Raw genomic sequence first — 57671 nt, forward strand, 5'->3', positions numbered from 1 at the left:
ATGCACTCGGCCGGATTGATTCAATTGAACGGTGGTCACCAAACGGCCGCCGAGATGCGGGTGTTGACGTTCCAACAGCAGAGCCAAGCTGTCGTCCGGCAGCGGTCGCCGCAAACGACCAATCAGCAACCGAGCCACAATCACCACCAGAATCACGCCGACTACGATCAACAGGATCAATCGCGCCAGCGGTGGCATTTCGGTACCGCCCATCAAAACCGGGCCGTAGTCCAACGCCAATCCGATCCAAAACGCGGCCAGTACCACGGTGGCGATCGCCAACAGTGAATCCACGACCACATACCGACGAATCCGCTGGCGGAGCGAATCGATCAGATGACGAAGTTTCGGATCAAGTGAAAGTTGTGTGCCCATCTAAGCCAATCGGTGCAATCGCCGGGTAACCCATTCCATCGTCAACATGGTCGCAATCAGCCACATCAACACGATGTTCCGGCGACGGTTAAAATCGATGTCCGGTGTCCCCGGCAGAACGGTGGTTTGAGGTTGCGGTTTTAAGAGCGAAGTCAGCGAACCGGCAAGCGATTGCAGATCCGTTTGTTCGCCCATCGGTGAATAAGTGCCGCCAGTCATATCGGCAAGTTGTTTCAGTTCATCATCGTTACGTCGGGGACGTTCAAGTTCGACGGTCGGCAAGCGGACTTGCACGCTTTGACGCAGTACTTGCTCTTCGAGTGCATCGCCCAGAGTCAGTCGTAATTCGTAACTACCAGCCTCACGCACGACGAAGCGGCCGCCGTAGGTCCCAGGCCGAGGCTCTCCTTTGAGCGGCAACAGCTTGATGTCGTCGATGCGACCGCTTGGGGCCAGCAATTTCGCACTCACCTCGGGCACGTTCAACGGCTCGAATTGGTCGTCGGTCAAAATCGCACGCACCGTGATCGTCTCGCCCACCATCACTCGCGACGAGTCGACCAGCAACACGCCTCGGGTGCTGTCACGCATCAATCGTCCCTCGCTGACCCAGCGGACCAGTTTGGTGTAGTAGCTGTCGAAATAGGCGTCGCTCTCACCGCGAAGCCGCCACATTTCACCACTGCCTTGGAAATAAACCCGTCCGGCACCGTAGAAGTGAGACGCCAAGTAAACCGGTTTGGTGCCGCCAATCTCGGTCGTCGGGTCTGAGAAATTAGCGTAAACCTTGGCTCCCGGTTTCGCACTTTTGACACCGACAAAATCGTAGACGCCACCAAATTGCTCCCAAATATCAAAACTTTCGGCGGGGTCTTCGGCAACCCACAAAAACTCGGCACGACGAGCTTCGGGAGTAAAGTCCAACGGCCACGGATTGTCGCCCCCTTGGCGTCCGCCGCTCAGCAAGGCACCGCGAGTGGACAGATTCACGGGAAAGAAACCCGAGATCCGGCTAACACGCGGGTCAGTCCGCAATCGAGTCCACTGTGGGTGGTAAACCGGGCCCGCCACGATGATCAAACCGCCTGCTTGTTGGCTGATCCAGCGATCCATCAAGTCGAGTGATTCCGCCGAGATCGCAGTCCAATCCGGATCGAACACCATGATTGTATCGTACTGGAAAAGATCTTCGGGTCGCGATGGAAACTCTTGCAACACTTGATCGGCATCTTGGCTCATCCCCGGCCGACCGGTTTGTAACCAAACATCAAGCTCGATCGATTTGTCGCGAAACAACAAGTTGCGAACAAAGCGGTACTCGCGAGTAGGACCGCCGGCAATCGCCAGCACGCGAAGCTTTTTGGCAACGACTTCGTAACGCGCGTCGCGAGCATCGTCGCGTTTGTTTTGATCTTCCTTCGGAGCGACCACGCGGACGGCTAAACGGCGACGACCGACCGATTCCGGTTCCATTTCGAAACGGATCGCCGACAACGTGCCGTCGCTGGCCACTTTGACTTTTTTGCTGTCGATGACCTCGCCCAAGTTTGCGGTTGGATCCGATTCGTTGGTCCCCGCTGCATCGTCGTCCAGCTTATCGAGCAACTGCACATCGACTTCGAGTTCTTTCGGGCCACTGGCTTGCAACATCGCTGTGATCGCAAACTTGTCACCGGGATAAACGCGGCGTGGTGCATCAAGATCCACCACACGGACATTCGTCGGGGCACTGCTGCTACCCAAACCGACCGGGAACACCGCGACTTCGCTTCGGGTTGCCGTGGCGATTGCGGCGGTCAAGCCGACTCCGCCGTTGTTTTGACCATCGGTCAATACGACCACGCCCGCTAGCGTCGATGGATCATGGTCGGCCAGCACGCTGCGAAGCGCGTCACCGATCCGGCTTTGGGCTCCGGTCGCTGCGAGCTCTTTGGCCCAATCCGATACACGAAGCGGTTTCGTGGTCTCATCCACCGGAGTTTCGTTTTCCAGGACCGGTTCGATCGCACTCGGTTCTACCCCCAGGATTTGGGCCAAACTTCGCTGCGTATTGATGGCGTACACGCTGCCCAGCCCGATGATGCCCAGAGCAAACGCAAACGCGGCCCCGCCCACACACCATCCAACAAGCTCCACGCGACCGGCCACCCCAAACAGCAGCGACAGCACCGACAACACGATCCCCACTCCGACCAACAACGCTCCGGCAGTCGCCCATTTGGAAACCGGCGGCCGCGTCTGTGCTAATTCCGAATCGTTAGGATTGGTAACCGCCGGACCGCCCCGCGACTCCAACAACTTGGGTTCACTGGTTTGGTCAAACGAGTAAATACTGACGCGATGTTCGGTTTCGAGTTTTGTGAGCAGATTGGATTCGCTCAGCAAACGGGCCGTCCGTTCAGCCCGACTCTCCGTGCTGGCCATCGATCCGACCGGCAGCGACATGCTCTGGCTCGTATCCACCAGAATCGTCACTTCGCTCGGCCGCGTCACCATCCGTTCGGTTCGTCGGTGCAGATCGAAGAAAAAGAAAATCAGTGCGGCGATGGTCATCAACCGCAATCCAATCAACGTTCGCCGCGTGACAACCGACAACTCGCTTGTGTCACGCCGATACAGTCGGATGCAAACAAACAAGATCGCGGCGATCGCAGCAATCAATAGTGCCCACGACCACCAACCTTCCAACGAAGTCGCTCGGGCGAATTCGTAAACAATGTGTTGCGTGTTGTGTTCGGCAGTTTCAGCGACTGCATCCGAAATCGTTTGGTTCACGTTACCGTTGGTTGTTTCGTTCATCGAGCACCTCGCAACGAAAAGGCTCCGAGATGACTCGCCGGACGTTTCCCGCCACCCAACGCAGTGGACGATGTGTGATAGCTAGCCCAATAGGCCAAGGCTTGCTCAGCCGCCAGCAATAGTCCAAGCAGCCCCAACAAAAACAGAGTCAACGTCGAGCTTCCGGCCGTCTGATTTTCGGCATTCCATGCTTCGCTACTCAAAAATCGCACGTCCACTGGCAACAGGTTTTGTTGAATCACGGCGGGGTCGGCACGCTTTAAATTGCCTTCGCCGCTGCGGATCACCGACGCGACAGGAATGATTTTGCGGCGTCCATCGGTTTGCGTAAACGCCCACTCCGAAATACCCGGCTGCAATAGATCGCTGACGTTCGCTTCGCCCGCAATCACCATCTCCATCGGATCCAGCACCACTTTCGCAAGCGTTTCGGTGTTGGCGTCGGTTTCGATCGGCTCGGCAACCATTTCGATGGGAACTCGCGGGGGTTGTTCGGTTGCGGGCAAATACATCACTTGCGGAGCGTATTGATCCAGTGCAATGGTTCGCTCGACCGCTTCGTCGATGAAGCGGCGAGTCGGCGGGGCCGCCCCGCTCCATAGATCCGCATTAGCTTGTAACAGAAAAACAACAAACGTAGGGTCACCAGGCCAATTGGTCCATTGACCGTCGATCCCACTGAGCACCGTGATCACGCGTCCTCGATCGACATCATGCTGCGTCACAAATGCGTTGCCGTCGCGACGCTTCAGGACCGTTTTGACGCGTGGCCGATTGGGGTCATCCGTTGCCTCGATCCCCGGCGTTTCAAGCGTCCAGGAACGTGATAAACCGATCAGCGACAGTGCCGCGTCGCCCGCCGTTTTCAGCGGAGCGAGCAACTCGGGCGAATCCCCAAACACCACATCCGCGGTCGTGCCCTCGTCGGACTGTGCCACCGGTTTTGATTCGTCCAGCGGCATTGGCAACAATCGTCGACCATCGGACAGCAGATTGCGATTGTAGGAATCGCGTTGAATGTCGTCACCGAGGAACCACAACACCCCGCCGCCACGGCGAACGTATCGGTCCAACGCATCGGCGACATTCTCATTGATCTCGGGAATATTAATCAAGTAAACCGCTCGGTAGGCGGCGAATGTCTCTAGCGTCGCGGATCGCAAAAACGATGGCGGCTGGACATCGGGAATCGCACCGATGCGAACTTGGCTGCCCGGATCCAACACCGATGCAACATGGTAGGCCCCGCGAGCCTCGGGGTCCGCATCGATCACCAGCACTTTTTCGGAATCCGAAAGTGGCAAAGTGCAGGTCCGTTTGTTGTCGATCGATAACGCATCCTCGGGTAACGATACCTCGATCGCATGCACCCCCTGTTCGGCAATAAACACCTGAAACGTCACAGTCACCTCTTCGCCAGCGGGCAACGATTCGATCACCAGCGCGGGCAGCGTTTCTACGCGACCGCTGGTCACCAAGGTCGGATCAGGCTGAGTCACCTCGCTAGGATAGTGATAAACGCGGCTGTCCAGCGAGACGTTATTGACGTCGCTAGGGCCGTTGTTACGTACTTTGGCATTGATCACCACTGGTACGCCTGCGACCCACACATCTTGGGCGGGCGAGACATCGACGACCGAAAGATTGGCGGCATTACCGGTTGCACAATCGATCATCCGAATCGAAACATCGTCTCCGGAAATCGCACGCATCGCTTCGGCCAACCGCTGAGGTGCGGCCCAATCGCGGTCGCGAAAATCGCTGGCGATGTACAGCACCTTTTGATCCGCCGGAGTCGATTGGATCAACTCGGTCGCCAAATCCAAGGCTGGCACCAAATCGGTTAACACCGATGACGCGGATGTCGACATGACTCGGCTGATTAGCCGTGAATCAGACGTCACCGTTTGTGCGGACAAGTCGGCTGCGGAGTCGCCCGACTCACTACCGCCACGCAACGTTAACGCCGCACGACTCGATCGCATCACCGTCAATTGATGGTTGCCATCGTCGGTGGCAAGCCGCCGCGTTAATTCTTGTAGTGCTTCGAGTGCCCGGGCGTAAGCTGTGGTTCCTCCCGACGCATCGCCCATCGAATAGCTGTCGTCCAAAACGACGACGTGGTGTGTTGTTGTTCCCCCCAACACGCCAAGCATCTGTCCGCCCCCGTTCCAACCGCACAGCATCGCGATCAAAACGGCCGCCACAGCCAAGCGAGCCAACAACAGCAGCAACTGTCGCAAGCGAATCCACTTTTTCTGCTTGCGGTAACTCGCGAGCAAAAAATCCATGGCAGCCCATTTTTGTCTCCGATGCCGAAGCATGTTGATCAGGTGGACCAACAACGGCACCGCGACAAACAAAAAGCCGATCGTTAATGCGGGGTAAAGAAACAAGGGAAATTCGAAGTCAGAAGAGTGAAGTGTAAAAATACAGGATACCGCAGCAGTGGAACGGGTTTGCTGAGGCGATCCATTTCGTTGGGATTAACGTTTCAGTTTAGGCAGCGATTGTCGGGCGGCTAGGAATTTGGCAAGCACCGCGTCGAGCGGTTCACTGGTGCGGACTTGCAAATAGTCAATCGACAAACGCCCACACGCTTTCTTGGTGCTCGTCAAAAATTCGTCCAGTGCGGCCAAGTAACCTTCGCGGAGTGCGCGCGGGTTGCAGTTTAAAAAGTCTTCGCTTTCGAGACCTTCAAAACGAGTCGCCCCATTAAATTCAAAGTCAATTTCGTGATCATGAAGCACATGGAACATCGCCACATCGTGTCCGCGTTGGCGAAGCAGACGTAAACCCTCTAGCAGCGAATCGACCCCGAGCAAATCGGAAATGATCACCACCAAACCGCGACGTGGAAGGCCTTGCGAGATTTCTTTGGCCACGGACACCAAATCGGTGCGTCCATCGGCACCGACCGAATCGAGCGTCGCCAAAATCCGATTCAATTGTTGTTGATTGCTTTTCGCGGGTACCGTCGCTCGCACTTTCGTGTCGAAGGTAACGAGCCCCGTGGCATCCTTTTGACGCAAGGCAAGATACGCCAACGACGCGGCGATCGATGCCGAATAATCAAATTTGTTTGATTCCCCATCACCGTACGCCATGCTGGCCGAACGATCGACAAGCAGCGTCAGCCGAAGATTCGTTTCCTCTTCGTACTGCTTGATATGCAGCCGATCTTGACGCGCGTACACCTTCCAATCGATGTGACGAATCTCGTCGCCTCGAGTGTATTGGCGGTGCTGCAGGAATTCGATCGATTGTCCAAAGTACGGACTCCGATGCATTCCCGATAAAAATCCTTCGACCACTCGGCGGGCCGTCAACTCGAGTCGACGAATCCGAGCGGTAACCTCAGGACGCAAATATTTTTTGGAATCGGGCATCGCGGGAAAGTTCGTCCTCGGTCGTTGGCGTCGCGGCAATAATTCGCTCGATCACGTCGTCGCTGGTCACTCCGTCACTTTCGGCGGCGAAGTTGACAACCATGCGGTGGCGAAGCACCGGTTTGGCCAAGTATTGGATGTCTTCGATCTGTACATGAAAACGTCCTTCTAAAAGTGCTCGCGCTTTGCCACCGAGGATCAAGAACTGAACCGCCCGCGGGCCAGCCCCCCAGCCGACCAATTCGTCAACAAAGTCGGGAACCCCTTCACCGCCGACGCGGGTTTGACGCACCAGTGAAAGCGCGTAGCGGACGACATGGTCGCTGACGGGGACTTGGCGAACCAATTCTTGCAGCCTCAGAATCTCTTCGGCCCCCAATACCGCTTCGACCTTTTCGGCCGCTTTTCCGGTCGTTCGACGCGCAACTTCAAATTCTTCGTCAAAGCTTGGGTATTCAACATAGACCTTGAACATAAACCGGTCTTGTTGAGCTTCGGGAAGCGGATACGTTCCCTCTTGCTCGATCGGGTTCTGAGTCGCCAAGACAAAGAACGGATCGGACAACACGTGCCGATTACGCCCGACGGTGACCTGACGCTCCTGCATCGCTTCGAGCAGTGCGGCTTGCGTTTTCGGCGGCGTCCGGTTGATTTCGTCCGCCAAGACCACGTTGGCAAACAATGGACCTTCCATGAAGCGAAAGTCGCGTTTGCCGGTCGAGCGGTCCTCTTCGATGATTTCCGTTCCCGTCACGTCGGCCGGCATCAAGTCGGGTGTGAACTGGATCCGGCTGAACGACAGGTCCAAGGTTTGAGCCAACGTGCTGATCATCAGTGTTTTGGCCAACCCCGGGACGCCCTCGAGCATGCAGTGCCCTCGGCTAAACAGGCAGATCATGATTTCGTCGATGACCGTTTCCTGGCCGACGATGATTTTGCCCAATTGTTCAATGATTCGCTTGCGAGCTTCATGCAATCGTTTCGAGTCAGCTTCGCTGATCCCGTTCTGATTTGCCGCGGCGTCTGCGGACATGCAACATCCTTACTTCTGGAAGGGGTAGTCAATCATGGAGTGATTTGGCGACGAGGGCCGTCCGCCTCAATTTATGTTAACAGAATACCAAGAATCTCAACTTCAAGCGCCCTGGGAAGCACAAAAGGGCCGCGACATTCAAAATTGACGCCACACAAATTAGCAAAAATGCCTCCATCTCCCTCTTTTGAGTCGCCTGCACGGACGAATCGGGGCGTCCGAGACGGGCAGCGTCGCGGTTGGCACGTTGCTCCCCGATGGGGTGGCAGGGTGCGAAAGCTCGCGAAGACTCGACGTTTGTGGACGTCGACGCAGCCCCGCGAAACATCCCATCGATGACCGACCGATGCGCATACGTTCCTGAACGGCGAGGTTGTCGATGATGCCCCCCGGGACCAATTCCACATCAGCAACCCACCACTTCACGGGCCACACGAATTCACGGGCCACACGAACGGAGAGCAACACGAACGGAGTCCGCTCGTACCGCACAGTCGCAGACACGGTACTCTAGCCGCAGCGGGATTTTGGACGTTGCCTTTGCACCCGATCGACGATTGTTAACCCCGGGCCGCGATCAAACATTGTTGAAAGATTTTAGCGGCAAAGTCTGTGTCTTGGCTTCAAACCAATCCAGCGCCCCTGAGCTGCGGAAGCCTCGATAAACCGTCGCGTGCTTCACTCATTCCATGCGGTGTTGCAAATTCACAAATGTATTCTAAAAAGACGTTAGGGAATTACAGGGCACGCATTGGAGGGAGCAATCATCATGCCGAGATTACTTGCCATCGGGGATATCCATGGCTGCTACAAGGCACTCGTTACCCTCGAGACGTTTGTCGAGATCACTCCGGAGGACACCATTGTCACACTGGGTGATTACGTCGACCGCGGCCCCGATTCACGTCGCGTGTTGGATTGGTTGATCAGCAAAGATAAGACGCACAAACTGATCCCGCTGCGAGGCAACCACGATTTGATGATGGCCCAAAGCCGCAACAATCAAGACCATTACGATCGCTGGCTCGGCCTCGGCGGGTACGCTGCATTGTGCTCGTACTCCCCTAACGGCAAAGCGGACGCGGGTACGCTGGAAAATGTTCCGCAATCGCACTGGAACTTCCTCAGCAATCGAGTGCTGCCCTATTACGAATCAGACCACTTTATCTTTGTGCATGCCAGCTACGATCCCGATGTGCCGATGAGCGAGCAGGAGGACTACTTTCTGTACTGGGAAAAATTCAGTTATCAACCTCGTCATGCTTCCGGAAAAGTTGTCGTATGCGGGCACACGTCTCAGAAATCAGGCTATCCCATTCGAACGGATAACGCCATCTGCATCGACACTCGGGCATACGGCAGCGGATGGCTCAGTTGTCTGGACGTCGAATCGAAACGGCTATGGCAAGCCAATCAGTTCGGCGAGACACGCAAGTTCTTTCTCGATGACGTTTGCTAAACGATTAAACCAATCCTTCCGGTTGTAACGGCCGATTTTTCCTCGACGCCCTCGCTTCGTTTTGGATTGTTTGCGAGCAGCTGCATAGAGACCTACGTTTTTTGTGAACACCAACGTCCGTTGTTGGTGAAGCAAAATGATTCTCAACGGTTCCATGCCATGGCCACTCGCCCTCCCAAAACGTTCTTTTTCGTTAGCCTTGTTGTCTTTAGCCTGGCGATGGCATCGGGATGTGACCTGTTCGGTCCCAAGCAGGACATGCGGGAAACGCTGGCGACCGCGAATGCCGAATGCCCCATTCTTGTCGACGAGTACACGATGCTGCAAAAAGTCGTGGTCGATCCCACCGTTGACTCCGTCGACTTCTGGTACGTGGTCAGCCGCAAAGGGATGAACCAATTTCGTCACGTCGATCGCGAACGAATGCGAGAGGCCGGCATGGCATTGGCAAAGAAGAACGCCGCCGCGAAATCGGCTTCCGAAAACGGCTGGACCGTACGACACATTTACGAAGACGCGTTCCAAACCCCGCTGTTCGCCTTTACCGTCAACAATGACACGCTCGAAAACCGAGTGCCGACCGGCCAGGAGCGAACGAATCCATTTATGGCCACTCCGGTTTCGAACCCCGGAAACTAATCCGCTCGACTAGTGCCCGCACCAATGGCGTTGGCGTCTTAACGCCCCTCGGTGTCAAGCTCAGACGTCCATTTCTGAATTGCCTCGAACAGCAGATCCGGCTGGATCGGTTTTGACACGTAATCGTCCATCCCCGCGTCCAGACAGCGTTGGCGGTCTCCTTTCATTGCGTTCGCGGTCATGGCGATGATTGGAATATGCGTGTTGCTGGCTTGCTCTTTTTGCCGAATCAACTCGGTCGCTTCGATGCCATCCATCTCAGGCATTTGCACGTCCATCAAGATCAGGTCGAACGAACCCTTTTCCCACGCCCTGACCGCTTTTCTGCCATCCTCTGCGATGACGACCTTGTGACCTTTTCGCTTCAAAAACCCCATCGCGACTCGCTGATTCACCATGCCATCTTCGGCAAGCAAGATATTCAGCACCGCGGCTTCGGGTACCGCTTCGGGAATCGCGGTTTCCCGGCTGCTTCCATTCTCAGATGGGCTTGGCTCTTGAAAAACACTGAGCATCGTATTGAGCAATTCGGATTGCACGACGGGCTTGGTCATGTAACGAACGATGCCCAAATCTTGACACTTCTTGGCGTGTCCCGATTGGGCGGCCGAAGACAACATGATAATTTTCGTGCCACGCAAACGCTCGTCCGTTCGCACTTGTTCGGCAAAACCAAAGCCATCCATTTCAGGCATCATGTAATCCAACAGGACCAAATCAAAAGGGTTTTCCGAAGACGCCGCTTGCTTTAGTTCCTTTAGCCCCTGGGTCGCTGCGTCGGTGGAAACCGTTTCCATGTTCCAGCTCTTGAGAACCTCCTCGAAAATTCGCCGGTTGGTGCGATTGTCATCCACGATCAGAACATGCATCGGATGCAGTGACAATTCCTCGACGCGATGCTGTTTTTCCAAATCATCTTGCACGGTCAATTCGATGGTGAAATGGAACGTGGTCCCTTTACCCAATTCGCTTTCCACCCAAATTTCACCCTTCATCATGGCGACGAGTTGCGAGGAAATGGTTAGCCCTAACCCAGTGCCACCAAATTCGCGTGTCGTCGATGCATCGGCTTGTCCAAACGCTTCGAAGATCTTTGCCTGCTTCTCCGCTGGAATGCCGACCCCGGTATCAATCACGCGGAAATGCAATTGAACTTTGTTTTCGCTGCGTGACTGACATGAGACATCGATCACCACTTCGCCTTGCTGGGTAAACTTGATCGCATTGCCGGCAAGGTTGACAATGATTTGCCGGATCCGGCCGGGGTCGCCTAGGAACGTATCGGGCAGATCCGGGGCGATCCGGCAAGCCATTTCCAAGTCTTTATCCGCAGCCCGAATCGCCAACGCTTGTCCGGTTTGTTCGATACAGTCACGTAGACTGAATCCGATTTCCTCGAGCTCCAGACGCCCCGCTTCAATTTTCGAAAAATCAAGAATGTCGTTTAGCAGCCGCAGCAACGAATCGGCTGACTGCTGGATCATGTTCAAATAATCCCGCTGTTCATGACTTAATTGCGAGGTCGCCAACAATTCGCCCATCCCGATGATGCCATTCATCGGCGTGCGGATTTCATGACTCATGTTGGCAAGAAACGAGCTCTTGGCCTTGTTTGCATCACGTGCTTCGTCGCGAGCGACGGTCAAATCGTGATGCGTTTGCTGCAGCTCGCGGCCCATCCGATTAAAATGCCGCGCCAACTCAGCCACTTCGTCGTTCCCCTTGGTTGCCACCGTGGTATCGAGTTCCCCACGGCCAATCGCAACCGTTGCATCGGTGAGTTGATCGAGTCGTTTGGACAATGAAATTGCGGTCGCTCCGCCAATCAAGATGGTGGCCAAGGTCGCCAATGACGAAATCCAAATAATTCGATGTCGCAAGCGATTCACGGGTGCAAACACCACCGATTCGCGGCGCTCGTCCATCGTGATCCAGCCCAGCCCTTCAAAGTCTCCGTAACCACGCGAGATCGCAAATGCGGACAAATACCGCTCGCCGCTGGCGTCGTCACTGCGGTAATAAACCGCGTGAGTGTGATCCGAATCAAGCTGCACGTCTTTGAAATAAATCGATCCATCCGATAGCGGTTTGGTTTCTTCGTTGCTGGCACGAATCACGCGTCCGTCGGCCGTAAACAAGACCAATCGTTCATCGGCCCGGTATCGACCGACGCGAGTATCGATCACGCTGAACACCTCTTGGATGTTCATCACCGCTTTCAACACCCCCAACGCTCGACCACTCTCGTCGTCGACACGCAAGCAGATATCGACCGAGTAAACACCGGCGCTTTCATCAAGCATCACGTCGCCGATAAAAACATCGTCTTCGAATGCCCGTTGCCACCACAACTCGTCGTCTTGACGATAATCCGAAGTGCGACTGGATTGAGCTGCATTGACGCCATACCGATTGGTGTAGAACACTTCACCAAAAATCGTGTAACCGCTGCCTTCGTTCAGCTTATTGAGCCGCTGGCGGAGGTCGCGTGAAAGCGGGTTTCGCAGCAACAATCTCATGAATTTGGTCGCTTCGTCCGCAGGCGTGTTTCGCCATTGCGTGTCCCGCTCCTCAATCGTCGCTGCCGGGTCCTCGAGTGCTTCGATCGCCTGGTTGGATGCAATCAAACTGAGCTGGACCAAATCGCTTCGCGAATACGCTTTCCAATCGGCGGTGCGAGCATGCACGATCCGGTCAATCTCATCGATCACCGCAGTAGCACGCGTCATCGAGGTGGCTTCGATCGCGTGCCTCAAACTACGCTCGCTGACGTGAGTGGCATACATGCCAACGACCCAAATCAGCAATGCGGGCAGGAGCGTCGCGAGTAGCAACTTATGAACGATTCGCATTTTGAATCACTCCTGCACCGAAGAAACAGAACTTCTCGCCGTGGTCCAACGCGAGAAGGGCGTTTGCTATTGTAGCGAATCCAAACGAACAAGGCGGGCAATTCGCACATTAAACGCCTTCAGTGTCGCGACTGGCGAACAATCCGGATCGATCAGCCCACACCGTCGCTGTCGATCACCATCCGGCGCGTGCGGTACGTCTCCGAGACGTCAAATCGCCAATCGGATCCCATCGCGAAATCACGATTCGATGACTATGCTACGGGGAAATCCACCTTTTTCGCAGTATCCTCCTCCCCAAGTTTGCGACCTAGCATGAACGATTCGAACGCCGATTTCCACAAACATATTGACGAGTTGTTCGATCATATGATCAACCAACTCGACTACCAAACCGATGAACCGCTGGAGTGGGTGTTTGGGATTGAGTCCTCCGATATTGCCTTGCTCGAAAAAGTGGGCGATCGTGCACCGGAGTCCTATGAGTGGGACGTTCAAGAAGAAGTCGAGCATGTCGATGAGGAAGGCAACACCACCATGGGCGGCCCAATGCTGGCTCTCCGTCGCTGTGAAGCGTTGACGCCCGCACAAGTCAAAGCCTGTGTCGACGAAATCGATGCCTTAGCAAAACAGTTCGGTTTGGAACTTGGTGACGTCACCTCTTACGATCCGATCGACGAAGATGACTTTTTCGATTGGATGTCGCTTGATGAAGCTCATTGGCGATTGCGACACTACACCGATTCGGGTCTCGAAGCCGATAGTGATCTGCCCTGGCTGTTCCTGCTATTTGCGCCGTCACTCGAAGAACTCAACGCGTTGACGGTCGCCCTGGATACGCAATCACTGGGAACAATCGAAAGCTACGATGAACCCGACGAGGAAGGCCAATATGCGATGTGCCTGTTTATCGAAGGCAAAAACAACGAAGCCGAACTTACCGCGATGCACGATCGCATCAACGCGATCGCCGAAGTGAACAACGCCGAAATCGTAGGCATCCAATTCCTCGACCAAGAAGACTTTAACGATGTCTTCGGCGACGAGGATGACGAACAAGAAGAGGCGTAAGCTAGACCGGGCTTGAGTGATGGCAGAAGAGCCAACGAAACAAGGCGGCCGTGTCCTGCGAAGAACACGTCCGCCTTGTTGATTTAAAAAATCCTTGCGAACCGCGGCGAGGCCGCGTTTAAACTTCACTCAGCTCGGGAATTTTGAAGTCCGGGTTGCTTGGGTTCTTCAACAACCGATTGGCCTCGGTGGCATAGTCGCCCGTGTGAGTTTCGCTCGCGGGATCGAACGTCAATGTGGGACCGACGCGGTACTTCGCATCTTTTTCCGACACTCCCACCCCATCGGCCATGATCGAGTGCAATTTGTTGAAGTGCAGTGTGGCATCTTGGTTGTCAGCAAATTGGCCTGCGCTGGCGCTGAACGGCACCTCGTGACCTAAACGGTACGAATTGTTCATCAAGTGCCCCAGCACGCATCCGTAGTGAGCGTCCAGCACATTGCCGTTGGCCATACTCGGATCATTCGCTCGCACCGCGCTGATGAACGAATTCCAATTGCCGCCGGGGGTCACTTTTCCCTTCGACAGTTTCAAACCTTCGGGTTTTGCGGCCCCCGGACGCAAAATCTGATAATGACTTTCTCCTGTGATCACGCTGCCGTCTTCGAGATAGTACTCGTTATAGACTTGGCGTTTGTAGTCCTTGTAGTTCACGTTGCGAACGTTAAAGAACACCATTTGGCCGTTGGGATATTCTGCCATCGAGAACATCGTGTTAGGCGTTTCCCCTTGGTCGTCCCACTGGAATCGACCGCCAATCGCCATCGCGCGGGTCGGATGCGTTTGATCGTCATCGATCGCCCAGCGAGCCACATCCAATTGGTGAGTACCTTGGTTGTTTAAATCACCGTTGCCAGTCTCCCAGAACCAATGCCAGTTGTAGGGGTGATAGTTCGCGTGATATTGGTCGATCACGGCGGGCCCCTTCCAAAGATCCCAGTCCAAATTCGATGGCGGAGTGCCGGGTGACTTGGATCCAATTCCGCCGCGCGGTTTACAGCAATAACCATACGCGATTTTCAATCGCGGAAGCTCTCCGGATTTGAGTGCCTCGTGAAGCCCCGCCACTCCCGCATCACTGCGGCGCTGCGTTCCATGTTGAATCACTACGCCATATTTCTTTTGAGCTTCAACCGCCACGCGGCCTTCGGCGACATCATGGCTCATCGGCTTTTCGACATAGACATGCTTACCCGCCTGAGCTGCACGAATCGTGATCAGCGAATGCCAATGATTCGGAGTGGCAACCGAGATCGCATCAAGCGACTTGTCGTCAAGCGCTTCGCGGAAATCGGCTACCCCTTTGGTCGTGAACTTGCCATTGGCCTTCTTCTCGATCGATCCCAATCGTTTCTGAAGCACGTTCTCTGCGGGATCGATGGCATACGCGATTTCGACATTGTCCGCCTTCATCCATCCGTCGATATGGCTCTGACCGCGACCATTCAATCCCGCAACCGCGATGCGCACACGGTCATTGGCGCCTTTAATTCCTGCGGTGGCTTTGGTTCCCATGATGATCAACGATCCGCCAATCGCGGACGTTGTGGACAAGAAATCACGGCGTGTCGGCTTTACCGGGGGTTTACGGTTCATCGAACCATCCTTCAATCAAGTGGTGGGATCGGGGGGTGAGAACAAACAGTATAGACGCATCCAACGCCCGCGTGGGAATTGACCACTTTTACGCGATGAAGAATTAAATTCTGCTCCTGAAATGATCCATTGCACGCGCCCCTCATGGCACCACCACGCGACAGATGGGACTGCGGGATCCCGCCAATTCGCGAGTCTTAACAAAGAATGCCTGTCGCTCAACCGCTCGCACCCGCTTGGTGCAAATGAATGCAGCGTATTTCGTCGAGTCGTAAAAAATGTCTACGGTTGACCGTAACGGAAATCCGATCCCACAAGAGTGACAGCCTTCGGAGGGGCGAAACACCACTTACCAAAACAGAAGCAGTGTTCGCCCAAGCGTAGCAGATGGTCACAATCGAGTTATTCGTATTGGTTTGCATAGGGGCAATTTATGCATACGGCAGTGAGGACGCTGGTCCTGTTAGGGCTCAGCATAGGCATCGCGACACAGGCACAGGGACAAACTTCGGCGTCAGTCGATTTTTGCGTCAACGTCCAAAACGCGCTCGCCATCTTGGCCCCCAACGGTCCCATCAGTTTGAACCATGATGGGACGGCGGGGATCAAGTCGTTTGCCCCCCAAACGTTTTCCGCGGTTTGCAACGATGGCGACGGAGCGACGGTCACCTTTGGAACGGTCGCCGGGTTTGTTCACAACACGCTGCCGCTTGTCACTCGAGACGTGAAGCTCGATCTCGCCATCGCATCGTCGGACACCGAAGCAGGATGGACAGTCGATGTGGTCTCGGATCAATCCGATATCACGAACCTTGTTCCCGACTTGAGCTCTCAAGTGCAAGCGAGTTCGTCGGGCCCGGGAAACGTCGAGCTACAGTTGACCGTTTCGATGGATAGCGGCTCGGTCACCACGCTGGTGCCCGGCACCTATTGCACGACCGTTTACGCCACAATCACCGCGAACTAATCACTTCGCTTGTCGACGATTGCCGCGATCCGCCTCTCCATCTCACTATTAAGCTGTCGGAAAAAATGACGTGCGTATCATGAACTTCGCACCATCGACTGCGTTCATCACGTTGGTCACAGCCATTGTGATCAGCGGATGCCAGACAAAGGAAAAGCGAAACGAGATCCAGCTGCACAGCCAATCCGTGCTTGCGGATCCATTCTTCCAGCTGCCTGCGGGGGCATTGCCGAAACCGAAAAGAGTGGCACATCATGCGATCCAACACGAATCGTTGATCGAGTCCTTGCCCGTGGGCTATTCGCTGCCACAAAACAAGTCTCGCATCACGTCGCTGGGACCGACAATCTCCAAGGGCTTTCGCCAACAATCCTCAACCTCGGCTGCCGAACAAGTGACCGCATCCGAAGATGCGTCGCAAGAGCCGCAGGTGGTGAGGGCCAGCTACGGTGATCTCGCGGACGAAGCCTTCGATGCCCAACCGATCGATGCCCACACCGCTGAGGCTCCGCTGCTTCAACCCGCTCCGCTACTACACGATGCCTTTGTCGAAACCGATGTACGCCAAGCGATTCAATCGCTGGCCGAGCAGGCCGGCATCTCGGTGATCATTGACGATCAAGTGCGAGGATCGGTGACCGCGGTGATCGAAGGTGAGAGTTTCGAACGGGCCCTTCGCAAAATCCTGCTGCCGCTGGGCTACCGGTGGCGTCAGGACGGTGACGAGTACTACGTTGGCCTACCCGAACCGGGGTCAGCGTTGTTTCCGTTTCTGGCAGAGCGATACATCTACGAAGCTCGACATCGCACCCCCGAATCATTGAAATCACAACTCCCCGAACGGCATTTACAATTTGTCCGTATCATGGGACAGGGCGGAAAACTAGCGATCGAAGCGCCTCCGATCACCGCACACCAAATTTTGCGAGAGCTGGAAGAGACCGACAAAGTCGTGCCTCAAGTCATCTTGGAAGCATTGGTTTGTGTGTACAGTCCCGAGACCAATTATCGTTTTGGTTTCGACGTCCACCAGGGCATGAAGCTTGACGGTGGCAACGCAGGCTCGTTCGCACTCGATGGACTTGGAATCGCCGGCCAGTACGGTCCGGCAGGTTTCAATTCACAGCTGAATGATTTTCGTTTCACCAGCGCCCTGCTTCGCGCCCTTGAGCAAAAAGGTCACGTCAAAATCCGTGCCGCTCCACGAGTGACGACCGAAGATGGCAAGAAGGCCGAAATCCATATCGGCCGCGAAAGTTTTTTCAGTGTCCAGCCGAGTGGCAACGGAGTCTTCTATCGACAAGACATCCAGAAAGTCGATTCGGGCATCATGCTCGAGTTGACGCCAGAAATTCGGGCCCCGCATGTCACGATCCACATCGACCGCGCCGAGGTCAGTGAGGACATTCGCAGCGACGAAACTCAGGCGAACGCCTACGACCAATTTCCCGTGATCAATCGCCGCCGCGTCTCGACTTCCGTCCACGTGATGGATGGACAAACGATCGTGATCGGAGGCCTGACCCAGCGTCAAAAGGTCGACCAAGTCAATAAGCTGCCATTTCTCGGTGACGTCCCCTACATGGGACGGTTGTTCCAACGCATCGAACGGCGAGAACAGGAAGCCGAAGTGGCCATTTTCATCTCACCTCGAATCGTTTATCAGGATGAACCCTATGAGGACGAAACGTTTTGTCCGACAAACTTTGATCCTAATGCTATTCGCTATGGTGACGACGGCGGTCAATGGTGAGTCGCCTTCGCAGCGAGTCGCCAGAATCAACGCCGAAGCGAGTTTTCGCCCCAGCTTTCGCATCGATCCTTTGGTCTTTCAATGCCAAGCTGTACCAGGCCAAACCGTCCGCTTCAAATTCCGCTTGAGCAGTAGTGATAGGCCGATTGATTTTTCGATCCAGCCAGTTTCGCTGATTCAACATCGCGATGGCAAAGTCACAGCCGCCGAAGAGTTGCAGGATCGCGACTCCGTCCGTTTATTGTCCTCGTCAGAGCTGCGACTTCGCGGCGGCGAGATACGTGAAATCGAAGGAACCTGGACACTGCCGCGTGACAGCGGTCAATTTGTCAGTGTCGGGCTGTTGGTGACCGATCGCAGCGAAGAACCGTTTTCCAAACAAACGACCCAGCGGCAACTCGGCGTGCGATTTGTCACTCGTTACTTATTGCGATTGGAAGCCGACATTCGCCGCGCCAATGCGGTGCAGGGCGAAATCCGTTTGACCACCGGTGGGCTGGTCGACCGTGACGGTTTTGCTCATATCAATGCGTTGCTGTGGAATCCGCATGACGCCGGACGTCGGCTTCGTGCGAAAGCTCGGATGATCGACCCGGCGGGCCGCGTAGTGATCGACGACGTGCCACTCGGATTGGCGTCGCGGATCAATCAACCCGAACCCAAGCGGTTCGAGCTGACGGTGTTGCCTCGCAGCGAGGTAACACTGGCGTCGGCATTGCCCGAACCGGTGTTCCCCGGTGACTATCAACTGCAAATCAACGTCTCGGACGACAGTGGCGATGTTGCGCTGCAAACCTTTCCCGTCCACGTCGGCCAGTACGACTTTCAAGCCCAGCGCGGCGTCGTGGGACGTGTGCTGAGGTCGATCCGCGTTCAGCCATCGGCGATCGAATTGTCGACGCTCCGTGGTGGAAATCGGCTGGTACCGCTATCGCTGAAAAACCAAGGCGACACCCCCGTATCGATCCGTTTGGTCACGCGAGATCGTGATGGAAACGAGGTATCTTGGTTGCGGGTGCGGCCCGAACGAATCCAGTTGGCTCCGCGAGCGGGCCGCAACGTAATGGTCACCATGAACGGCCACGCTGGCGACGCCAATGACAAGTATGCCGAAGTGAATTTGTATGCCGAATCGGATTCGTCGGCTAACACAGCGTCACTGAAAATTCCGGTGGCGATGTTAAACGATGATCGCTCCCACGATCCCCAGGTTTCGCTCGGGGCCATCGAAGTGAACGAGAACGATCCGCGAATCATGTCGCTACCAATAACCAACCATGGCACTCGGCATCTGGCACCGCATCTGATCATCACCCTGACTCGCGGTAACGAGGCACCGCTGATTTGCGAGGCCGGCTATCACGCCTGGTTGCTGCCGAGTGAATCACGCGAACTGCGTTTTCAACTGCCTGAATCCACCTCTGGCACCTTTAAAGCATCGATCCACGCGGTGCTGAATCGATCAGCCGAACCGACATTGAGCGAACAAACAATCGTGCTGCCGTAATCGACCGATTTTGCGATCATCATCTTCATCCCGTCTGCGCACACGCGGTGGACCGAAGTCTATTTGCACGAACCGCGAGGCCGCGGAACTCGCGTTACTCGCCCACGACATGCACATTCGTGATCGTGACGTCACGAATGTATTCTGCTCCCGCCTGGATCGTCACCGCTTCACCCGCGGGTCCGTGTCGGATCAGATTGCTGAGGATTGACTCGGAGAGTGATCCGCCGATTAGGATCGTGTGCTGTGACTGGCTGGTCACGTTACTCACCATGATGCGGCAAGTGTCACCCAGCGGTGCCACACCGCCGCCGTAATGATGGTCGCCGATTTTCACTGCAGCTTTGCACGTCAAGTCGCCGGGCGAAGTATCGATCAAGCCATCCACGATAATGTCGTGCATTTTGACTCCTGAAGTATTCAGCAACCTGACGATGTGGTGCCTACCCGCGCAGTATCCTCTGACATTTCTGATGATAATGTGCCGGATATCGTCCAGCCCGTCGCCACGGTCGTCGCCAGCACTGACCATCGTCGTCGCAAGACTGCCCGCCGCTCGGTCGCTGCGTGGAATGGCCGTCAGGGCGACGAGGTCGTCTCCGGTGTAGCCCGTGATGTTGTCGATCAAGATATCGTGGCATCCCATGCGTAGATCGACCCCGTCTTGATTGAGGATCGATTGCCGAGTGTCATCGATCATTTTGTATCCACGTGATGCGAAGTCCAGGTCTCGTAGCGTGCCGTGAGCACAACGTTCGAGCGAAATTGCCCAACAATGAGAATCTTTAATTGTGATGTTTTCGATAGAAAAATGCTCAACGAAGGCCAGCAGAACCCCGATATTCCGCCAGTCGCCGAGTTGGCTTTCGCCTTGCACACCTGCATCGGTGCCGTAGGTTTTGGTGCCGAGCGTCTTGCCGCTGTCGCCGGATGCACGGGGGCGATCCGCACCTTCGAGCACGGCGTGGCCGATTCCGCGGATGTGAATGTTCTGCAGCGGGTCGATGCCGGTGATCCCCAGCCCACAGTTCACACTCCGCATGAAGTTATCTCGGCAACGATCAGACAACTTGATGTGGCAGTTGTCCAACTCAAGCGTGGTATTACTGTGCAGTAAGATCGCCGAATCGAGCAACCAAATATCTCGTCGCTGTCCGTCACCGAGGTTGACTCGTGGGATGACCACTCGACAGCCAGCGTCTGCGGCGGCCTCGATCGCCTGGTTGATCCGCTCGACGTCCGTGCCCGCGAATTCGTTGGGGGTGATAAAGTCGCGAGATGTGGATTCGCTGCTACCACGATCCGGAGGCGAGGCCGACGCGAACGACCATCCCAAAGAACACAACAACAGCACCGGCAAGCCGGTCTTCCACCACCACCCTCTCGTAGTCTCGTTCATACTCTAACCTTATCGTGTTCCATATTCTGCGATTGGTGGCAAACCGGGTAGCCACGTTCGCCGTAACGTGGACTCCACCGTCTGGGGACGGTAGCTACCTTCCTAATTCAAACTCTCTTGTTGGAGCGATTCGAACATCTCGAGCAGCTTGGCGACAATCTTGGTGGTCGCTTCTTTTTCAACGTAATTGCTGCCCAGCCACGTTTCGTAGCCGCCCAAACGATGCTGCTCGGGAGTCGGCAAGTAACCGTACGATCCGTTGGCCAGTTCGATGGTGAAGGTGTCGGCGAAGGGACTCAGATCCTTGAGTTCCAGCCCCGTTTCGGTGAACACTTCAAACGGGATTGCGGCGATTGCTAAATCGCCGATGCGGAGCGTTTGTAGCTGAATCTCAATCTGCTTCGGAGCGGTTTGAATCTTCGCAATTCGATCTGCATAAATCTCTTCGCGACTGTGTCGTCGCCTCGGATCGTTATCATCGCCGGTGGTGATATTGGCGAAATACTCAATCATCTCCGGGGTGGGCTGCCTCGTTTTCAGCGTCAGGTTGTCTTGTTTCGCAGCTAAGGGTACCCAGTCATGAAAATCAATGTCCTGGTGAGCTTCATACACGCGGCTGGCGATCTTTTCGGCAACCTCCTGCATTTTTTCATAACTTCGGTATTTCTGCGTGGATTTTTCGGGGAAATTGATATTGTTCACATCGCCGCTGGTGCCGTTGGAAAGAATGCCGACGAACGGCGGTGATTGGTCGCTCGCCCCCAATTTTTTTCCGATGAACTTTGCGAAGTAGCCAAAGTAGTCTGCCGAGACGTCTCCGGATCGGACACCGCCGACGTAGTGCAGGGAATAGTTGGCGAGCAAGGCGATCGGATGACCATCGGTGCCTTGCAGCGAAACGAAGCTAATCTCCGGATCGGTCGGCCCGGCGGGACGGTCAAGCTTGGAACTGCCACGGGGAGGGTTCATCCGGACTTGGTCGATACCACCGAAAGGGTTGCTCAATAGACTTGCATCGTTGACAAACCAACGACGGTTGAAAAGTTCGGACGGCTCATCGATCGATCCCCAACCAATCCGTGCCGGTTCCAACTGAGCAAGTGCCCTGCGGACGCCATCGGAGATGCGATGGGCGATGAACTTTTGATAATCGCTCAGCTCCGTTTCCGGCAATGTTTTTAGAGGACCACGTGCGGTGGTCGCTGAATGCGTGTGGGTGGCCGCCGTCAATACATGCGAAGCCGGGATCCCGGTGGCTTCGTGTATCTGTCGCTTGGCAAGATCGTAAACCTCGACGGGAATGCCGACATTGTCGCAAATCACAATCGCCAACTGCGTCTTGCCGTCGTCCAAGACGACACACCGTGCATGCAGCTCGTCATGGATGTTAGTAGCGGGGATCGGTCGCCATCCTCCGACGATCAATTCACCCAGCGGCGGTGTGATGTTGCTCGTCGCTGCGCCGGCGCGAAAGACTGGCCTGGCATCCTCCGCTTGAACTCGGTATTGGCCGCCGAGCAGTAAAACAATACAGACCATCAATGATGAGACACTCATCCTTCTGGTCGGTGCAGAAATTCGCATGTGCAAAGCCTCTTCATTTTAGGTGTGGGTGATGTAGCGGAACTCGTGAAGAGTTTCGGCAGCAGCCAAGGAGTAACTGGCGTAGTGGACCTTGTTAAAGATTCTTTCGTGCAGGGATCTTTAACAAGATCCACCACCTTCTCATGCGTTGTGTTCGGTCGCTGTTCCGAATCCTTCACTCTCACCCTTAGCGTGCATTGGCCGTCAAGGTGTAGCGTAGTTTGTGTTTTTCGCCATGTTGAGGATGAGCATGATCGAGAGCGCGAAGCTCCAGTGCGAATTGATCAGCCCCGAATTGGGCTTTCACCCATCCATTGGGATGCGCGGGGTTGAACACATACGAGCAAGCCGGCAGGTTGACCAAGTTCACCTCGTCATGCTTTTCGATAACGTTCCAATGATGTGTGTGTCCAAAAATGTATGCCTGCACGTGCGAGCGCGCGTTCAGCAGATCGACGAGTTTCTGTGAATCCCTCAACCCACTGATTGTCGCCTGTGACTCCTTGGGCAGGAATTGGAGATTGTGGTGTCCAATCACGATCGCTGGCTTTTCAGCGTGCGCGTCCAGCGCCGAGGCGAGCCAGTCCAACTGCGGCTGACCAAGTTCGCCGGTCACTTTGTTCACCTCCCAAAGTGAATCCATCAAAAACAGGGTCGTCGTGGGTGTCGAAAGGATACTGACGTGCTTCCCGTCGACCAATGGATTGTCAGCCCGCTGGCTGGCAAACGCATCGTAGAACGGCCCGCGGTCATCGTGGTTGCCCATCGTCATGTGGACCGGCAAGTCGGCGTCGGCAAATCGCTGCAATGCCGTGCTCAAGGTCGCGTAGTCTTCGGCAAGCCCGCGTAAAAATGCGCAATCCCCATTGATGATGACACCCGCCGGAGGCGAAGGCTCCGCCAAAACCTCATCGATAATCCGGTTCAGACAATCCAGCATCGTGATCCCACGAGCGCTCTTCTTCGGATCCGCGTCAATATGGGGATCCGACAGCAACGCCCACCATTCATCGCTCGGTTTAAACTCTGCGGCTCCGGTGTAACGCGGGGCTAACCACGCGGCACCTCCGACAAGTGTCGTTTGCAAAAAACGCCGGCGTGTGGGAGGAATCATGTGCAGCGGCATCACAATCTCGCTAATCGGTTTGGGGGACACATCGCAATGCGACACGACGCTGCCGTGATTGTAAAAACCGATCCAAAAGTGGTACGTCACCGTAGCGGATGCCGGCGGTGGCAAGCTTTTCGGATTTGGTTTAATCAGTGCGGCATGGAAGTGAGGGTCGATGCGTTTGGTGGGAAGGCGGGAAGGGAGTATCCACTGCGTTTATCAACACGAGTGGAACCAAGGTCACCACTGTATCCGCGATAATGTCGTCAGTCAAATTTGAGGGGTAAAGCCTATACTGCTAGAACTTTGGTGTTGTCGTGATCTTTGGTCACGCTGGGTCTCTGCCACCTCTCCCCCAACTTCGGTGACTGCTGTTTTTGTAGCAAACGCACAGGCCGGAGGCCGACAGATAGACTGCCGTTGGCGTGAGCCAACGGTCTAGGGGCGACTTGTCGCCGTAAGGCCGGAGGCCGACACACTGGCAGCAGATGTGTCGCCCTCCGGGCTATGTTTTTCCGCCTCTCCTGACCGGTAGCTTACGCTACCGGCAGAGGGTGTATCGGCCTCCGGCCTGCAATCAATGCTACTAAATCAGCAGTCACCTTCGTCGGTAGAGAGGTAACTGCAGTATCGCCAGAAGAAAAACTTATACCCAATATCCGACGTCAATACCAAAGTTCCAGCGGCCCAGGGCAAGCCTAGCGCAGTCGGCTCACCAATACGGGCAAAACGAAAAAACTGGACTGCCGAACTACTGGTCCTTGGCCCATGCTGGAGTGCCGAACCAGTCGTCCATTTCCTTCAGGAACGGAGCGACAATTTCGGGCGACTCCTCGATATGTCCTCGGTCGCCTGATTCGACGATCCAAGTATCGAGCGCCGCACGCATGCGAGCTAGCGCCGCCTGATGTTCGGGCGCATCCGAGTCGGCGAGATTGGTGACCTCGTGTGGATCCGCCTTCGTATCGAACAGCATCTCATCGGGAAAGGGTTGCATCAATGCCAGTGGCACGCCGCTCAGTTTGCCATCGGCCTTGAGTTGTCGCATGAGCGGCATGACTAGAAAACACTTTTCCTTGTAGCGGTTGAGCGTCTCGAAGCCTGCGCCCGGCGTATAGTTGCGGATGTAGTGATAGCGTTGATCGTGAACCGAACGCATTCGTATGCTGGTCTCGTCGATGCGATCTCGGGCGGCAAAAGCATACGTTCGCGGTGGATCGGATTCCACGCCAGCAAACACGCGACTCTGCATGCCCAGAGGCCGCGAGACTCCCGCAATCGCGAGCGTCGTCGCGGTCATGTCGAGCAAGCTGATCACGCGGTCGCTGACCGTGCTAGGCGACTCTTGCTGGGTAAGAAACGGATGATTTTTGCAATCACGCACGATCACCGGAACCCGCAATCCCTGATCGAAAGGCCAATGGATCCCTCGCGCGGTAAGTCGACCGTTGTCGGCGAAGAAGATAACCACGGTATCATCATCCAAACCGTCCGCTTTGAGTCGCTGTAAAATCTTACCAATTCGAACGTCGGTGCCGCTAATGGAATTCAGGTAGCGTGCCCATTCCTCACGAACGATTCTGTGATCGGGATAGTAAGGCGGCGGCGTGACGTTTTCGACCGTGGCGACTTGCGGATGCCATTCTTCGCCAACCCATTTGACGCGATCTTTCTCGGCCGACTTGCGATCGTAAATGTCATACTCGGCTTCGGGCATGTTGATTTGTGCAAAGAACGGTTGACGCTTCTTTAGGTCGTCCCACTCAGCGCCGCCATAGAGTTTGCCTTCGTTGACGAAGTTCAGATCAAGTTTTCCTGTACCGATCTCTTCATCACCCAAGTGCGTGATGTTGGCAGTGTAGTAGCCAGCGTCCTGGAGCCGTAGGGTGAGAGGTCGAATGCCGTCAGGGAGTCGAAAGTCATCGTCGCGATGTGATCGCATGTGGTGCGTATCGGTCGTCGTTTGATACATGCCAAGCATAAAGCAAGATCGGCTGGGTGCGCAAACAGGCGAAGTGGAAAACGCATTCGTGTAGCGGATGCCCGAGTCGGCGAGTGCATCAAGATTCGGCGTTGCCACGTTCTTCTGTCCGTAGCAGCCAAGATCGTTCGAAAAGTTTTCGCCTACGATCCAGAGAATGTTTGGACGAGAGGGTTCAGCCCAAGCACCCGCAGCGAAAATGACGATATAAAGCAGTGCTCCAAGGATGCGAAATGTTGCGATGTTCATGCTTGTTTTACTTTTCAATTGCTGTGAACTTAGTTCAGGACTCTGCAACCACCGCCGCATCGAACCCCATCGTCCGTCTTCGGCACGTAATACCATCTTGGCTCGACATTCATTGTGTTCAATATAACGGTATCCAACGAACAAATGATCGTCATCCTGGATGTCGAGTTACGGCGTGCGCATTTCATTGCAAGTAAAGGTATCATGCGGCCATCGAAACCATTCTGTCGAGACGAAAGGTTAAAGCATGAAATTGATCGCAACCATCCTGTCACTTCTTCTCGGCGTGACGATTCCTGCCATGGCAGGCGACTACGACATCACTGAATTCGGAGCGACAGCGGGTGACCAGAGCGATGATACAACGGCCATCGAAAACGCTCTGACCGCATGTGCCGATGCGGGAGGCGGCACCGTGTTTGTTCCGGCGGGGACATTCATTCTGTCGCGGCGCGATAGCGAATCGCCCATTCTTGAAATTCCTCCCAATACAACTCTTCGGGGTGAGGGAGCAGCATCGATTCTAAAGTTCGCAGCAGCAGTGAATCAAAGCAACTTTTGGCGAATGATCGGCGCACCGGTCAAAGCCGGAACAAAAAACGTCGTGATCCGTGACCTGCATCTGGACGGTTCAAACACGCATCCCGAGTATGTCAAGGGCGAGACGCCCGAACACAATGCCGGCCTTTGGTTCTACAACAAGGATCATGTGATCGAGAACGTGACCGTGGTCAACGTATTTGCCGAAAACTTCTCCGGCGACTGCATGGCATTTTCGTACAACTGTCGAAGCATCACCGTTCGTGACTGTACGCTACGAAATTTCATCCGCCAGGGAATTCAGATGGGAGGCAGTCCCAGCTCGCGCGACTATCTGGTGACCGGCTGCCGTGATCTCGAACATTCCGTAAAACCCGGCGGTTCCACAATCCATGTCGAACACGCTCGTGGCCTGAAAAATGTAATCATCGAAAACAACCAGTGTCGCAAATCGATCCTCGCCGGTGGAGTGGATGGCATGATCATTCGAGGCAATACCGTCACGGGAAAAATCGTCGGCAACGGTAACTCCAACCTGCTGATCAGTGACAACATCGTTCGCGCAGGCGACAATTCCGGAGCCGTAGTCCAGCTTGGGTATACCAAAGGTCTGACAATCCGGGGTAACACGATTCTGGGAACGGAAAACAATCCGACGGGACTGTATGTTTGGGGAAAGTCACGCTACAACGACCAGCCCGGCGAAGACGTTCTCATCAGCGGCAATCAAATCAGTGCTGCCGATCACGCAATTTCTCTCAACGGAGCGGTAAACGTCCGCATCAGTGGTAACTTGTTGAACGCGCCGCGGCCGCTGCTCCAGCGGCGCACGGAAAACGTGACTTCAGACTTAGTACCTCCGACACCTGATACCGAGTAACGTCCACACCATTCTGGCTCCTTTAGCTGCCCGTCACGCGGCAGTGAACTCAGGAGCGAGCAGCTAAACTTTGGGAGTAGCTTTACTCCAGCCTATCGGCAACTTGCCCAAGAATGTGGCAAGCTTGCTGCCCACCAACAGAAAAAGCCGCCTTGCGGCGGCCGATGGCAACGTTGCTTCACTTTGGAGCATCGGTTAGATCATCATCAAAGAGACCTGCCCCATTTTGCTTCCCCGCCCTTTTTCGCTGACCGCAGCAATTGAGCGTGAAAACCGGCGGGCAAAGCAATTGAATCCACCGGGGTCGCCTGACCACCGCCCGGAAGATCATCATCGCTATACACCGGCGAGACGACGCAGCACATCATCAACTTCAGAAGTGTCCATCGCACAACGCAATGGAGTCGGGAAGAGTATTCAAAAGCGAAGCGTCGAGTTTTCAAGACATTGTTCCCTGCTGCAAATCGGTTAGTTGTGCGAATCAAAACATAATCACGGAGCCTGACTGCGCAGACTCAGTCGCGGCCGCTATCCAGGCCACGACAGCTCTTGATTCGCCAAGCGTCATTGGCGTTGGTGTCTCACCGGATGGCACGCAGTTGGCGAAGGTCCGCAATGACAACTGCAGGATTCCAGCATACCAACCGATGGGACGCAGCAAGTATATAGGGTTGGCCATTTTGATGCTTGCTGCTTCGTGCATTTCCAGCCCGCAGGCTGCACAGTGGATGCACAAAGATACAAAGGATCCAGGACTCGAATCAGAAATTAAGTCCGCAGCCAGTTTCTTCGTTGATCCAATTCATCCTGGCGATCGAAATAGTAGACCATCGCTCAATGCCATCTACCTTGGTAGCGACACGGCGCAAGCCCCGGTTGCAGCGTGAAAAAGACATTCGGTTTCGACAATTTTCGTGGTGGTGCCACTAGCACTCTCGAAGAGTGATCTCGACCTAGCGATCCGGCTTAAGGACGTCGCGGAGTGACCCCACCGCCTGCACCTTGCCATCTTTGTCGACAAGGACACAGCACGGAAACATGTTCACCGGATAGCCAGTGATCTTGTCAGATTGGCTACCAACGCCTTCGGTTTCGCTACCCAGAAGCACGGGATACTCGATGCCCGAGTCGTCGATTGCCATTTTGATTTCGTCGGTTTCGGATCCGGGAGCGTGGACGCCAACGATTGCCCAGCCATTCTCTTGCATTTTGTTGAGCATTGGAATGTCGTTCTTGCACGGACCGCACCACGTCGCCCAGAAATGGAATAGCATGGGCTTTTCCTGACGGCTGTCCGGCAGCTTCTCGACCGTAATCCACTGGCCATCCAGTTTCGCAGCCGGCTTGCCAACCATTTCCTTGAGCGGTTTGAGAATTCGGTCAAGCTGCTCTTTGTTGGATGCCTGTTCTTGCATCGCTTTGTCGACCATCGCGTGAATCTCTGACTCAGCCATCTCAGGGTCGAATACGTATTTCACAAAAGTCGCGAAACGCCAGTCGTTGACGGCATCGCCCTTCTTCGGCAGTGCCTTATCAACCAGCGGCTGCAGATCGGGAGCGACTTTGACCTCGCGTACCACCGTTTGATTGATGTTGTACTTGTATTGCCTCCCCTCGTGCATCCAACTGGACCACCATTCAGTCATCGGCATTTCAATACCGGAGGCGACCTCGCGGTAGTCTGAAAACTCGATCAAGTCTTTCGGGTGCTGGTTGGCTTGGTGAAGATAGAGGAATTCGCAATGCAACCGGTAACGCTGCTCATCCGTCAATGCCTCATCAAACCACTGACCGAACTCTTCTCGCGAATCGAACGATCGCCCGGCCAACTTCCGAGTGGATTCCATTTCATGCAACCAAGTGAACCTGCCTTGGCTAATGAACTTTAGGCAACCGCGCAATCGCCCCGTTTTTTGGCTGATCCAAAATTGCTCTTCACGTGGGATCGACCGTATCACATGGCAGCGTTCACCGCCGAAATCCTCGGCGGGAAGACTTTGATAGTTGGCGTATTGGACTGGAATCGTTGAGCTCAGAAAGAAGCTTGGTTCCTTGCCTCGTTCAACCCACGCAAAGCGATGATCTCCCAAGTGCAAAAACTGTGATGGCTTGAAGTAGTGATTCGCGAATGCGTCCGCAAAGGTTCGGTATCTGCCAAACGAGCCATTGGAATCTCGCCACCACCCCCGTTTGCCGTTCCAGGTATGTTCTGAGGTCTGGTCATACGGCTCACCCTCGTAAACATATTTATGTCGCTCGGTGGAAACAACTTCATTGTTGTTCCAAGCCCACGTGTGATTGGCCGTGGAAAGACTTTTGTCGAAATCGCGTTTACTGAGCGTTTCCCTCAAATGGTCAAGCGAACGCTCGTTTTTCAAACCGATCAGACCTTTGGGATCACCGTAATCCGAAGTGAAACTTTGCGTGGAGATGAGTGCCGAGTTGAGCTTGCTGATCTCCGTGAGTTGCCGATGCACCTGCTCGCCAAGCGATTGGGATTTCGGGTCGGCCGGTGGTGATAGAGAAGCAACAAGATCACCAGCAGGCGGAAAGGGAACGGTTTCAACGGATGTCTTAAAGTTCGTCTGCTGTCCAGGTTTCAGCGATACGTTGTCAAACGTGACCCAGTACCGATACGGACGCAGGCGATACTCAAAGTGATCAATTTGGTCGATGGGATGATCGAACACTTCTGCACTTCGTGTCACGCCATCCTCGCCTTCCCACAATGTACGTCCGTACGTTTGAAGTCGCTTTCCATCTTTATCGACAGCAACAAGATCAAAGGTGGCGATTGGACGCTCGACTCGATTGTAGGCCCAAATCAACAACGTACGATCGCCCCGAGCAAGAGCATCGTGGACTCGCTTGATCCGGTGGGCATTTTGCAATCGCGGTGGCACAGTGACCGGAGCGATGATTTCGCCGTCAATACTCACCGACACCCATGGTCCCCACTCTTTGTCGGGAATGCCGACTTCAATCGTTGTGCTTGTGCTCTCCGTAGAAGGTTGTGTTTCAATTCGAACGAATCCATCGTCACTCGGATGACGCCAGCCCTTCAGCCCTTCCGTCGCGTAGGTTGGATTCTGATGGACCGCTAGACCTTCGAACTTGAAAACGTAGTCAATTCCCGGAATCGGCTTGGCCGGCGAGTCGTCTGTCACCTTCGGGAAGTAAGGCAATTCCTCGAAAAGCTCTCCGTTTGGACGCCACGCTTCCTCTGCAGTCGCCTGTTGCGGCAACACCGCGATCATTTTCACTGAGATATCATCGACAACCTGGACCGCCAGACGATCGTCATCAGGTGCCACGGGTTGCTGTGCGAGAGAGCTAGCGGCATTGATCGCGAGCACGGAGCCAATGGTTAGGACAAATATCACCCAGGCGACAATGACACCGGAACCGGTGCCGCTTGCCTCTGCTGGCGTGGACACAAGTCGACGCACTCGACCGAGTAGTGATCCGCCATCGGCGGACATGGCGAGCGTTTGCTTCGATGATTGTTGGCGAGTTTCTTCCAGCCAGACCAGCAATTTCGCGTAGCCGATTCGGTCGCCGGTCATGTTCGCGGCAATCTCGTCGCAGCACTCTTCTCGCTCGGTTCGCATTCGATGCGATACCCACCAAACCGCCGGGTGATAGAAAAACACAGTCTCCATCGCGAGCTGGAAAAAGTTCACCAAGTATCGTCCATGCAGGTTGCGACCTCGCGTCAAACGTAGGCTGATTCCCAACACCACCGTGATCATTACGAATTGCCAAAGCGAATGCACCAACGTCCAACTGACGCGCTGACTGACTTCGTAAAAAAGCAGATTGTTCATGACTCGCCCTCCATCTGATCCAACAAGTCGCGGATTTGTTTCAATTCCTCTGCCGTCGCCTTCTTGCTGGACAGGGCGTGCATCATCAACGCCGCCGACGAGCCCTCGTAGACCTTGTCGATCAGGTCACCGAGCATCCGCTTCTGGGTACGCTGCTGCGACGACGCCGGTCGATAAATCTGTGGCTTTGCACCGTCATCACGCTTGAGAAGCCCTTTGTCCAACATCACGGACAACATTTTCACGGTCGTCGAACATGTCGTCTGTTTGAACTCCTGAAGCGAGTTGTGGATATGCCGAACGATGCTCGGCCCGTCATCCCAAAGGATTCGCAGCTCGACCTCGGTCGGTTGCGAAGAAGCGTGTCGTGCCATGATCCGATAAACCCTCGCGAACAGAAATTTGCAAAGCTAGGCTGGTGAACGAATTCGCTAGGCCGCTTTTATCGTAGCGAACGAATTCATCAAAGCAAACGCAACACTGCCGCTGTCCAGCAAGTCGGTGTCGAGGCGACATTTCTCGTCAGGACGGTAGACGATCAACTCTAGTCGTGTGTGTTCGTCGCAGCGGCGTCGGGCGCCAGGTGATTTCACCTACTTTGAATGCCGGTCGCTCAATGATTGCCGGCCAAGGGCGCGTCGTTTGATGCCATTGTCTGAGAATCTCCTGGCTACCGAAGGCCCCAATCCACTCTTTGCCCAAATTGTTCTATAGAACGAATACAATGTTGGGACGTCGATCGTTCTACCGAGCCGACGCTGGAGACCGGTTGATCCATCCGCGGCAAACACCTAAGGACCGTCGGAAGAATAGCTGGCGGCATTTTCCGTAGTGGACGAGGCAACGAGTCCTTTTTGGCTGCACGAAGCTGCAGGACTCGTTGCCTCGTCCACTACCGCCCGCCAATTATTGATCCGAAGATCCTAAACATAAATTGAGACCTTTGATGTACTTTCCAAAAAAGACTTGGCCGATGACCCGAGCCACTTTTGCTACTTTCATTTTCGCATTCGCCTTGATGCCGATGACTGCGTTGGCGGATCCACATGACCTAATTTGCTGCGGTGCCGAAGAGGTCTTTGTTATCGCCCCCGAGATGCCGAAGGTAAAGAAGTGGAGTTGGCGTGCGGAGCAATCGCCTTCGATTCCCGCGAACTTTCGCTCGCGATTTCGGTCGACCGATGATTGCAAGCCCTACGAAGACGACTTGCTGTTGATCACGTCATCGAGTGGCGGAGTGGCACTGATCGACCGCACCACGAAAGAATGCCATTTCTTGGCCGAGGCAAAGAATGCTCATAGTGCCTGCTTGTTGCCGGATCGTCAGATCGCCGTTGCGTCTAGCTTTGGCGGCGATCAGGTGCAATTCTATGATCGCGACGAAAAACAAAAGCCTGCCTCTGTCGTACAGGCTATTTCCCTGCTGGGCGCTCACGGAACCGTTTGGGATCCCGATCGCAAATGCCTCTGGGCTCTCGGAGAGAAAGAGCTGCTGGCGTTGGTTGCCGATGCGGAAGCGACACCCCAAAAACCCTGGAAAGTACGATCGCGCACGCCGCTGCCAAGCAACGGTGGGCACGATCTGTCGCCGAAACACGACGGCAAACAGCTGTTCGTGACGACCGACACGCAGGTGTTGATGTTCGACTGCGACAAACTCACTTTCGACGTCGCTGAAGGCTTTGGCGACCAATTGAAAATCAAGTCGGTTGATCGCAACTCCGCGTCCGGTCGTATCGTGTTTCATCAGGCCACAGCAGAGAATTGGTGGAGCGACACAATTCGATTCACCGATGCAGTACCATTGAAACTGGCGGACGAGCGACTCTATAAAATCCGCTGGGACACTGCGACACCGGCACCGTAATACGAGTCCGCTAACCTGTACTTCAGTCTTGGGCTATCGACCTTCATTGTCGCTGCCGCTCTGTCTTGCCCTGTCGATCGCATTCCTCAAAAAGGGATGGAGGCGAAAAAGCCGAGAGCAACTTTCGTCTGCTTCCAAAAACACAATTTAACGGATTTCGTCATCGTTGTTTCGTCTTTGGATTGGCGTCTTGTTTTCAGGTTGCTAACGCCAGCTGAATACTGCGTGCGACACCCGACAGGGTCTGCGTCGGGGTGAAACTATTTGGCCTGCCGGTTTACAGGCTCATCCACGACGATCTCTGCGGGGAACGCCGCGGCGGTCTTCCCACCAACATCTTGCCAACGCTTGTTCTGCGAATTGCCACGGGGTTGGTTCATCGGGATATCCATCCCGCCTGCATCACCTAACATTTTGTACAACTCATTCTCCATTTCGATCGTGACGGACTTGTACTCGGGATCATAAAGCAGGTTGTTTTCCTCACCAGGATCCTTGCTCAGATCGTACAGTTCGTCGGTATCCCAGAGTCCGTAATAGGTGATGTATTTGAAACGATCTCCGCGCAGAGCAAACTGCGTTGGAGTTTGCGGATAGTTCTTTTCCCAGTAGTAGACGTAAAGAAAATTAGTACGCCAATTCGCCTCGGGCATGTTGGGCAGGTCCAGGAAACTTTGGCCGTCGATGTAGTCGGGCGTCTGCAATCCGGCTGCGTGCAATACGGTGGGCCCGATATCAATATTTCCGATTACCTTGTCAACGACCTTGCCACCTTCGTAAAGATCCGGGCACTGCATCATCAACGGAACTCGCATCGATTCTTCATACGAGACTCGTTTATCAATCAGCCCGTGTTCGCCCCACATGAATCCGTTGTCCCCCATGTAAATAACCAAAGTCTCATCATGGATTCCCATCTTCTTCAACTGATCAAGTACTCGACCGACGCTGTCGTCCACCGAGAGAACCAATTCACAATAGCGTCGGTAAAGAACGTCTAACCCGACGTCGCTGTGGTAGCTGAAGTCGATTCCGTGCCATGAGTTTTTTTGATCGCGAACCCAACGAGGTGCGTTCTTTTCAGCTGTGATGCCTTCGCCGCGCGGCAAGAAACTGACGTCCTTGTTCTCGTAGCGCTGAACATGACGTTGGGCCGGAACATAGTGCCCGTGAACAGCCTTGTGCGATAGATACAAGAAGAATGGCTTGTCGCTGTGCTGCTGACCTTCCAACCAATCGACTGCGTAATCCGTCAGTTCATCGGTAATGTATCCCTTTTGTTTGACACGTTCGCCATCGACATTGAGCGTGTAGTTTGGATTCGGCGGCAGGTAGTGGCCCTGCCCACGAAACGAAACCCAATGATCAAAACCAGGGCGAGGGTCATCCGAATGGCTACCCATGTGCCATTTTCCAACGAATGCAGTTGCGTAACCTGCACGCTGCAAGTACTGAGGAAAGAAAATAGTTCCCTCGGGCACAGCACGGTTATTATCGATCACACGATGCTTATGCGTGTACAAGCCCGTCAATATCGAGGCGCGCGACGGTGAGCACAATGATGTGGTGACAAACGCATTCTTGAAGTGGACTCCACCCGATGCCAATGAATCGAGATTGGGCGTCTCTAGGAATGGATGTCCCATAAATCCCATCGCATCATAACGATGGTCATCGGTCAAAATAAAGACAATATTGCGTGGCTTGACCCCGTCTCGCTTCGCTGTCGCAGGCAATTCAGACGCAGGCAATTCAGACGCCAACAAGGCGTAGCTGGCCTGGACGACAACAATGCCGATTAACAGTGGAGTCAGTATTGAAACGCGATGCATCAATGAAGCTCGGGGTAGGGAGGGGATTTAAAGAGCGACAATCGTCTTGTCATTCCAACGCTACTTGCACGAACCTTTACACGTGCGACTGGTCAATGACTATCCAGTACCGGGATCGGTGAGAGCGAACTGGAATTTCATTTCTGGCGAAGTCGGCATGGATCCGATTCGCATACGAGTCAGGTCGCGGACGGGCTCGAAACCGAGTGAACGGGCAAGTTGCATCAGCCATGCGGAACGGTCCGTGGCAAATGCGGTTTGATCAAGCTGCAAATGAGACTTCACCAGTTGATCAGACGGCCGTGATGGACTCAATCGCGGCGATGTTTCGCCGTTACGCGACCAGCGATGAAACGAACCTTCTGGCTGAAATCCAAGTCGCTCGTAGACCAGCTGTCCCTCGGGAGTCGCGTCGAGTTTGATGCAACCGACGCCGATGTCACGCAGATAACTCAAACTAGCATTCATCAGCGAGGTTGCAATTCCACGCCTGCGATAACGGTCATCGACCAGCATCATTCCAATCCATGCCAGGTCGGTTCCGTATCGAGTCGTCGTAACGGTTCCAACAATCTGCCCGTCGAGTTCCGCGACGAAACAACCGTCGGGTTCGTATGCAAAGAGCCGCAACCAGTCTGCTTGCAGTTGATTCCATCCGGCCTTGCGACAAAGTGCAAGGGCAAAAGGGATATCGTGACCGGTCAGCGTTCTGATCATCAACACAGCTAGCTTCGCTTTGACGAGGTGACAGGGACTGGGGCGGAAGCTGGCGTTATTTTGCTTGGCGAAGATGTTTCCGACAGCGTTTCACGATACTGCTGAATCTTTCCCGGAAGCGTTACGAATGCGGTGTTGGCGGCCATCGCTAGCAGGATGACAAGCCCGATTCCGGCGAATACTTTCGTCACCGGGCCGTTGACGTGTTTCCCCATTACATCTTTACTGCTGGCCAACCACAACAAAACGCCCGCCACCAACGGTGCTCCGACGACCGTGACCGCTTGGGCCGCAATGATCGTCGGTGTACGGTCGAAGTCCAATACTAGGGCAGCGAGAGCCACGACCATTCCCGCCAGCAATCCGAGCGTGGTCATAATGCGAGGCCAACGGTCTTGCGCACCGCTGCCCAAGCCGAAACCGTCCGAGACGATGAAGCCGCCCGTCATCGAGTTGATCAAGAAAGACGAATAGGCAGCACAGAAGATTCCCACACAAAAAATGAATTTCCCACTCTGTCCGAAAGTAGGCTCGAGCGCCTCGGCTACCGCGACAGGATCCGCCAAAGTGACCGGCGACCCCGTGTAAAGGCCCGCTGCGGCGGTCGACATCAACATGATCGTGATCAGCGCCATGATGACCGCTCCCACTCGCGCATCGACAATGCCGCTTCGTACTTGCCGCTCGTCCCAGCCTTTTTGTTGAACAAGATACGCTTGATAGAAAGCACCGGAGATCACAAACGTCGTTCCGATCAATCCCAGCAGCGCGATGTCGATCGTGCCCGCAGCAGGCACAAACCCCTTCGCCATCGCCACCGGATCGGGCTTGAGCGTAAACAGATTGACGGCAAAACTGATCAGCATCATGGCGACGAAAAACATCATCAACCGTTCCATCACGCGGTACAGGTTCTTGAACAAGAACAAAAACATGATGGCGATTACGTTGAACGCGACCACCAACGCAGCGACCAATGGCTTAGAGTCGATGAAGGCTTCAAACGCGGCAGCGACACCAATGTTGTTGCCGGACTGAAACGCCGCAGCAATGATGAACACGATACAGCCCAACAGGATCGCCAGCGGTCGGCCTGCTTTGCGGCGAATTAAATCGCCAGGTGAAACGCTTGAGACCGCGCCCAGTTTGGCTGACATCGTCATGTAGACAAGCATGAACACGACCGAAACCACAACGACCCAAAGCATCGCGTAACCTTTGTTCGCACCCACAGTGGAACTGGTCATGATGCTGCCTGGACCGATTACCACACACGCCGTGATAAGTCCCGGGCCGATCCGCCGATACCAAGCAACAGGTTGATCGACGTGGGTGTTGGTTGCTGGAGACATTCGGGATCATTCGTTCAGCGGAGAGCGGCTTGGCCGCGTATTTTTACTAGCGAATAGAATACTGAACAAAACATACGACCACAAACACAAAGCTCGGCCGTGCTGAAAACGGTTGCCTACAAAGCGAAATTTACGGAAAGTGGGATGTCGGCACACTCATTCAAGCACTCAAACGCATGCGGCTCGCGGACTCGATCATATCTATAGATTCGTCAACAAGGGCATCGACGACTTCTCGCATGAGGAGTGATTACGTTGTATTGACGACACACGGCGAGGCTTATGCATGTACAATCAGTCTGTTTCCGACATCTAACGTGTTCAAGCAGGGGAAATCGAATTCGGGTCGACATTTTCAAATCGAGCTTCCCATGCTTTGATAAAAACCCAAACGCGGGCGAATCGTAAAACTGCCATCGCTTAATCAGCGTGGCCACCCAAGCCATTTTCCACGACGCGTCTCGGCCAGTCGCATCGTCCTGCCAATCATTCCTGCGTCGCAGCCTCGATAGCCACGAGTCGCTACGCACGTTCGCATCCTCAACAAAAGTCATCGGGATAACATCATGCCTTTGAACCTGTCACAGTCCAACGTAGGCCGGAGCAAGTCTTCGCAGATCCGGTTGGCGTGCAAGTCACTAACCGCCGCATTTGTGCTTTTGATCTTGCCTGCACTATCGGCAACTGCTGCTGAGTTGCACATTGGCGGGGCGACGGTCAGTATTACACCGGACGAGCCGGTCGCGTTGTCTGGTCAGATGCACACCCGCATCGCTCGCACGGTGGAGAGTCCAGTCACCGCAACCGCGTTGGCATTGGAATCGCGTGACGGTGATAATGTGTTGGATCAAGCGATCATGGTCTCATGCGATTTGGTGGCGATTCGCGAAGGGATTCTCGAAATGGTCCGCGATCGCGTGAAGGAGCGAATTGCCGATTTCGACGTCGAAAAACTGTTCCTCAACGCCACCCACACGCACACCGCGCCGGTGATGCGTCAAGACGCTTATCAATTGCCTGAGGAAGGGATCATTCAGCCGAAGGAGTACGTCGAGTTCCTTGCTGATCGTGTTGCTGATGCTTCGGTCGAGGCCTGGCAAAATCGCAAGCCCGGCAGCGTTGGCTGGGGACTGGGATACGCCGTTGTGGCCATGAATCGCCGCAGCGTGTATGCCGATGGTCGGGCGCAAATGTATGGCAAGACAAGCTCGTCGAATTTTCGCGGCATCGAAGGCTATGAAGATCACGGCGTCGAGGTGCTGTGTTTCTGGGACAACGAAGACAAATTGATGGCGACGGCAATCAATGTCGCTTGCCCGTCACAGGAAGTCGAAGGGCGTTCGGCCGTCAACGCCGACTTCTGGCACCAAATCCGCGAGTCGCTGCGAGAGAAACACGGCAAGGACTTGTTGGTGCTAGGATGGACCGGCGCGGCGGGCGACCAGTCACCACGCCTGATGTATCGCAAAGGGGCGGACGAACGAATGCGAAAACTAAGGGGGCTGACGCGGCTGGAAGAATTAGCTCGCCGTGTTGTTGCCGCCTGGGAGGAGCCGTATGAAGGTGCGAGCAAAGAAAGGCACGCCGACGCACCGCTTGTGCATACGGTCCAGACGCTTGAGTTGCCGGAACGAATGGTCACGAGAGAAGAATCGTTCGCTCTCCAGGCCAAAGTCACGGACCTGGCATCCGATCCAAAACAGAAACGACGGATGCTCTGGCATCAAGCGGCCATCGATCGCTACGAACAACAACAGGCCGGAGAGCTGAATCCTTACCAGATGGAATTGCACGCGATTCGTTTGGGCGACATCGCGATTGCCACAAACCCCTTCGAGTTGTTCACCGACTATGGCATCCAGATCAAGGCCCGCAGCCCCGCCTTGCAAACCTTCATCATTCAATTGGCCGGCCCCGGTTCCTACCTACCGAGCGAGCGGGCCGCACGAGGCGGCGGATACAGCGTCATTGTCGAAAGCAACAAGGTCGGCCCGGAAGGTGGTCAGGTACTGACGGATCAAACCGTCGAGGCAATTAAGTCCCTTTGGTCCGACAACTAGCGACCGATTGAATGAAACGTCGTGAGTCGAATGCCTAAGGGTCGACCGTAAAATAGGTGTCGGTTTTACCGTAATGGACGTGGCTACACGTCCTGTGGGGGGCAGGATCTTCAGCAAGTTCCACTACGACATTCATTTACCACTCAGCCCTAAGGTCGACTTTCGTACTTTCAGGTGACGAAGTCGCATACTGTAGAACCTTTGTCCCCAACTGTTCCGCCAGCACGACTGGCACAGAGTTTCAGATAATCGTTCACCATTATGAATCGCAATCGATTCACTCGAAGTAACGTGCGAAATTCAAACGAAGGAAAATCAAACCATGAAACACTTGATCGCTCTCGTCGTTCTGCTGTGCGTCACGGTGACGTCTTCGGCCGAAGACGTCCGCCATGAGCCACTCAAGGATCTGAATGGCTACTTCCCCTTCCATCCGCCGGCATCGCTCGAGCAATGGGAGGCACGTAGGGAATACGTACGGCGACAAATTCTCGTCGCGACCGGCCTCTGGCCGATGCCGACCAAAACACCTCTCAATCCTGTCGTTCATGGCAAGATCCAACGTGACGGGTACACGGTCGAGAAGGTCTATTTCGAGAGTGCCCCCGGTTTTTTCGTGACGGGTAATCTGTACCGCCCGACAAACATCCAGGGCAAAGTGCCGGGAGTCATGCTGGCGCACGGCCATCACAAGGATGCGCGTTTGGACATCACGTCCGACAGTAAGTTGCGCAGCCTAATTGCCGACGGCGCCGAGCGGTTCGAGCGGGCCGGACGCAGCACTTACCAATCGCAATGTCGCCAATTGGCCTTGATGGGCTGCGTGGTTTGGCAGTGGGACATGCTCGGCGATTCGGATTCGATTCAGCTCTCGCGTGAGCTTGTCCATGGGTTTGCCAAACAACGGCCAGAGATGAACAAGACAAAGCACTGGGGCCTGTTCAGTCCGCAAGCCGAGACGCATTGTCAGAACGTCATGGGACTGCAAACGCTCAACGCCGTACGTGGGCTCGACTTTCTGCTCAGTTTGCCGGAGGTCGATCCGCAACGTGTCGCCGTCACCGGCGCGAGCGGCGGCGGTACACAGACGATGATTTTGGCGGCGATCGATGACCGCATCAAACTGTCATTTCCGGTCGTCATGGTCAGTACTGCGATGCAGGGTGGCTGCACGTGCGAAAACGCGAGTCTGCTGCGTGTGAATACTGGCAATGTCGAATTCGCCGCCTTGGCTGCGCCGCGGCCGCAAGGGATGAACACTGCGGACGACTGGACCAAGGAGTTGGCTACCAAGGGCTTTCCCGAGTTGCAGCAACTCTACACCGCGTATGGCAAACCGAATGACGTCTTTCTGAAGCGAGGCGAACATTTTCCGCACAACTACAACGCGGTCACTCGATCTGCCTTTTACACCTTCTTGAACAAACATTTCAAGCTTGGTTTCCAAGCTCCTGTGATTGAGCACGATTTCGAACCGCTGCCGCCCGAGCAGCTCACTGTCTGGGACGACCAACATCCCGCCCCCAAGGCTGCTGCCCCCGATTTCGAACGCAACTTGCTGGCGTGGTTCACCAAGGACTCCGAGCAGCAACTCAGTGCAGCCGCGGCGACTGCGGAAGGCTTGAAAAACGTCGTCCTTCCGGCCGCTGAGGTGATCATCGGCCGCACCTACGCCAACGCAGGAGACGTGACATGGGAACTCGACGACAAGCAGGACCGTGGCGACTACGTGCAACACACCGGCACGCTACTGAACACGACACACGGCGAAGAGGTGAATGTCGTCTGGCTGTGTCCGAAGCAACCCAGTGGCCGCGTCGTGATCTGGATCGATGATTCTGGCAAGACCGCCGTTTACAGTGAAGACGGCCGCGTGAACCCCGCCGTGCAAAAGCTGGTTCAAGCGGGCGCGACCGTGCTGGGCGCCGATCTGTTCCTGCAAAATGGCGAAGCGGCGAAGCAGACTCGCGTCGTTGAAAATCCCCGCGAATTCGCCGGTTACACCTTCGGATACAATCACGCGTTATTCGCCCAACGCACCCACGATGTGCTTAGCATCGTCCGTTTTCTTCGTCACGCGAACTCGGGCCCTTTCCCGAATCGTGAGTTAAAAAACGTCGCGATTGCCGGATGGCACCGCAGCGGCCCCATCGCCGCAGTGGCTGGTGGGATTGCCGGAGATGTCGTCGACCGCATCGCGATCGATACACGAGGGTTTCGTTTTGGCCAAGTCTTGGATTATCGCGACCCGATGTTCTTGCCGGGGGGAGCAAAGTATCTCGATCTACCCGGTCTGATCGCACTTCATGCTCCACGCCCGTTGTGGCTCGCCGGAGAAAGTAAAACGCCGGCAACGATCACCACCGCGTATCACGCCGCTTCCGAGGCCAATGCACTGGTAACGTTCACCGGCGAGGCAGCGCAACAGCAAGCCGCGGCTAGCGAGTGGCTGCTAAAGTAAGTATCGTCCGATACAATAGTCGCTGATTGCTCCGCGATCAGAACGATGGACCGCGGGAGACGTCGACTCTAATGCAGAGGTAATTTCGGTCATCCCGCGACACGAAAGTCTTGACGACTTCCGCTACAACTAAATGCGTCACTTAGCAATGCGACGTGCTGCAGCGGTCTAGGATATTGATCGCCTGGCGCATCCCCACCCACACCCCCCCCTTCCGAGAGAAACAACGATGAGAAAAGTTTTTGTAGCTGCGATGATGATCGCGCTTTTGATGCCCTGCGTTCTGACGGCGTCCGCAGCGGACGTCGAGGATGGATTTACCTCCCTGTTCAACGGCAACGACCTGGCCGGCTGGGTTAAACGCGGTGGGTCCGCGGAGTACAAAGTTGAGGATGGCTCGATCGTTGGGAAGTGTATGCCGAATACGCCTGGCAATACGTTCTTGTGTTCTGAAAAAGAATTTGGCAACTTCATTCTGAAACTGCAATATAAATTCATCGAAGCGGGGAACTCCGGCGTCCAGTTCCGTTCCGCTGCCCGTCCCGAGGGCGATAGCGAGCGAGTGTACGGCTATCAGTACGAAATCCGTCCCGGCGGCGACGCAACCGGTCGCATCTATGACGAAGGACGTCGCGGCCACAAGTTTGGCATCATTTGGCTCGATGCCCACACCCCTCAGGATCGTCTCGATGCGGCTCAGGCAAGCTGTAAGGAAGGTGAGTGGAATGACTTGGAAATTCAGTGCGTCGGACCGTCCATCAAGACTTGGCTGAACGGCAATCTGGTTGTCGATATGTTCGACAGCTTCTCAATGAAGGGCTTTATCGGACTGCAGATCCACTCTGGAAAATCGGGCTCCGTCGCTTGGAAGAACATTCGCGTCAAGGATCTAGGCGAGAGCAAGTGGGAGTCGTTCTTCGTCAAGGGCGACGATGGCAACTACAAACTTGCCGATGCCAAGTTCGTTCTGCCCGAAGAATGGTCGTTCACCGACGAGGGCGTTCTGCATGGCGTCCACTCCAAGAGTCAAGGCAAGGATGGGTTGGTCATTTCTAACAAGAATTACGATGACTTCATTGCTCGCGTCACGTACCGGATGCACGGTGGCAACAGCGCGCTGTATTTCCGCGCCGAGGAAACCAGCGCTCCCTGGGTGCTACGCGGATTCCAAAACGAAATCGCCAACAACGGCAAGGACTCTGCGCTTTGGCACACCGCCGGAATTGTCGACGGCAAGACGATTCCCGGCCGCGGCTGGGTCGTTACCAACGACGAATTCGTTGAAAAGGTCCGCAACAAGGACGACCAATGGAACACGACCTGTACCGCCGCCTACGGCGACCGCCTGGTCCAGACGCTCAACGGATTTTGCACGTCAGATATCATCGACGAAGCGAGTGAGAAGACGGGAAAGCTCGGCCTGCAAATGCACGGTGGTACCGACTGCGAAATGTTCTTCAAAGATTTCGAAGTCATGCCCATCACCGACGACATGAAGAAGCTCATCGAGCGAGAGTGAGTCGCTGCAGCCACGAACTGCTGCGACTTGTCTATTTAATTTGAGCGATGCCGAACGAGTCGATCCTAGTTGGAATGAACCAATGAACCGAAGTCGATTGATTGCAACGACGATATTCCTGTTGTTTACGGCAGTGGCACAGGGTGCGGAATCCGCTTGGAAAGCGGGTGCGGCTAAGGTCGCGATCACGCCGGAGGAGCCGATGTGGATGGCCGGTTATGCCTCGCGCACTCAACCGGCCGACGGCAAACTGACCGAGCTATGGGCGAAAGCACTCGTGCTGGAGGACCATACCGGAAACCGAGGTTTGGTCCTGACGCTGGATCTCGTCGGCATCGATCGCACGCTGTCGCTGGCCATTTGTGGTGCACTGAAAGAGCATTACGGCTTGCAACGTGAGCAGATCGTTATTTGCACATCGCACACTCACAGTGGTCCCGTTGTCGGGCACAATCTTGCGCCGCTTCACTACCTGCTGTTCGCAGAATCTCAGCAACAAGCCGTCGATCGCTGGGTCGCAACGTTTCAGCAGCAAGTCGTTGCCATGGTGGGCGATGCGATCGGCAAACTTGCACCGAGTGAGTTGACGTGGGGCAGCGGTACGGCGACGTTCGCGGTCAATCGCCGCGAAAACCCGTCGGCGGCGGTTCCCCAGCTGCGAAGCGAAGGCAAACTGCAAGGCCCCAGCGACCATGACGTTCCCGTGCTCGCCGTTCACGACGCCGACGAAAACCTGACCGCCGTCCTGTTCGGATACGCATGCCACGCGACGACTCTGAGCGGCTATCAATGGTCGGGAGACTATCCAGGATACGCTCAAATCGAACTCGAAAATAAACATCCCGGCTGCGTTGCATTGTTTTTTGCGGGTTGCGGCGCAGACCAAAATCCGCTGCCGCGCAGAACCGTAACGTTGGCACAGCATTACGGTCAACGATTGGCAACCGCCGTGGATTCAGTCTTGATGACATCGCTAATGCACCCCGTCGCGGGACCGCTGCAGACGAAGTACGCAGAGATCGATCTGGCGTTGGATACGCTGCCAACGCGTGAGGAAATCGAGTTGAACTCGAAGTCCGAAAATCGCTACGAGGTAGCGCGGGCGCAAATGCTACTCGAGCAAATCGATGGCGGTGTCCCGCTCAGTCAAACGTATCCGTATCCCGTCAGTGCCTGGTCGATTGGCAACGATCTGCAACTGGTAACGCTCGGCGGCGAAGTGGTAGTCGATTATGCCATTCGGCTCAAAAGCGAATTGGCTGGAACTCGAACATGGGTGGCCGGTTACGCCAACGACGTGATGGCTTACGTTCCCTCACGACGGGTCCTTGCCGAAGGCGGCTACGAAGGGGGCGGAGCGATGGTGTACTACGGGTTGCCCACCGTGTGGTCGCCAGAGATCGAATCCGACATCATCAATGAAGTCCATCGACAAATCGATGTCGAAAGCAGGTCAGGTACCGATTACCTGCAGATCGACCAACCGAAATAGCCGAACCTGCCCCCCCCCCTCTTGAACGGGGACAGAGCATCTTGTTGGGGTAAGACGCGTTAGCTCGTCATGCACGACGGCGAATTTTTGCCTGCTGTTGGTGTGTAGCGTCTCGGATTCGTTGTCGATCACACGTCATTTCGACGAAACCCAAGCAAAACTTCGCGGTTGCAGCGCAGTTTCATCTATCGGCGAAACGTCGCCACGCTCGACAGCTAAAAAGAAAGGGCGTTTTGCGGGCCACTCAGCGAGTGAGTAGCTCTCTCGCCCGTCGCCGCAAATGATAGCGACGGTGAGTGCGGTGACTCCGTAGCGGATCGACACAATCAGGCCGCCCGGCAACACTGCAAAACAACCTGCCGAAGTCACGCACCAGTTCGCACCATGTCTCGGTGTCCAAGCCGAGTCGCTTGAGCACCGGCGGGACGTCTTTTGGGGTTCGCCCAGGTTTGCCAGGGGCGATCTGGCGGGAACTCCAATCGAGCAATTCCAGATAAGCTTCCAGCGACATCGGCAGAAAACCTTTATCGCTGCAGCGTCGTCCGGATTTGCTGACGCAGGGTCCAATCTCACCGGACCGCTCGTCGATCGAGACCGGTGCCAGGAAGCTGTCTCGCAGTTTGGCGCGAGCATCATTGCGGTCGGCGGTTAGCGTCTGGATTCGCCGCTGGACCGAAGTGTGATCGCTCTGCTCGAGCGTTTCGGCGATCGCAGCCCGAATCGGATTCAGGTCCACATAGGCCGCACAGGCCAGCAGCGAAGCTTCGTCAACGATCCGCGTGGCATGGAAACGGTCTTGGAAAAAATGTCCTGATTCTTCGTCTTCGTGGTTCGCCCTCGTTGCGACACGTTGGCAAAGCAGTCGCATCCACCAACTGATATTGCTGAGACGTTTGCGAATCTTGCCACATTTGACCGGGCATCCCGCGATCGACCGGATCTCCGCTTCGGTTGGAGGAAGCGGCAGCCCATCGGAACTTCGGCGATGCGGACAAATCATCATCCACCGCCTTGCCACCTCGTTGTCACTCCAAGTAGCCACGATATCGGGCCGCGAACGGAGAATCAAATGCATGTGATTTGATAGCAAAGCATGCTCAAGGAGATCTATTGCAAACGCCCCAGCAAACTGTATCAGGTGTTGTTCGATCCAATCTTTGCGATGGTCAAAGTTTTGACCGGTGATTGGGTCGTTCCCCAACAAGAAGCACCGCCGAACAGTCCGAGTACAGACGTGAGCGATCGCTATTTCGTCGGGATCGAAGACTTCCGAGCGAGGCAAGCGGGACATCATCACACCTCATTTTGCTGTAGAAGGACCGAGCCAAAGGCCAAAGTCCATCGTTCGCCTGGACTGAACAAAAGTCAACCCCCAAACAATAGGCTCTGTCCCTGAGCACAACTTGGCTGCATCATTCGATGATTTCCGTTCAGAGACCCCAGACGCAATCGTCGTAGACTACCTGTATACGGAGAAAGCTCGCAATGTCCTGTCGCTCGCGAAATTGAAGCTGGACACGTTTGAAGTTCTATTCGCTGAGAACAACAACTTCTTGGAAGACGTCCGAAAGATGGTAAGCACTGCTGGTGAATAGCCGGTCAGATGAACTTCCCACTTGGCAAATAACCACAGCGTGCACATTGCGGACAGGAAACAGATTTTGGGCGGCGGGCATTTCGCAAACCATTTCCTGGTCGCCCCCCTGATCGTTAGGGCTGCGTTGTGCTCAGCACCCGGCGATCTTGGCATTGCCGGCCCCCGATGCGACTTGGGCTGCGAGAATGCAGGCTCGAACGATTCAGGTTCCCGGGGTTCCGCTCAGTTCCTTCCCCCGTCGACTCAGCCAACGACGGGACATTTCTGACAGACGAATGGGGACAGACGAATGGATTCAGCGGGTCGATTCGGCTGTCCTTCATTCGCCTGTCAAAAGCGTTTTGGATCCGTTCGTTTTGAGAAAATGTGGCTGCTCCCCGCCAACACACTGAACAAACGGAGCCTCGCAGCGACGCGTACTCTTTGCGAGTGGCGTGGATCTCGGCGGACTTCGCATCCCCCAATTCTGTGCTGCGTAACACGTGCAGCTTTGGCGAGGTTACGCAGACTACAGACTGCTGAATGAAAACCGAGCAAACTACCCCCCGCGCAAGAACAAGCAACGAGATCAATCGACTGCCACTCGATCATCACAGATGATCGTATCAAAGAAGAACACCGACGCCACACTGCGAATACAATGGTGCCTACAATGCGTCGGAGTTTCGGCGACGGCCCGGCGGAAGATCCTTTTCAAATAAAAAACTAGACATCAACAAACAACTCGACGTACAGAAAAAGCAAATGACTCAGCGAGAACCAAACTTGAAACGCGGCGTCTGGGTGATGGCCGTTGTGGTTTGTGCCGTTGTCCATGCAGCCTGTTGCTGTAACGTGACCACGGCGGGCGAGCCCCACTACTACGAACCGGCGGAGCCTGGTCAGCCTAAGTTGATCGAGTGCGATGTGGCCGTGTACGGCGGCACTCCGGCCGGGGTGACGGCGGCGATTCAGGCGGCGCGAGAAGGGAAGTCCGCCGTCCTGTTTTCCTTCAACCGGCACGTGGGCGGAATGACGTCCGGCGGCTTGACCGCGACCGATCTCGGTAGAAAGGATTCGATCGGCGGAATCGCTCTGGAGTTCTACAATCGAATTGGCAAGGCGCGAGACTATTCCCCCGGAGAAGCCGAGACGCTGTACCGCAAAATGCTCGATGAAGCTGGTGTGAAAGTCCTGCTTGGGCGTGCGCTCAGCTCCGTTGTGATGCAAGATCAGCAACTGGTTTCCGCAACCATGGAAACCGGCGAGACCGTGCGGGCAGCGGTGTTTGTGGACAGCACTTATGAAGGCGACCTGCTGGCCGCTGCGAATGTTTCCTATCACGTCGGACGTGAACCGGCAGCGACATACGACGAAACGTTGGGAGGGCAATGGCAGACGGTGTCTTGGAAAAACGTCTACCAGTTTTGCCGACTGCCGCTGAGTCCCCACGTAATTGCGGATGATCCGGCCTCCGGTCTGCTGCCGGAAATCGCCGCGGAGACTCCTGGAAAACCGGGCGAAGGCGACTTCAAAGTCCAGGCATACAATTTCCGGCTTCAACTTTCACGCAGTGCCGACAAAGTCGCGTTTCCGAAACCTCGCGGCTATGACGTCAATCGCTACGCGCTGCTGGCCCGCTTTCTAAACTTCGATGACCGTATCGATTGGCGTCTAAACTACACGACGGCTCCAATGACCGACGGGCCGGTGCAGATGCGACAGGGCGACAGCAACAACGCGGGCAGTTTCTCATCCGATTATGTCGGCGGCAATTATCGCTGGCCCGATGGCACGTACCAATCAGGATCGATCAGCGAACTTCCTCCGCCACGCCGAGGGCTGCCAGTGCCGCTGCGGGATTTGTACGAACTGAGAGAACGCATTTTCCAAGACCACGTCAACTACCAGCAGGGACTGATGTACTTCCTGGCGAACGATCCTCAGGTTCCCGAAGCACTGCGGGCTCGGGTGAGTGCCTGGGGACTCGATCCACATGAGTTCATAGAAACCGGCTTCTGGCCTCATCAGTTGTACGTCCGCGAAGGCCGCCGCATGCTGTCGGACTATGTCGTCACACAGGCGGACTGCGAATCACGGCGGGTCGTCGACGATTCCGTCGGCCTGGCTTCGTATCCAATGGATTCACACTTTTGTCAGCGAGTGGTCGTGGAAGAAAATGGGGTGCAGACGGTGCGCAACGAAGGCGGTTTTGGACATGGTTTTCGGAAACCGTATCCCGTTTCGTACCGCTCGATCGTTCCCAAAAAGAATGAATGTGAGAACCTGTTGGTGCCCGTTTGTCTTTCTTCGTCCCACGTTGCCTTTGGATCGATTCGCATGGAACCGGTGTACATGATTCTAGGGCAAAGTGCCGGCTGCGCCGCAGCAATGGCGATCACTGAACAGAAAACCGTACAGGATGTGGACTACGCCAAGCTGAAAGTAAAATTGGAAAACGACGGGCAACGGCTGACATGGGATGACAAGTCGGTGCGTCAACCTGCAAAGACGCTGCCCGGGATAGTGACGGATGATACGGATGCAAAAACAACGGGATCGTGGACGTCGGGCACTTTGTCACCTGTCTGTGGTCTGGCCTACCTTCACGACAACAACAACGGCAAGGGCGAAAAGACGGCGGCCTTCAAAATCGATGTCCCCAAACCCGGCACTTACAAAGTCAGCCTGCTGTACGTCGCCTCGGGCAATCGTTCCACAAAGACTCCGGTGATCGTTTCGGTAGGCGAAGACGCAACAGAGATAATCGTCGACCAACGCGAAGGCACTGCGGTCGGTTCGTCACTGGGGAATTTTCGCGTCAACGATTCCATCATGGTCACAGTATCTAACCGAGACACAGATGGCTTCGTTGTCGTCGACGGCGTGCAATTGTTGCTGCAACCGCGGCATTAAGCTGTTCGAGTTTGATTGCAATCGCATCGCTGCGGTTACAACGATACCGTGACGAAAGACACGTCCAGGAAGTGTGAACAATGAATCAAAGATGCAATTACGTATCGGCTGGTCGTGAAATCGCGATAGCCGTTTTGCTTACTCTCTTCGCATCAATCGGGGTGGCAAAGGACGCGTCTGTGATACCGCCGTTACCCAGCGGTGCTTTCACGGTAGTCATCATTCCCGATACACAACACTATCTGGGCCCGGGGACAAAAATCGGCGAACGCGGCAGTTCGATGTTCCCCGGTATGAGCGAGCATCCTCATATCGTCGCCCATTCCAAGATTTCAAAGGCTCAGCCAGCAGAGCAAATCAGCAATGTCTACTTGCAGAATCACGTTGAATGGATCGTAGCCAACAAGAAGTCGCAGAATATCGTTTTCGTCAGCCACGTGGGCGACATCGTTGAAATTAATCGCCCCGAAGAATGGGCAGTCGCGAAGTTGCATCTCGACAAACTGCGTGGCGTTGTTCCGTTCGGGCTGACGGTAGGCAACCACGACATGAAACGCGATGGCGATGCGAGCCTGTTTCAGCAAGCGTTTCCTGCGTCGTCGTTTAACGGCGATGACTGGTATCTCGAGTGCTATTCACACAATCGTGACGACCAACATGTGTCGGCCAATAACGTCAACAGTGCTCAACTCTTTTCGGCAGGTGGCAGCGACTTTGTCTTCCTGCATCTAGAATGCAACGCTCCCGACGATGTCCTGGCGTGGGCGAGCACTGTCTTGGAAAACCATTCAAACCGGCACGCGTTGATCACGACACACATGGATCTCGGCATCATTGATAAACCGAAAACCACCGATGGTTACATCCACGACCCCAAGGGGCGAATGCGGTGGCTGAAGATTCATCCCAAGCGAGGCAACACGGCCGAGCAAATGTGGGACAAACTCTATCGCAAGCACGCGAATCTTCGCTTCGTTTTCTCAGGAGATCAGAGCCGAGTGACAGCGCTGCGGAAATCGACAATCGGCGATCATGGAAACGAAGTTCACGCATTGCTGTCGGACTACATGTCGCGAGGTGGCCTGAGGCTCCTTCGGTTTGTCCCCTCAAAGAATCAGGTTCAAGTCATCACGCATGATTCCACGTTGGATCAACTCGTGGAATCAATGCCTTATGTGCCGGATCGCAATCAACATCAGTTCACGATCCCGTACGATTTCTCAGCTCTGAATCAGCAACCGTAATGCTAACGTTACCCGGTCGTACGCCTCCTATTTTGGTGGAGTCTCAGGCTCTATCGGAGTCCCCGGTCGATACCGTTGAATCTCGGCTTTGAAATCGCCAAGGCTGTGCCAGTACATCGGCTTGTTCAAATCCACTTCCGCGACCGCGACGGTTCCCCACTTCGACGCCTGAGCCAGCGGTTTACCGTTATACACGATCGTCGCTGGTCGTTCCGCGATCGTTGCGTTGGATCGGCCGAGTGATCCACACCTCTGTTTTCCCGATTGATCCTAAACGAATTACACGATGCAAAAACTACAAATGCTTCAAACGCTTGCGGCCGTCCTGCTGGTGGCTATGCTTTCGTTTGTGTCGGGCAAAACGTCCGAGGCTGCGCCGCCGAATGTTTTGTTGATCGTTTCGGACGATCAGCGACCTGACACGATCGCGGCACTTGGCAACGATGTGATTCGGACACCGAATTTGGATGCTTTGGTTCGAAACGGCAGTGTGTTCACTCGGGCGATTTGTGCGAACCCGATCTGCACTCCCAGCCGAGGTGAAATTCTGAGCGGATGCAGTGGTTTCCGCACCGGCGTTCTGGATTTTGGCAGCACCCCGCCGACTGGCTTCGTACCCTTTGCCGAAACGATGCAGCGTGGCGGCTATGAAACATCGTACGTTGGCAAGTGGCACAACAAAGGACGACCGAGCGACTATGGCTACCAGAATACGGCCGGACTATTCGGCAGCGGCGGCGGAAAATGGATGAAACCCAATCAAGTTGATGCGCACGGAGTCCCTGTCACGGGCTACACCGGCTGGATCTTTCAATCGAGCGATGGCAAAGAAAAGTATCCGGAACTTGGCGTCGGTTTGACGAGCGACATCAGCGAAAAGTTTGCCGACGCGAGCATCAAGTTGATCGAGCAACCGCACGGCAAGCCATTCTTCATGCACGTGAATTTCACCGCACCGCATGACCCGCTGTTGGTGCCGCCGGGATTCGAGAATGCCTACGACCCCGCGACGATGCCACTGCCCAAGAACTTTCGAGCGTCCCACCCCTTCGATCACGGCAACCAAAACTCTCGCGACGAATCGCTGCTGCCGTTGCCTCGCACCGCGAAAGATGTCCGCGAGGACCTGGCCGTTTACTATGCCGTGATTTCGCACCTCGATCAACAAGTCGGCCGAATTTTGCAATCACTTGAGGACAGCGGCCAGCGAGACAATACGATCGTGATCTTCACAAGCGATCACGGATTGGCAATGGGCAGTCACGGTTTGCGTGGCAAGCAGAACATATATGAGCACACGATGAACGTGCCGATGCTGATCAGCGGTCCTGGTGTTCCCAAGAACCAACGCTTCGACGCACAGATGGTCTTGCGTGATTTGTATCCCACGGTTTGCGACTTGGTGGGAATCCCAGTGCCGAACGTCCCCGACGTTGATGGAACACTCACGCCGATTGACGGCCGCAGTGTCGTGCCGGTTCTGCGTGGCGAGCAGGAGCATGTTCATGAGTACGTGTTTGGATACTTCCGCAATTTCCAACGCATGATTCGCGGCGATCGTTGGAAGTTGATTCACTATCCTCAGATCGACAAGTGGCAACTGTTCGATTTGCACAACGATCCCGATGAACGGAACGATCTCGCCGCAGCCCCACAGCACGCCCAGACCAAGATGCAACTGCAAGCAAAGCTCCGCCAGTGGCAGACCGAGGTCGGTGATCCGGTGGTCGATGATCACTCGGAACGTGACTGACAAAACGGAACACGTCAAGAGTTTCGACCTGTTCGGCGATTGACCCAAGTCACGCGTGACTTCTGCTATGAGTCATCTCGCCACGAAATTCCCCGACGATCCTTAGCGGCAATCGTCCTTCTTTTCGTTGCAGAAAGCGGACGGTGGCATCCGATAACCAGGTAGACAGGAATCATTATCAGTGACTCCAGTGAAGCGACTGGCCTCTATCCGACGCGGTGTGACTAGCCGACACAGAGGCGGATAGAAATGTGCGGTCCATAGAGTCTTTTTGGTGATCCCGTTCACCGACGAAGTCGATCGAGGGTGACGAATGCGAATGACTGGAACGTTAGTGACGTGGAAGGATGATCGAGGATTCGGCTTCATTGTGCCTGAGGACGGTGGAGACGATTTGTTTGTGCACATCAAGTCGTTCGCCAATCGGTCTCGCCGCCCAGTCGAACTAGACGTCGTTACGTTCGAGCAATCGGTTGGCCCGGATGGTCGTGGGCAGGCCATCAAAGTGGTGTTCGACGGAGAACCGCTTGTTGAGCCCGCGTTCATTCCGATCCGGATTGTCATCGCGATTTCGTTTCTGTTTAGCTTGGCAGCATTAACAACGACTGGCAAATTGCCTTTCTCCATTTTAGGTTTGTATGCGACGATGAGCGTCATCGCGTTCATCGCCTATTGGCTGGACAAAGTCGCAGCGATCAACCATCGCCGCCGCACGCCAGAAAATACGCTACTGTCACTCGGAATCATTGGCGGTTGGCCTGGAGCGCTCGTCGCTCAGCAGATGTTTCGGCACAAGACCATCAAGCCGTCTTTTCAAGTGGCATTTTTGGTTTCAGTGGTCGTTAATTGCGGCGTGCTTGTATTTCTAGCGTCTCCATCATTGCGAGCGTTCCTTCGTTCGCTGGGGTAGCGAGAGTTTTCTAAGGCTTTCCCTCTGGCTACATGCTGCCGTTGCCATTTTGCAGCGGAGACGGCAAAACGCACGGTCATTTCTTAATCATGCACTTAATCGTAACTCCGTCCGCACCCGCGTGGACAGTTAAGACTGTAAGGCCGTTGTGATGTTCGGTTGCTTTGTTTTTTGCCACCTCTGCACAACTTTGGAGACTGCTGATTTAGTGGCATTGATTACAGGCCGGAGGCCGACACACCCTCTGCCGTCAGTGTGTCGGCCTCCGGCCTTACGGCGACAGGTCGCCCCTAAACCGTTGGCTCACGCCAACGGCAGGTCATGTATCGGCCTCCGGCCTATTCGCTTGCTAATTAAATCAGCAGTCACCTTCGTCGGTGGAGAGGTGACAGCAGAACAGCGTGGAAGAAAAACTGCCCCCCAATATCCGGCGTCAATACCAATGTTTCAGCTGCAAAACGCAGTCCCGGTTGGAACCGGGCATACTTGACTTGACTATTCGCGTCCAGAGGCAGAGACAACCTCGAGGTCCGCCATATAGATCGCGGTGATCGGCTTGCCGTCTTGATCCTTTTCGTGTGACGAATACCAAGACATGATCGCTCTGGTGGGGCTCAATTCGACAAAACCTGGATACGACGTGTCGCCGCCACTGGGCAGTTCGGCAAACTCGTGCAAGGTTTCGTCGACCAGCCAATACATCGACGTTTTAGGCCCGCGGTCGCCGATTGACTTGCGTCCGCCAACAACATAGTGGTCTCCCCAGCGCGTGATCAGTGGACCACCGATGTAGCGATCCAAGTCCCGGCGATCCCAATGTTGATAGGGCGGTTGGGAACGCAGCAGTTGCGCATTCTCACTCCCACGCCGGCCGATCGCGACCACACTTCCGTTGGGCTCGAACTGGAACGCGGTTTCGTCACCCTGCAGCTCCTGAAAAACGGCACACTTTCGCCAGATCAATCCGTCATCGCTTTCCAACATCAACGACTCGACCGATCGGCCTTCACCTCTTGGTCCCACAGCAAAGGCGGCTTTACGTCGCCCGCACAGGTACGCTTTGTCGCCAAACGCAGCGGCACGCCAGATGTAGTGTCCGAACGTCCCTTCCAACAAGATCGGGCTCTGCCACGTCACACCATCCTCGCTACACGCGGCATAGCCGAGGTGCAAATTCAAATCATAGTCTTTGACTGGAATCGTCGTCTCGCCGCTGTACCACGTACCGCTGTAAACAAACAACTTGTCTTGAAAGACCAGGAAATGCGGATCTCGCGTGTCACGGTGTTTGACTTGGAATCGATGGACTTGCTCCCAATCCTTGCCATCGTCGCTCGTCATGATGATGATCGACGCGGTTGGATGCACCATGTGCCCGTCCGGACAACTGCGAAATGCCAAATAAAACTTATTCCGAAATCGCACAAGATCCGTGAATGCGTTGTGCTCGCCGTTGTCAAAGACGCGACGAATATTCGTGACTCGGACTTCAGGCGGTGCTTCGGCGCAAACGCTGTGGCAACAGCAGACACAGACAAACAAGAGCAACAGACCACAGGAAAGTCGCTGACGATGAAAACATTGCATATTCAAGTTTCTCTTCCATTATCAGGATGCGGTGTTAAGCGAGAGACTGTTGGGGGCGACTCGAAGCTAGCGAGACTTCGCTGCTGAGGAGCAGGGAAACTATTTCTGCAAGACGAATTTCTGGGCCCGTTTGCCGATGATATCACCGACGTAAATGTCTCCCTCTGAATCGATTGCCATCCCATGCAACCAATTCACATCGCCCGCTTGCTCTTTCCCATCCTGGCCCTTCGGAATGGTCCACAATTGAAGCAGTTTTCCGTGTGGGTTGAATTTCATTAGCACTTGGTCTTTGGGAGGGCAACTTACCGGGGCACCGGGATAATCGGGGTCGTTTATCCAAGGCATCGGCGAGGCGCCACACACCCAAATAGCATCGTCCGCAGTGACGTGGAATCCCCAAGGCACGATCACGTTATCCCAACTATCCAGCAACACGCCTTGTTGATCATAGATCATCACCCGGGCATTGTTTCGGTCAGCAATGTACAGTCGGCCGGTTGAATCGATTGCGATCGCGTGTGGCAATGAAAATTGTTCGGGTCCTGTCCCCAGGCTGCCCCAGGCTTTGACAAATTTCCCAGTCGCGTCGAAATGCACGATGCGATTGTTGCCGTAGCCATCAGAGACAAACACGTCGCCATTGGCTGCGATCGCCATGTCGGTGGGTTTATCGAGATGTGTCTGGTCTTCGCCCGAAACACCGGGTGTTCCAATCGTTTGCAAGACCTCGCCCGTGGGTGAGAACTTGCGAATGATGTGCAAGCCGATGTCGGCAACCCAGATGTTTCCATCGCCGTCAATCTTCAGATGGTGCGCGGTTGCGATCGAGTCGTCGCCCCAGCTGCGTACAAACTTGCCCTCCTTCGTGTAGACCTGGATGGGCGGTGTCGAACGCGTAAACACGTACACTTGGTCTTCAGCATCGACTGCCACCGCAGGCACCGCCTGCCACTCGAATTCACTCGGTTTCTGTGGCCATGCAGGATCAACGCGGTACCACGGAGCAAGATTGACGCGGGGATAATCAGGCGATTTACCTTTGTCAGGCTCGGCCGAGTTCCCGGAACACGAAGCAGCGATAGAGTGAATAATCATGGTGACACAGGCAAGCATCTTCAGAGGTCGGTTCATGTGGTGGGGGCTCACAAACATTGGGTTAGGTAGGCATTGGGTTAGGTAGGATTAATCAGTACATTAATGTACTTGCTCGCGTCGTGACCGGGTGCGTCGATCACCGAGCAATTTTTTCTATAGCGTGGAAAGAAAATCTGGCGGGGGTAAGAAAACATCCTGCTCACCCCGAAATCACCCCCGTTTCATTAGTATTCGGCAAATCGATTCGTTGAATCGAAGACCGATTTGCAATCGATTAAAAGTCGAAACGCACCTTGCCGTCGATCAGTTTCAACTTCGCGTCGAACGATTTGCCTGCTTTCGATTTGAAACCTTTCAACACCGCCGTCTCGCCGCTACGAAGTAACTTCCTGGCATTGCTCGCCGAAATTTTCTTGCCGGAAATTGTTTTCCAAATGGTCAACCCGCACCCCTCACGCCATCGGCTACACGCATACGACTTTGTCTGTTCCACCACGGGACTTCCGCACAATGGACAAACTCCAATCTCAGTCGCAGTGGAATTCGTCTCCTTTTTTGTCTTGCTTTGCTTCTTTCTGTTCGACTTGGTTGCAGGCGACTTGGTTGCAGCCGGCTTCTTTGCTCCGCTTGTGCGTTTTGTTCGTTTCCGGCCTGCCACAGTTCCTCCACCATCTTGTTCGCTACCCTGTGGAACGGGGATTTCAACTAACATTCCTGTTTCTGACATTGCCAACAGGAAGGGGTGGCTACCACGAATCGTCAACGGTTGGTTTGTCACTCGCAACTGCAATAGTTCACGAACCTGATCCATCGACAGATCCGCGTCACGGTAGGAAGGCTGCAATACAAATTTGCATCCCTTTCGCCACCCCGAACATCCAAACGCCCGTTTCCCCGCAATGACGTTTTCACCGCACCGTGGACAGGAACCGTAAATTTGTTGATCCACGCTCACCGCGGCACTACTTTGAATAATGGCTCGCGTGTAATCCGCAATCTCGTGCATGAAAACATCGGGTGACAACTGGCCCGCCTCGATCTTTTTCAGCTTCGCTTCCCACTCGCCTGTCAGTTCGGGCGACGTCAAGTTGCGGTCCCTAACGATCGCGACGAGATATCGTCCCAGATCAGTGGCCAAGACATTCTTTTTATCGCGGATGATGTATTTTCGGTTTAACAGCGTTTCGATCGTTGCCGCACGGGTCGCAGGCGTCCCCAGTCCCTTCTCTTTTAATGCCTCCTTCAACTCTGCTTCATCGACGAGCTTTCCCGCCGTGTCCATCGCACCGAGCAAGGTGTTCTCGGTGAAATGCTTCGGTGGCGACGTCTGGCCTGATTTGATGAACGGTTCGTGTTTCCCAGATTCGCCATTTTTGAAATCGGGTAACGACTGCTGCTCATCGTTCGCTTCACCGCTTTTTGCTTTTCGCGGATACAGCTGCGTCCATCCTGGCGCGACGACTCGTACGCCGCGAGCGCGGAACGCGACTTCACCCGCCGATGCATCCACCGTCGTAATCTCTTTTTCACACGGCGGATAGAATGCAGCGATGAACCGAACAACGATCGCATCGTAGACTGTTTGTTCTCGCCCGCGGAGTACTCCTGCGGACGCGCCGGTGGGGATGATCGCATGATGATCCGTCACCTTTGCGTCGTTGATAATACGACTGGTGAACGGCAAAGCGGTCAAGTTGAGTTGGTCGATTTCGTTCGCCCTGATTGAACGCAGTTGGCGCATGACGCCGGGGATATCCTTACGCATGTCTTTGCTCAAGTACTGCGAGTCGGTTCGTGGGTAGGTGATCAATTTCGATTCATAGAGCGACTGGGCCGTGGCCAAGGTTTCAGCGGCAGAGATACCGAAACGACGGTTCATGTCCCGCTGTAATTCCGTCAAATCGTAGAGCTGTGGTGGCTGTGATTTCTCGGCACGGCTTTGGATCTTTCGAATCGTCAGGACGTGTTTGCTGGCTGCCTCCAATACGCTTTGTGCATTCTCTTGCTTGTCAAACCGCTTGCCGGTATATCGAAACTGGACATCGCGATATCGGGTCATCAGTTCCCAAAACGGCTCGGATTGAAACGTTCGGATTTCATCATCACGGCGAGTGATCATCGCGAGCACGGGGGTTTGCACGCGGCCGAGACTCCACAGCAGTCCCGACGCACCACGCTCAGACGTCGATCGATAACGCACCGTGTAGTTTCGGGTCGCATTGATCCCCACAACCCAATCCGCTTGACTTCGGCACTTAGCCGCTGCGTAAAGATT

Annotated in this window: 37 protein-coding genes (2 of these 37 only partly in view); 16 read left to right on the forward strand and 21 right to left on the reverse strand. The window is 54.9% G+C overall.

Annotation, left to right across the window (positions count from 1 at the left end):
- The 5 genes from ABD971_RS06395 to ABD971_RS06415 form a co-directional block, all read right to left on the reverse strand.
- Positions 1–375, reverse strand: the 5' end (the start) of a protein-coding gene (locus tag ABD971_RS06395; protein ID WP_345320484.1) for a polyketide synthase. 1986 nt of this gene lie to the left of the window's left edge; 375 of the gene's 2361 nt are visible here — the first part of the coding sequence; the start codon lies at positions 373–375; its stop codon lies off the left edge, out of view.
- Entirely contained in the window at positions 376–3174 is a 2799-nt protein-coding gene (locus ABD971_RS06400; RefSeq protein ID WP_339941331.1) for a VWA domain-containing protein, read from the reverse strand.
- A complete protein-coding gene (locus tag ABD971_RS06405) occupies positions 3171–5570 on the reverse strand; it encodes a BatA domain-containing protein (protein WP_339941333.1) in 2400 nt (799 codons plus the stop codon). The genes ABD971_RS06400 and ABD971_RS06405 overlap by 4 nt, the downstream gene beginning before the upstream one ends.
- 90 nt (positions 5571–5660) lie before the next feature.
- On the reverse strand, positions 5661–6542 hold the full coding sequence (locus tag ABD971_RS06410) for a DUF58 domain-containing protein (protein ID WP_339941394.1): 882 nt from the start codon (positions 6540–6542) through the stop codon (positions 5661–5663).
- Positions 6532–7596 carry an AAA family ATPase gene (locus tag ABD971_RS06415; protein WP_339941336.1) on the reverse strand — a complete coding sequence of 355 codons (1065 nt, stop codon included), beginning with the start codon at positions 7594–7596 and terminating at the stop codon, positions 6532–6534. Before ABD971_RS06415 ends, ABD971_RS06410 begins: the two co-directional genes overlap by 11 nt.
- Before the next feature lie 769 nt (positions 7597–8365).
- On the opposite strand from ABD971_RS06415, the gene ABD971_RS06420 reads away from it, so the two are divergent.
- On the forward strand, positions 8366–9055 hold the full coding sequence (locus ABD971_RS06420; RefSeq protein ID WP_339941338.1) for a metallophosphoesterase family protein: 690 nt from the start codon (positions 8366–8368) through the stop codon (positions 9053–9055).
- 159 nt (positions 9056–9214) lie between these two features.
- Complete coding sequence (locus ABD971_RS06425) at positions 9215–9694, forward strand: hypothetical protein (protein WP_339941341.1); 480 nt, start codon at positions 9215–9217, stop codon at positions 9692–9694.
- Between the two features lie 38 nt (positions 9695–9732).
- Here ABD971_RS06425 and ABD971_RS06430 read toward each other — a convergent pair whose 3' ends face one another.
- Entirely contained in the window at positions 9733–12546 is a 2814-nt protein-coding gene (locus ABD971_RS06430) for a hybrid sensor histidine kinase/response regulator (protein ID WP_345320489.1), read from the reverse strand.
- 315 nt (positions 12547–12861) lie between these two features.
- Here ABD971_RS06430 and ABD971_RS06435 point away from each other — a divergent pair, with 315 nt between their 5' ends.
- Positions 12862–13617, forward strand: coding sequence for a hypothetical protein (locus ABD971_RS06435; protein ID WP_339941345.1), 756 nt, complete (start codon positions 12862–12864; stop codon positions 13615–13617).
- A 118-nt stretch (positions 13618–13735) separates the two neighbouring features.
- On the opposite strand, the gene ABD971_RS06440 is transcribed toward ABD971_RS06435, so the two are convergent.
- Positions 13736–15214, reverse strand: coding sequence for a Gfo/Idh/MocA family protein (locus ABD971_RS06440; protein ID WP_345320491.1), 1479 nt, complete (start codon positions 15212–15214; stop codon positions 13736–13738).
- 433 nt (positions 15215–15647) lie between these two features.
- Between ABD971_RS06440 and ABD971_RS06445 the strand changes: the two genes are divergently transcribed.
- From ABD971_RS06445 to ABD971_RS06455, 3 genes are all read left to right on the forward strand, one after another.
- On the forward strand, positions 15648–16181 hold the full coding sequence (locus tag ABD971_RS06445; RefSeq protein ID WP_345320493.1) for a hypothetical protein: 534 nt from the start codon (positions 15648–15650) through the stop codon (positions 16179–16181).
- A 79-nt stretch (positions 16182–16260) separates the two neighbouring features.
- Positions 16261–17934 carry a type II secretion system protein GspD gene (locus tag ABD971_RS06450; protein ID WP_345320495.1) on the forward strand — a complete coding sequence of 558 codons (1674 nt, stop codon included), beginning with the start codon at positions 16261–16263 and terminating at the stop codon, positions 17932–17934.
- A complete protein-coding gene (locus ABD971_RS06455) occupies positions 17897–19441 on the forward strand; it encodes a hypothetical protein (protein ID WP_345320497.1) in 1545 nt (514 codons plus the stop codon). The genes ABD971_RS06450 and ABD971_RS06455 overlap by 38 nt, the downstream gene beginning before the upstream one ends.
- Positions 19442–19535: 94 nt before the next feature.
- On the opposite strand, the gene ABD971_RS06460 is transcribed toward ABD971_RS06455, so the two are convergent.
- From ABD971_RS06460 to ABD971_RS06475, 4 genes are all read right to left on the reverse strand, one after another.
- Complete coding sequence (locus ABD971_RS06460) at positions 19536–20840, reverse strand: glycosyl hydrolase family 28 protein (protein WP_345320499.1); 1305 nt, start codon at positions 20838–20840, stop codon at positions 19536–19538.
- A 102-nt stretch (positions 20841–20942) separates the two neighbouring features.
- Entirely contained in the window at positions 20943–22397 is a 1455-nt protein-coding gene (locus ABD971_RS06465; RefSeq protein WP_425571265.1) for a hypothetical protein, read from the reverse strand.
- A 214-nt stretch (positions 22398–22611) separates the two neighbouring features.
- Positions 22612–23595, reverse strand: coding sequence for a metallophosphoesterase family protein (locus ABD971_RS06470; RefSeq protein WP_345320501.1), 984 nt, complete (start codon positions 23593–23595; stop codon positions 22612–22614).
- A gap of 691 nt (positions 23596–24286) precedes the next feature.
- Entirely contained in the window at positions 24287–25765 is a 1479-nt protein-coding gene (locus ABD971_RS06475) for a sulfatase family protein (RefSeq protein WP_345320503.1), read from the reverse strand.
- 247 nt (positions 25766–26012) lie between these two features.
- Between ABD971_RS06475 and ABD971_RS06480 the strand changes: the two genes are divergently transcribed.
- On the forward strand, positions 26013–27185 hold the full coding sequence (locus tag ABD971_RS06480) for a glycosyl hydrolase family 28-related protein (RefSeq protein WP_345320505.1): 1173 nt from the start codon (positions 26013–26015) through the stop codon (positions 27183–27185).
- A 953-nt stretch (positions 27186–28138) separates the two neighbouring features.
- On the opposite strand, the gene ABD971_RS06485 is transcribed toward ABD971_RS06480, so the two are convergent.
- The gene (locus ABD971_RS06485; protein ID WP_345320507.1) at positions 28139–31012 is read right to left on the reverse strand and encodes a redoxin domain-containing protein; all 2874 of its coding nucleotides are present in this window, start codon (positions 31010–31012) and stop codon (positions 28139–28141) included.
- A complete protein-coding gene (locus ABD971_RS06490) occupies positions 31009–31386 on the reverse strand; it encodes a BlaI/MecI/CopY family transcriptional regulator (RefSeq protein WP_345320509.1) in 378 nt (125 codons plus the stop codon). The genes ABD971_RS06485 and ABD971_RS06490 overlap by 4 nt, the downstream gene beginning before the upstream one ends.
- 599 nt (positions 31387–31985) lie before the next feature.
- On the opposite strand from ABD971_RS06490, the gene ABD971_RS06495 reads away from it, so the two are divergent.
- Entirely contained in the window at positions 31986–32879 is an 894-nt protein-coding gene (locus ABD971_RS06495; RefSeq protein ID WP_345320511.1) for a DUF6528 family protein, read from the forward strand.
- Between the two features lie 260 nt (positions 32880–33139).
- Here ABD971_RS06495 and ABD971_RS06500 read toward each other — a convergent pair whose 3' ends face one another.
- The 3 genes from ABD971_RS06500 to ABD971_RS06510 all read right to left on the reverse strand — a co-directional run bounded on the left by ABD971_RS06500 (position 33140) and on the right by ABD971_RS06510 (position 36780).
- On the reverse strand, positions 33140–34711 hold the full coding sequence (locus ABD971_RS06500) for a sulfatase family protein (RefSeq protein WP_345320513.1): 1572 nt from the start codon (positions 34709–34711) through the stop codon (positions 33140–33142).
- Between the two features lie 99 nt (positions 34712–34810).
- Positions 34811–35428: a GNAT family N-acetyltransferase gene (locus ABD971_RS06505; RefSeq protein WP_345320576.1), complete on the reverse strand. Its 618-nt coding sequence runs from the start codon at positions 35426–35428 to the stop codon at positions 34811–34813.
- Positions 35429–35436: 8 nt separating this feature from the next.
- Complete coding sequence (locus ABD971_RS06510) at positions 35437–36780, reverse strand: Nramp family divalent metal transporter (RefSeq protein ID WP_345320515.1); 1344 nt, start codon at positions 36778–36780, stop codon at positions 35437–35439.
- 566 nt (positions 36781–37346) lie between these two features.
- Between ABD971_RS06510 and ABD971_RS06515 the strand changes: the two genes are divergently transcribed.
- The 4 genes from ABD971_RS06515 to ABD971_RS06530 all read left to right on the forward strand — a co-directional run bounded on the left by ABD971_RS06515 (position 37347) and on the right by ABD971_RS06530 (position 44312).
- Complete coding sequence (locus ABD971_RS06515) at positions 37347–38840, forward strand: hypothetical protein (protein ID WP_345320517.1); 1494 nt, start codon at positions 37347–37349, stop codon at positions 38838–38840.
- 322 nt (positions 38841–39162) lie between these two features.
- The gene (locus tag ABD971_RS06520; protein WP_345320519.1) at positions 39163–41301 is read left to right on the forward strand and encodes an alpha/beta hydrolase family protein; all 2139 of its coding nucleotides are present in this window, start codon (positions 39163–39165) and stop codon (positions 41299–41301) included.
- 229 nt (positions 41302–41530) lie between these two features.
- On the forward strand, positions 41531–42820 hold the full coding sequence (locus ABD971_RS06525; protein ID WP_345320521.1) for a 3-keto-disaccharide hydrolase: 1290 nt from the start codon (positions 41531–41533) through the stop codon (positions 42818–42820).
- Between the two features lie 82 nt (positions 42821–42902).
- Positions 42903–44312 (forward strand): neutral/alkaline non-lysosomal ceramidase N-terminal domain-containing protein, encoded by a 1410-nt coding sequence (locus tag ABD971_RS06530; protein WP_345320523.1) that lies wholly within the window; start codon positions 42903–42905, stop codon positions 44310–44312.
- 244 nt (positions 44313–44556) lie between these two features.
- On the opposite strand, the gene ABD971_RS06535 is transcribed toward ABD971_RS06530, so the two are convergent.
- Positions 44557–45603, reverse strand: coding sequence for a hypothetical protein (locus ABD971_RS06535; RefSeq protein ID WP_345320525.1), 1047 nt, complete (start codon positions 45601–45603; stop codon positions 44557–44559).
- Positions 45604–46653: 1050 nt separating this feature from the next.
- Between ABD971_RS06535 and ABD971_RS06540 the strand changes: the two genes are divergently transcribed.
- Complete coding sequence (locus ABD971_RS06540) at positions 46654–48804, forward strand: FAD-dependent oxidoreductase (protein WP_345320527.1); 2151 nt, start codon at positions 46654–46656, stop codon at positions 48802–48804.
- Positions 48805–48884: 80 nt separating this feature from the next.
- Entirely contained in the window at positions 48885–50048 is a 1164-nt protein-coding gene (locus tag ABD971_RS06545) for a metallophosphoesterase family protein (RefSeq protein ID WP_345320529.1), read from the forward strand.
- A 27-nt stretch (positions 50049–50075) separates the two neighbouring features.
- Here ABD971_RS06545 and ABD971_RS06550 read toward each other — a convergent pair whose 3' ends face one another.
- Positions 50076–50243, reverse strand: a complete 168-nt coding sequence (locus ABD971_RS06550; protein ID WP_345320531.1) for a hypothetical protein — start codon at positions 50241–50243, stop codon at positions 50076–50078.
- Between the two features lie 91 nt (positions 50244–50334).
- On the opposite strand from ABD971_RS06550, the gene ABD971_RS06555 reads away from it, so the two are divergent.
- Both ABD971_RS06555 and ABD971_RS36025 read left to right on the forward strand, forming a co-directional pair.
- Positions 50335–51801 (forward strand): sulfatase family protein, encoded by a 1467-nt coding sequence (locus ABD971_RS06555; protein ID WP_345320533.1) that lies wholly within the window; start codon positions 50335–50337, stop codon positions 51799–51801.
- 319 nt (positions 51802–52120) lie between these two features.
- Positions 52121–52711 (forward strand): DUF1294 domain-containing protein, encoded by a 591-nt coding sequence (locus ABD971_RS36025; protein ID WP_425571266.1) that lies wholly within the window; start codon positions 52121–52123, stop codon positions 52709–52711.
- 495 nt (positions 52712–53206) lie between these two features.
- Here ABD971_RS36025 and ABD971_RS06570 read toward each other — a convergent pair whose 3' ends face one another.
- From ABD971_RS06570 to ABD971_RS06580, 3 genes are all read right to left on the reverse strand, one after another.
- Positions 53207–54304: a hypothetical protein gene (locus ABD971_RS06570; protein ID WP_345320535.1), complete on the reverse strand. Its 1098-nt coding sequence runs from the start codon at positions 54302–54304 to the stop codon at positions 53207–53209.
- Between the two features lie 93 nt (positions 54305–54397).
- Positions 54398–55432 carry a peptidyl-alpha-hydroxyglycine alpha-amidating lyase family protein gene (locus ABD971_RS06575; RefSeq protein ID WP_345320537.1) on the reverse strand — a complete coding sequence of 345 codons (1035 nt, stop codon included), beginning with the start codon at positions 55430–55432 and terminating at the stop codon, positions 54398–54400.
- Positions 55433–55670: 238 nt separating this feature from the next.
- Positions 55671–57671: the 3' portion of a type IA DNA topoisomerase gene (locus ABD971_RS06580; RefSeq protein ID WP_345320539.1), read on the reverse strand. The gene runs 459 nt beyond the window's last position; the window shows 2001 of its 2460 coding nt (coding positions 460–2460); the start codon falls outside the window, past its right edge; it ends in the stop codon at positions 55671–55673.

Source organism: Novipirellula rosea (genome assembly GCF_039541335.1).
Lineage (GTDB): Bacteria > Planctomycetota > Planctomycetia > Pirellulales > Pirellulaceae > Novipirellula > Novipirellula rosea.

Coding starts and splice junctions, on each gene's coding strand:
- ABD971_RS06575 (WP_345320537.1), bottom strand. CDS start 55,432: ATGAACCGACCTCTGAAGATGCTTGCCTGTGTCACCATGATTATTCAC.
- ABD971_RS06420 (WP_339941338.1), top strand. CDS start 8,366: ATGCCGAGATTACTTGCCATCGGGGATATCCATGGCTGCTACAAGGCA.
- ABD971_RS06440 (WP_345320491.1), bottom strand. CDS start 15,214: ATGAACCGTAAACCCCCGGTAAAGCCGACACGCCGTGATTTCTTGTCC.
- ABD971_RS06460 (WP_345320499.1), bottom strand. CDS start 20,840: ATGAACGAGACTACGAGAGGGTGGTGGTGGAAGACCGGCTTGCCGGTG.
- ABD971_RS06485 (WP_345320507.1), bottom strand. CDS start 31,012: ATGAACAATCTGCTTTTTTACGAAGTCAGTCAGCGCGTCAGTTGGACG.
- ABD971_RS06400 (WP_339941331.1), bottom strand. CDS start 3,174: ATGAACGAAACAACCAACGGTAACGTGAACCAAACGATTTCGGATGCA.
- ABD971_RS06520 (WP_345320519.1), top strand. CDS start 39,163: ATGAAACACTTGATCGCTCTCGTCGTTCTGCTGTGCGTCACGGTGACG.
- ABD971_RS06495 (WP_345320511.1), top strand. CDS start 31,986: ATGACCCGAGCCACTTTTGCTACTTTCATTTTCGCATTCGCCTTGATG.
- ABD971_RS06530 (WP_345320523.1), top strand. CDS start 42,903: ATGAACCGAAGTCGATTGATTGCAACGACGATATTCCTGTTGTTTACG.
- ABD971_RS06475 (WP_345320503.1), bottom strand. CDS start 25,765: ATGAACATCGCAACATTTCGCATCCTTGGAGCACTGCTTTATATCGTC.
- ABD971_RS06430 (WP_345320489.1), bottom strand. CDS start 12,546: ATGCGAATCGTTCATAAGTTGCTACTCGCGACGCTCCTGCCCGCATTG.
- ABD971_RS06465 (WP_425571265.1), bottom strand. CDS start 22,397: ATGAGTGTCTCATCATTGATGGTCTGTATTGTTTTACTGCTCGGCGGC.
- ABD971_RS36025 (WP_425571266.1), top strand. CDS start 52,121: ATGACTGGAACGTTAGTGACGTGGAAGGATGATCGAGGATTCGGCTTC.
- ABD971_RS06510 (WP_345320515.1), bottom strand. CDS start 36,780: ATGTCTCCAGCAACCAACACCCACGTCGATCAACCTGTTGCTTGGTAT.
- ABD971_RS06500 (WP_345320513.1), bottom strand. CDS start 34,711: ATGCATCGCGTTTCAATACTGACTCCACTGTTAATCGGCATTGTTGTC.
- ABD971_RS06490 (WP_345320509.1), bottom strand. CDS start 31,386: ATGGCACGACACGCTTCTTCGCAACCGACCGAGGTCGAGCTGCGAATC.
- ABD971_RS06535 (WP_345320525.1), bottom strand. CDS start 45,603: ATGTCCCGCTTGCCTCGCTCGGAAGTCTTCGATCCCGACGAAATAGCG.
- ABD971_RS06525 (WP_345320521.1), top strand. CDS start 41,531: ATGAGAAAAGTTTTTGTAGCTGCGATGATGATCGCGCTTTTGATGCCC.
- ABD971_RS06540 (WP_345320527.1), top strand. CDS start 46,654: ATGACTCAGCGAGAACCAAACTTGAAACGCGGCGTCTGGGTGATGGCC.
- ABD971_RS06425 (WP_339941341.1), top strand. CDS start 9,215: ATGGCCACTCGCCCTCCCAAAACGTTCTTTTTCGTTAGCCTTGTTGTC.
- ABD971_RS06450 (WP_345320495.1), top strand. CDS start 16,261: ATGAACTTCGCACCATCGACTGCGTTCATCACGTTGGTCACAGCCATT.
- ABD971_RS06415 (WP_339941336.1), bottom strand. CDS start 7,596: ATGTCCGCAGACGCCGCGGCAAATCAGAACGGGATCAGCGAAGCTGAC.
- ABD971_RS06445 (WP_345320493.1), top strand. CDS start 15,648: ATGCATACGGCAGTGAGGACGCTGGTCCTGTTAGGGCTCAGCATAGGC.
- ABD971_RS06435 (WP_339941345.1), top strand. CDS start 12,862: ATGAACGATTCGAACGCCGATTTCCACAAACATATTGACGAGTTGTTC.
- ABD971_RS06515 (WP_345320517.1), top strand. CDS start 37,347: ATGCCTTTGAACCTGTCACAGTCCAACGTAGGCCGGAGCAAGTCTTCG.
- ABD971_RS06480 (WP_345320505.1), top strand. CDS start 26,013: ATGAAATTGATCGCAACCATCCTGTCACTTCTTCTCGGCGTGACGATT.
- ABD971_RS06455 (WP_345320497.1), top strand. CDS start 17,897: ATGCTATTCGCTATGGTGACGACGGCGGTCAATGGTGAGTCGCCTTCG.
- ABD971_RS06505 (WP_345320576.1), bottom strand. CDS start 35,428: ATGATCAGAACGCTGACCGGTCACGATATCCCTTTTGCCCTTGCACTT.
- ABD971_RS06545 (WP_345320529.1), top strand. CDS start 48,885: ATGAATCAAAGATGCAATTACGTATCGGCTGGTCGTGAAATCGCGATA.
- ABD971_RS06555 (WP_345320533.1), top strand. CDS start 50,335: ATGCAAAAACTACAAATGCTTCAAACGCTTGCGGCCGTCCTGCTGGTG.